Consider the following 56,903-nt stretch of genomic DNA (forward strand, 5'->3'; position numbering starts at 1 on the left):
CCTTTGGGGGATTTCGGGACGTTTGTCACTGCCATATCAGAATCCAGTATCGAGTCCGGCGGGGTATGATTCTGATAGTTTCAAAGAAGCATCATGTTTCGCCGCATCATCTTTTGGAGGAGAAATCGATGCCTGGAGAAAAAATACTCATCGTCGACGATGAAGCCGAGATTGTCGAATTAATCAGTCTTTATTTGCGTAAGGAGGGATATGACGTACTGTATTCCGGGAATGGCGCCGAAGCGCTTGCCATGGTGCGGGAGCACCGTCCGGACTTGGTGATTCTCGACATCCTGCTCCCCGAAATGGACGGCATCGAAGTATGCCGGCAAATCCGCAAGTCCTATAATACGCCGATTTTATTTCTGAGCTGCAAAAGCGAGGATATGGATATCATTCTGGGGTTCAGCATCGGAGGGGACGATTACATCACGAAGCCGTTCAGTCCCGGTCAGCTCGTCGCCCGGGTCAAAGCGCATCTGCGCCGCAGCCAGCTGCTTGAGCAGCACAAGGAAGATTCCCAGTACCTGTCGTTTCCGGGACTGGAAATCGATCTGCTCAGCCGGACCGTGAAAGCCGGCGGCGGGCTCGTGCCGCTGTCTTCCAAGGAGTTCGACCTGCTGCTGCATCTCGCCCGCTCGCCCGGCAAGGTGCTTCCGCTCGAGCAGCTGTATAAAATGACCTGGGGCGTGGACAGCAACGGCGATACGCGCACGCTGCTCGTCCACATCAGCAACCTGCGCAAGAAGATCGAACCGAACCCCACCGATCCGAAGTACATCCATACCGTGCGGGGGATCGGCTACAAATTCAACGTGTAGCATAGAGCTTACGGCTGATGTCCGATGTCGCTCATCAGCTTGTCCAGCTCTTCCGGGGTCAGATCGCGCCACTGCCCCACCGGCAAACCGGCCAGCTTGATGTTCATAATGCGCACCCGCTTCAGCCGGCGCACCTCGTAGCCGAAGGCGGCGCTCATCCGGCGGATTTGACGGTTCAGCCCTTGCGTCAGTACGATCCGAAACGTCCGGTCGTCGATGCGGTTCACCTTGCACGGTTTAGTGACGGTCCCGAGAATCCGCACGCCGCTCGCCATTCCCTGCAAAAACATCGAAGTGACCGGTTTGTTCACCGTCACGATGTATTCCTTCTCATGCTCGTGCTCGGAGCGTAGTATCTTGTTGACGATATCGCCGTCATTCGTAAGCAAAATCAATCCTTCGGAATCTTTATCCAGCCGTCCGATCGGGAAAATACGCTCGCGGTGTCCCACAAAATCCACGATATTGCCGCGGACGTGCCGTTCCGTCGTGCTGGTGATGCCTACCGGCTTGTGGAGCGCAATGTAGACGTGCTTTTTCTTCTCGCTGATCGGTTTTCCGTCGATCCGCACGTCGTCGCCTTCACTCACCCGGCTTCCGAGCTCGGCCAGCTGACCGTTAATCGTGACGCGCTTTCCCTCGATCAACTGATCCGCTTCGCGCCGGGAGCAAATTCCCGTTTCGCTGATATATTTGTTGATTCTCATCGTTCTCACTCCGCTTGTCCTGACTTTATCGCTCCATTATACCATGCGGGTTTTTCGTTGCAAAAAATTCAAGAGGCGCTCTGCGAAGAAGAAGGAAGCTCTGGCGATGCCGGAGCGGGAACGTGTGAAGTCATAAAAGCTTGTTCAGCTTGTTTATTGTGTTGGAAAATAACAAGGAAAAGAGGCGAAAATCGTATGATCGAAAACGCGGCAAAGCTCCCGGAGATGGAGCCTGTTATGGTGGAGCACAAGGAGTTGAAGCTGATCGGCATCCCGTGCATCGGCCTGAACGACATGGGAGGCAAGTATCGGCACGCCAAAGAAGCGCTGCTGTCTTCCGCCAAGCATCTGCCCCATATCGTGAACCCTCAAATTCATTACGGCCTGTGGCCGCACGGACCGTCGCAGAGCCATCCGGACACGCACGTATACATCCTTTGCGTGGAGGTCGAATCGTACGACGACATTCCCGAATGGTTCCTCCGCCTGACTGTTCCGGCGCACCGGTGCGTCGTCGTGGCGAATAAGGACGGGAACTTCGAGGCGGCCGGCCAAGCGGTCGAAGCGTATTTGCGCGAAAAGGGACTTCAAACCAGCGCCGGCAACCGTACCTACACGATATGCGAACGATACAATTACGAAGGCGAAGGATTCGCGCGGTACTCGCTTCCGCTCGTCGATTGAAGCCGCCTGTTGAACCGAACGCGAGCCCCCTTGCGCCTGCCATGCGCTTCTCCTGACGGACAAACTCCGGAAAAGCGAATTTGGCTGCACGGGGGTTTTTTACTGCTCCGACGGGCTTTGCGGCTTGGAAACCGTGGTGTGCGGCGCACCGGCAACCGCTGTCTGCGGCTTAGCGGAGCTTTTTTTGGTAAATAGAGTGAAAAAGCCGCTGTGCGTCGTTACATTCATCGTTTTGCCGTCCTTGACAAAAACACGGAGAGCCCCCACCTGCTCCTCTTTGTCTTCCTTCCATCCCCACTTGCGAATCTCATTCTCGTAGAAATCGGGAATACTTTCCTTTTCTTCGATACCTTTCATGTTGTAGCGCACATAGACGACTCCCGGATTGGAGAACGGAACGTCCGATTTGCGCGCCTCCGCCGGCACGGGAAACTGTTCGTCGATGCTTGAACCGACAAAGCTGTTGTTATTGGAAAACGCATACCCGTACACCAGAGCCGATAAGGTTACCGCCACCATAAGAAATAAAATAACTCGCAGCGATCTGCCGCGCATACCAACACCCCCAGTTGCTCTATACCTATTCGAAAAAGAATGACGATCTAGTACCATACAAAGTTTCATCCTTATCCGAAAGGTTTAATAAAGGGGTACACGGATGCGTCACGCCGTCCGGCGGAAAATACGAATCGAGGAGTGTTGCCCTATGTCCCGTAAAAAAACGCTGCCGTCGATCACCAAGCCCTTTTCCCACGTGCACGCTACGCTCAAAACGATGGGATTCACCGAACTGCCTTCCCGGGAAGGAAGCACATACGAATTGACGTTTCGCGATTCCGCTTCGCTGCAGGAATATCCATACCGTATCTATACGCATACGCAAGAGAACGGCCAGACCCGGATTGACTTGAACGAGGCCGGCTTCGTTGTGCAGGACAATATACCCGTTTCGGCAGACGCCGCTGCCCAAGAGATGTTGGCGGAGCTTCAGCAATATATGGAATACGGCCCGGCCAAGACGAAGCCCACCGAATCGACGCCGATCGGCAAGGCAATGAACGGCAAAATGGCCAACAACGAGAAGGAGGTCCGCCAGCTTGGCAAAGTGATGGCAAGCCTCCCGACGAATTCGCAGGTGATGGAAAAGGGCATGATGCCGGACCCTTTGCAATGAAGTCTCCCGCACAGGGAGCATATCGGAACGCTTAGAGCTTCCTTTGGAGGCTCCTGAGCTGGTTGAGAAACCCGCTTCGCGCAGAAACTCTCTGCATACGACGGTGGGGTATATCCCTCCGGCCGCTCTTGAAACCCGTGAATCTGATTAGAATTAGCGGTATTTTCACGGGCTTCAAAGGCGGACGTAAACTCTTACGGGATATACCCTACCTCTATTTCTCAGAGATATTTTACTACTAGGGTTTCTCAACAGCCTGTTGGAGCTTCCTTCGGAGGCTCCTTTTTGCTTGTCCACCTGCCGAAACAAGGCGTCCGGTGCGAATATTATTAGCATTGGTTAATTTACGCTAAAGCGGCGAACATTCCGTGGCGACAAAAGGGGGACCATCAGCCATGAGCTTATCCCGGATGTTTCGTTGGAGGCCGAAAACAAAGAGAGACACAGGCTCCTCGCCGAAACGCGAGGGGCAGTCGTATAGAGCCGCCGGCGGAGGAAGCCGAGCGGCGGACGAGGCGCGGCAGGCCGCCCGGTCCACGTGGCGCAGAGCCGGCAGTGTGGGGCAAGATGATCCGGGCCGCAGACAGGCGGCGGACGATTTCGGCCCTGCGGCACGCGAGGCACGAGAGCCTGCGCCGGGCAGCGGCGGCACGGGCGCGCGAAAGGGGAAGCAAGCGCGCCGGTTCCGGGGGCGGCGGTGGCTGTGGACCGCGGGCCTGCTCTGTTTGGCAGCCGTGGCGGCCGGTCTTGGCGCTGCCGCCGTATGGGTGCGCGGTCTGGACATCAGCAAGCTGGAGCATCCGCTCCCCGAGCCGAGCTTCGTCATGGACGCCGGGGGACAGCCGGTGGCGCAGTTGTCCTCGTCCCGAATCGTGCCGGTGCCGCTCGGCCAAATTCCGCTGGATTTACGGAATGCCGTCGTTGCGGTAGAAGACCGGCGCTTTTACGATCATGCCGGCTTCGACGTATGGTCGATCGGCCGCGCACTGGTCCGCGACTTGAAAGCCGGGGCGATGGAGGAAGGCGGCAGCACGATCACGCAGCAGCTTGCCAAAAATTTGTTCCTCGACTCGGACAAATCGTTCAACCGCAAATTCAAGGAGCTCGGTTACGCGATAAAAATCAACTTTGCTTACAGCAAAGACGAAATTTTGGAGCTCTATCTGAACAGCATTTACTTCGGCGAAGGGCGCTGGGGCGTCGAAGGGGCGGCGCAGCAATACTTCGGCAAATCCGTCCAGCAATTGACGCTTGCCGAATCGGCCGTGCTGGCCGGTCTGCCCAAAGCTCCTTCGCTTTACTCTCCGGTGCGGCATCCGGACAAAGCGCTGAAGCGGCGAAACCTCGTGCTGTCGCTGATGAAGGAGCAGCATTTCATCAGCGACGCCGCCTACGATAAGGCTATCGCCGAGCCGATTGCCTTAAAGCCGAACAACGGAGAATCGCTGAAGGGACGGCACCCTTCCTATGTCGACTATGTCATGGATGAGGCCGAGAAGCTTTACGGCTTCACGGAGCAGCAGATTTTGACGCACGGCCTGCGGATTCATACCGCGATGGACCTTAAAGTGCAGCAGGCGGCGGAAGAGGTGTACCGCATGGATGCGCTCTTCCCGCAAAGTCCTCCCGATCGCCCGGTGCAGAGCGGAGCGGTCCTGCTGGACCAGCGAACCGGCGGTATCCGCGCGATTGTCGGTGCGCGAGGGGATCAGACCTACCGCGGCTTCAATCGGGCCACCGAGCTAAAGCGGCAGCCCGGCTCATCGTTTAAGCCGCTGGCGGTCTACGGGCCTGCGCTTGAGCATGGCTATTCGCCGGAGTCGATCCTGTATGACGGGCAGCTCGACATTTCGGGTTACCGTCCCAAAGATTGGGACGGGCAGACGAGGGGACAAGTCTCGCTTCGGGAAGCCGTGATCCGCTCGTGGAATATTCCCGCTGTCTGGCTGCTGAACGAAATCGGCATCGACGCCGGGACGAACTACGTGCGTAAAGCCGGGATCGCCCTGCCTCCGGCGGACCGCAACTTAAGCCTCGCGCTCGGCGGCTTGTCCGAAGGCGTCTCGCCCTTGCAGATGGCGCAGGCGTACGGCGGCATAGCAAACGAGGGCGTGATGCAGAACGCCCACGCCATCACCAAAATTACGACCAAGGACGGCCATACGCTCGTCGAAGCCAAACCGCAGCCGACCAAGCTGACGGAGCCGGTCTACGCCTATACGCTGACGAGGCTGCTTCAAGAGACCGTCGCGCAAGGAACAGGGATCGCCGCCGCACTCAGCGGTCGTCCCGCCGCGGGTAAGACGGGGACGACGCAGCTGCCCGCAACGGCCGAATTCGAGGCCATCGGCCGGAACGGCGCTAAGGACGCCTGGTTCGTGGGCTTCACCCCCGAACTGACGACCGCGATCTGGCTTGGGTACGATCAGACGGACAAGACCCATTATTTGACGACATCCGGCGGGGCGGTGCCTGCGCAGCTGTTTCGGGAAATCATGACCCGGGCGCTGAAGGATACCCCGGTGACCGATTTTCCGGTACCTGAAGAAGTGCGGCGGGCGATGGAGGAGGCGCAGCTGCGCTCACCGCTCGGGAGCGACGGACGTGCGCCGGAAACCATGGAGCCGCAAGAGCGCAGCGGCAAGCCGGAAGCGCACCGTCCCGGCTGGCTAAGAAAAAAACAAGGTGATTAAGCCCATTTTTAGATGGATAAGTGCCCAATTCCTCCTCTCTGACATATGGTGAAGTATGTTCTAATCAGAGAGGAGAAATCAAATATGTCTCAAGAGACGATAATCGAAACTGAAACAGCAGGGGAGATCGACTACAGCCGTCCGCATTACCCGTATCATGGTCATCATCACCCGCATCATTTTCCCCACGGCTTCCATCCGCATGGCTTCCATCCGCATGGATTCCATCCTCACGGCTTCTTTCCGTTTGGATTCCATCCGCACCACTTTCCGCACCATCATCATCATATGCATGGGCATCATTTTTATCATCATGCCCGCTGGGTGCAGGATCCTTGGTCCGGCGAATGGTTCCTCGACTGAAGAAAGGCGGCGTAACAACAAAGGGCGTTCTGCATTAAGCAGGACCGCCCTTTGTTCTTTTCAACGGCTTTGTATGCCGCAATTCTTAAGCCCCGCTACCGGAAATCGAGACCGTGCGGCGCGTAAAAAGAAAAATCGTAGACACCAGCGCGGCCAAACTGACGATAAACCCGTACAGGAACAGCCGGTGGATACCGGTCATAAAAGCCGGCGCCGACGTCAGAAGCGCGCCCATAATCGTAACCCCGGCCGCCGTACCGATATTCCGCGAGAAGACCTGCAGCGACGTGGAAATCCCTTTTTGATCGGCGGCAACAAGCTGCTGAACCCCGATGACCGATACCGTATAGAGCAGTCCGTACGCCAGTCCTTGCAGCACCATGATCGCATTGACGTACCAGAAGCCCCCTTCGTCCGGCAAAAACAGCAGCAGCAGACCAGACAGCACCAACAGGACGTTGCCCGTAAACAGCAGCGGCCGGTAGCCGTAGCGCAGCACCCATTTGCCGGCCGGGACGCCTACAAGAATCCATCCGACGGACATGCCGAGCAGCGACAGCCCGCTGACGAAAAGCGAGTACCCGTGCTGCTGCAAATAAAACGGAATGTAGCTGGACGTGCCGAACAGCGCCGCGCAGGTCAAAAAGCCGTTCAGGTTCATCCAGGCGACGGAGCCGTTCTTCAGCAGCGCCACCGGCATAATCGGTGAAGGATGCCTCCGCTCGTTAACCACGAACAGCAGTAAAAACAATACGCCGCCCGCCGTATACAGCAGAAAACCCTCGCTCACCACCGTATTGAACAGCAGCAGCCCGATGCCGAGTCCGAACCAGAGGGCTCCCCAGTAGTTAATCCGGCTTTTGCGGGCCTCGTACACTTCCCGGTATGGCACAAGCAGCAGCAGCGATGCCAGACAAATCGGAATATTGATATAAAAAATCCACCGCCAGCTCAAATGCTCGATGAACAAGCTGCCGAGCAGCGGCGCCAGCACTGACGAGATGCCCCACATGCCCGTGAAGAACGCCTGGATCTTGCCCCGCGCTTCCACCGGGAACAAATCCCCGGCGATAATGGCCGGGAACGCAATCATCGCACCTGCGCCGAGCCCTTGGAGTCCCCGGTACAGCACGAGCTGCAGCATCGTTGCCGCCGTTCCGCACAGCACCGACCCGAGCAGGAAGACCACAATGCCGACCGACAGCACTTTTTTGCGTCCGAACAAATCCGAAAGCCTGCCGCTGAGCGGCGTTACAATCGTACATAAAATCATGTAAGAGGCGAAGCTCCACGCGTACAGCTTCACATCTCCAAGCTCCTCTGCAATCCGCGGCATCGTCGTATTCATGATCGTCGTATCCATCGACGAAATCAGCACGGCGAGCACGATGCTCGCCATCACGGCCAAGCGGTTCCATTTCATACGGTTCCTTCCTCCTTCATCGTCTCACCGTGTTCCCGGAACAGTAGCTTCAATATAACACAGCGGCAAGATGCCGAGCCATGGTTTTTGCGTTTTTTCCAGACCGGTTTCCATCGCCTTCCACGCATGCGGGGTTTTCCCGAAGGGAATTCTAACCGCGAAATCGATATTATCCCATACAGGAGGCCCATCGCCCATGAAAATCGAAACGACCGACTACCAAATCGCCCCGCTTCACGAGCAAGAAAAAGTCATCGATATCATTCAACAGACGGAAACGCGGCTGGCCGAATTGACCGGCAGTCCGATTACGCTGATTGCCTACTCTAAGACGGAAGGGGAGAAGAAATTGTGACCGGCAAGAAAGATGAGGCGCGGCGGCCCCACGCACCGACCATCGCCCCAGGCATGAATACGCACGATCCTTTGGAGGAAAAGGCGACGGAGGAAGAAGTACGGCATGGAGACGCCACTCTCGTCTCCCGCTTGTACTTGGACCGGACTCCCGAGGACTAGGGCAGCTAAGAAGATCGCGGCAAAAAACAGCCCGTCCGGAGCGTTAATCCTCTCCAGTCGGGCTGCCGTTGTGCAGGCGGTAAAAGCGGAAGACCTCAAGATCAGTCGTCATTCTCATCGTCGTGCTTATCGCGGTTTTTCGCTTTTTCCTTTTCTTTTTCCTTTTCTTTCTCCTTATTCTTGCCCTTGCCATGCTCCTTGTCCGCCCCGTGGCCGTTAGGCTCCGGCTTCCCGGCTTGTACGGGCGGCGTACGTACGACTTTGGCGTCGTCTTTCCACTTCACGTCGATCTTCCAATCCGGCGAATCGTCCTTCAGCTTGAACTGCGCCGCCAAGCGCTGCTTAAGCGCCTTCTCCCAAGCGTCTTTCTCCGAAGGCAGCCCCTGTATCAGCAGAAGAAGCAATTGCTCCGCCTGCGCTCCCTTCAGATGAACCACCGCACGATCCTTGGTTTGGATATAAACGTCGGCCTCATCGCCTTTGTCCGTCTGCTCCTGCTTTACCTTCAAAGCCAGCTCCCGGCTTTTCAGCTCCAACGACAGCCGCTCCCAAGGCCAGCTCCCGTTGACCGCCGGCTTAGCCGGTTCCGCGGCAGCCGGACGGTCAGCCGGAGCCGAAGTCGCAGGCGTATGCGCCGGACCGGCCGGTGGCACCGCGGCCGTGCTGCCGGAAGGCGCAGGCACTGCTGACCCCGGCGATGCCCCGGAGCCTTGCGTTGCCGCCGCGTTCGGGTCGGCGGCCGGCGGGGCCGGGCTCTGCGGTGCAGCGGCTTGTTCGGGCGCCGCCGCCTTAATGTAGGCGGCTTGATTTTTGCTGTTTAATATAATTTCCAGCGAATCGCCCGGCTTCAAATCCGTGATCGCCGCTTTTTGCAAATTACGGTATACCCATACGTCCGCAGTTAGCGAATAAGTTTTTTCCGTTCCGTCGTAGGATACTTTGATTTGTTTGTTGCCGTCCGTCAAGCCCACGAGCCGCCCTTTGGCTTCCGTCGATATTTCAGCCGATACGGGCGCATCTCCCACCCAAGTGACGCCATAAACCAGTCCGCCCAAAAGCGCGGCTGCAATAACCCACACGACCGTTTTTTTAAGTTTCCCCATTGTTTGTCTCCCCCTGTAACAGGCATGGAAAGCTGCCGCCCGTGATTTTCGAACAGAGTTCGATATACGATTCGGGCTTTCATGCCATTTTCAGGGGATGCGGACCGAAACAGGCCTTCAGACCGGGTCCCAACGGTTGGCGTACGCTTGCAGCCGGGGATGCGTGACCGGGCTTCCCTCCTCGCTCACGAACCAGCGGATTTTTTTGATCCACGTCTCGAACGACTCGTAGCCTGCGAGCAGCTCGGCCGTCGTCTTGGTCACCCAAACGAAATGGGGAGCGGCGTACTTCTCTTCCAGAAACCGGAACGCCGTGTCTGCAGGAGTGTACTTCTTACGCTTGCCCTCGAACGGTTCGACGGTGTAATCGACATCCGTATCCGAAGCGGCGAGCAGCGCCTGCAGCGCTTCGACCCTCTGGTAGTAAGGAGCTACGGAACGACGTTTCTCCATGCGCCGGACCGTCTCCTCATGCAGCGGATAAAACACCGCCTTCGCGATGCCGCGTTCGCTCGCCAGCCCAAGGACGCGTACAAGCTCCTGCTTCGTATAATCCTCGAACGCATCGTAAATCCACAAGCTTCCGCGGTCCGTATCTCGCCCATTCGGCGGTTCGTACCCGAACGGAACTTGGCTCGTCTGTCTTGCCATTCGGCATCCTCCTCTCGTCGCTTGTAGAAATGGGATTTCGCTTAGTATGCCTTTCGGAAAAAGAGAATATATTCCGGACAGGCTGCGCACGTTAAACATGAACTGACGATATATAACCTTATCCCGAAAGGAGGAAACGCCATGTCGGAAAATAAAAAGCACGAAGGCAATTACGAAAGCACGGCTTCGACGGAAGCCGCAAATCAAGATATGGAATTCGTGAACGATACGCTCAATCAAGTGAAAACAACGGTTAATGAAATCGGAGCGACACAGAAAGAGAAGGAGTAATCAGCCTGCTTCCTGCGCACCCGGACGGCTGTTAGCTCTGGACGGCGAGCCAAGCCGCCCGCACGGGCTGCCATGCTTCCAGCTTGGCCGCTTGCGACATCGCCCGCGCCGGACTCGATGACGGCAGCAGCGTATAACTTCTGCCGTCGTCCGCGGCCCCCTTCATGACCTGCCTGCGGTACAGGTCCGCCGCCGTGCTGCCGTTGAAGAAAACATGGCGGATACCCGGATACGCCGCGTAGAACCGCGCGAATTCGTTGGCCTCGGGACGGCGGATCGCCGTATCGAGACTGCCTTCGCGCTCGCATGCCGCGAGCACGTCCCACAGCGCTACGCCGCGGGATAACGCGAAGCGGAGCCGCTCCTCGTATGCCGCAGCCGGCTCCCCGCCGTCCAGCAGCGCGTAGAGAAGCGGCCAGAAGCCGTTGCGGGGATGGCCGTAATACTGCTGTGCCCGCAAGGACGCCTCTCCCGGCATCGATCCGAGAATCAGCAGCCGGCAGCGCTCATCCGCGACCGGCGGCAGGCCGGTCAAGCGGGGACGTTCCTTATCCGCTGCCATCGATGCATCGCCTCCGTTGATTCGTTTCATATCCAAGCAGCCTCATTGTAGCACACGCAGCCCCGTACATGACACATAACGAAGCCAAAAGAAAAACCGCAGGACGCGGTCATACTTTGAACCGTCCTGCGGTTTGCTGAAGCTCGTCCGCTGCCTTCCGAAGCTGTTCGGCTTCCCCTGACGCCTTACCTGCAAGGTCGAGCTGACCGGCGGAGGCAGCAGCCGCCCTTAGCGTCTGCTCCGAGGCGCTGCCAGCGATGCGGGCCATTTCCTCGATACCGGCCGTCACCTCCTCGGTGCCGGCGGACAGCTGCTCGGAGGCAGCCGATATTTCCTGAATTTGCGCCGTGATGCCCTGCGCCATCGTCAAGATCCGTTCGAAAGCCGCGCCGGCCTGCCCGACTTCCCCGACACCTTTCTCCACCTCTTGGCCTCCCTTGGCCATCGCGGCTACCGCAGATGCCATCGAGGCCTGTATGTCTTCGATCTGTTCCTGAATGCGCTGCGCCGACGCCTCGGACTGCTCGGCCAGCTTGCGTACCTCGCCAGCGACGACCGCAAAGCCCCGGCCGTGCTCTCCCGCCCGGGCCGCTTCGATAGCCGCGTTCAAGGCGAGCAGGCCCGTCTGGGACGCAATGCCGGATATCGCGCCGGCCATTTCCTGCACCGAGTGCATGCGGCCTTCCAGTTCCCTGATCGCTTGGCCGACCTGCTGCGCCGACTGGCGCATCGTCCCCATCTGCTCCATAGCTCCAACCGAGGTGCGATTGCCCGCTTCGGCCTCCTGCACCATCGCGAGCGATGCCTCCGTGACGTGGGCCGATGCCTCGGCGATGCGCTGAATGCCCGCCGCCATCTCCTCCATTGCCTTGGCGCTATCCCCGGCGCTCACGGCTTGGCTTTCGGCGCCCGCCGCCAGTTCGTCCAGCGTATACGCAATCGCCTCCGAAGCTTCGCGGGACTGCGCGGCATGCGCCGCGAGCTGATGCGAGCTGTCCGTTACCCGAAGGGAAAGGGCATGTACTCCCTTCATCATCTGCTGCAAGTGGGCGATAAACCGGTTAATCTCCCCGGAAAGCCGCCCCATCTCGTCCTTGCCTCTTACGGCAAGGCGGTAGGTCAAATCCGCTTCCTGCGAGTTGAGATTGGCCGTCGCAGCCAGCACTGCCTGAAGCTTGCGGGCGACGGAAAACTTCAACAGCACGAACAACAGGCCGAGCACAACAAGCAGCACGATCAGAAGCTCTACGGCGACCGTGAGCTGCTGCTGCGCGATCAGCGCGTCCGATTTTTCCTTATTAAGCGCAATGCGAACCGCCCCCCAATGCTTGCCCTCGAAGTATAGAGGGTAAGACATGTCCCACGTCTCGACGACCCGTCCTTCCACGCTTCGCGGGTATTTTTGCAGCAGCACATCGGAAGTATCCTTGTACGCCGCGGCCGCATAGCCCGTCGGGTCGTTGAATACGCGATTGGCCCGGTATTTCTGGCTCAGCTGCCCCTCCGCTCCCCAGCGGTCCTTCGAAGACTCGCCTTGCGGACTGTAGCCGCTGTTGTGCGTCGCGATGAAGCCGACCGCGTCCGGATTCGCCGAGTAGGCGATCGGAATGGCGAACACGATCTGCGGGTCGGTCAGGAATCCGTCGACCATCGCCTGCCACCGCTCGTCCGTATAAGCGCCGTAAGCGCTGGTGTATTTCAACTCGTATTGTGCGAGCGGGATGTCTTGACCGTCGAATCGTTTCTGCTTCGCCGAAGCATATTCCTTATCCTTCGACCGCTTCTCCGCTTCCTCGCGGCTTGCGGCGATCGGCTCCAGCCGGTCGTCGAACAACCGGGTCCGCAGCTCTTCGCCGGAGAGCTTCGTGCCGTCTTGCAGCGTCACCCCGGTGCGCAGGTCCAACTCGGTCAGGCTCTGCAAGCTTTTAGATAACGATATCGCCATCGTCCGACCTTTGTCGAACAGCGAAGCTTCCGCGTGACTGCGAATGATGCTGCTTTGATAAGCGAACACCACACCCATTAAGAGCAGGAGCACCAGGCTGCTGTACACCATAAATCGGCCCGTTAACGAATGAAGTGGATTTCTCATGTTACTAGCACCTCGGGTTCTTAATTTTTCCAATTCATGGATGGAGGAATGTTCCAAATGAACATTAACATCCATTGTACTACGGAACCCAGGTGAAAAGTTTCACAAAAACTGAAGAAGTTTTGTCGAATTTTAGGACAAATGCAATGAAAAAGAACAAAAAAGAGAGAAAATCCCCCTTATGTCCTAGGACTCTCTCTCTTAATTAACATTTACGTCTTCAGCCACGGTTCCAGCTTGTCCTGCAGCGCCCGTTCCAAGTAGGGCTCCGCCTGCAGAAAATTCCGGAATCCTTGGTACTCCTCCGCCTGCTTGGCCCGTTCGGCGGGTTTCGGCGGCTGAATGCTGCGAACCGCCCGGATTAAAATATTTTTCGGCGTATGCTCCAGGTCGATGAATTCAAGCAGCTGCGTCTTGTAGCCGACCAGCTCAAGCAGCTTCGCCCGGATCGCATCCGTGGCCAGCGCGGAAAACCGCTCCTTCAAAATGCCGTGCTGCAGCAGCGGGCCGAGCACGTCGCTGCGCACCTGCCGGAACAGCTCATGCTGACAGCAAGGCACGGACAAGACGACCGAAGCGTCCCAACGAACCGCCTTCTCCATCGCCGCATCGGTCGCCGTATCGCAGGCATGCAGCGTCACGACCATGTCGACCTGCCGCAGCTCGTCGTACTTGGCGATGTCGCCGACAAGGAACCGCAGCCCGTCATAGCCGAGCTTCTCCGCAAGCGCGCTGCAGTGCCGGATCACATCTTCCTTGAGATCGAGGCCGACGACGCGCAGGTCGAAGCCCTGCATCTCCTTCAGAAAATGATACATCGCAAACGTCAAATACGACTTCCCACAGCCAAAATCGACGATAGTCAGCGTCCGGTCCTTCGGCAAATGCGGCAAAATATCGGCGATCATTTCGACAAACCGGTTAATTTGCCGGAACTTGTCGTATTTGGGGGCCAGCACTTTTCCCTGGGCGTTCATAATTCCGAGCTCGATCAGAAAAGGAACGGGGACGCCTTCCTCCAGCACGTAGTTCTTTTTCCGGTTATGGGCAGGCGCCCCGCTCACCCCTTGCTTCGTCGGCGGCTTGCGGAGGATGCCGATCTTGCCTTTCTTGCTGATCAGCACCTGATAGTCCGCTTCGCCCGTCTGCAGCAGCCCTTGCCGGAACTGCCCGGCAAGCAGCGCATTCAGCTTCGCCTCCGCCGCTTCCGGCGCCAAATTCTCATGCAATACCTTCGGCCCGCAGAAGGAGCTGAATTGATAGTTCAAAGCCCCCTTGAGCTGTACGGGCTTCACCGTCACCTTCGTGCAGCCGTCCGGCTCGCTTCGCCGCACCTGGCTGAGCGTCGCTTGGATCAGCGTCCCTTCCTGAAACAATCGCCCCGTTAATTCTGTCAATTCCTGCTCTTGCATCCCGCTTCACGTTCTCCAATCCGTTAGTTCATGATTTAAAATTCCGGGATAAACCGGATGATCTTATCGTCGTCCTTCTGCGGCTGCCCGCGGCCGTCCCGGTTGTTCGTCAGCACATAGAGCGAACCGTCCGGCGCTTCCGCCACCGTTCGAAGCCTGCCGAGCTCGCCGGCGAGCAGCGGCTCGATGGAATGGGCGCTCTTGCCGTCTTGCGCCAGGACGATGTGCAGCATCTGCGTCCCGCGCAGATTGGCGGCCAGCAGGTGGCCTTTCCACGGCCCGCGGCTGACGAAGGTCATGCCCGACGGCGCCCATGTGACGTCGCCGCTGTGCACGACCGGCGCTCTTAGCGGTCCCGGTCCTTTTTTCCCGGCATCGGCCGGGTTGATCTCGGTCTCGTCGCCTTGGACGAGGGGCCAGCCGTAGTTCGCCCCGGCCTCGATGAGATTGATCTCGTCGTGAGCCGTCTGACCGTGCTCGGAGCCGTACAGCCGCTCCGTCTCCGGATGCCAGGCGAGCCCTTGAGGGTTGCGGTGGCCGAGGCTGTAGACAGGCGAGCCGGGGAACGGATTGTCCGGCGGCACGGAGCCGTCTTTGGCGATGCGGAATATTTTGCCGGCGAACTTGGCCGCATCTTGAGCAGCCGGGCGGTCGTCGGCATCTCCGTTCGTAATATACAGCATGCCGTCCGGCCCGAACTTCACCCGCCCGCCGTCGTGAATCCGGTTGCCCGGCAGGTTATCCAGCAGCACTTGGTTGAGAACGGCTTTCCCGCCCTGCTCCTTCAGGCGGACGACCCGATTGACCGGCCGTTCGTCTTGGACGTACGTATGATAGGCATAAATATAGCCGGTGCGTGCAAATTGCGGATCGAGCGCGAAGCCAAGCAGCCCCGCTTCCCCCTGCTTGTACAAACTGCCGTTCACTTGGAACACCGGCTCCGCGATCAGCTTCCCCTTGTCGATGACGCGCAGCGCACCGCCGCGCTCAGTAAAGAAAATACGGCCATCCGGCGCAAAATCGATTTCCCACGGCACGGCCAATCCTGCGGCTACGGTTTCCCGCTTATAAGGAAAGGCAGCTTTGGACGCTTCGCCCGGAGACGGGGCGGAAGGTGCCGTGCCCGAAGCAGGGGCTGCCTGACGCTCCTCCTCGCAGCCGGCAAGCAGCAGCGCAAAAAGCAGTCCCGCTGCGGTACGCAAAATCGTTCGATTCATAAGGGCCAGAGCCTCCATCCCTTTTCATCCCATTATAACCAAACGGCGCAAGGAAAAGCGACCTGTCCGAACCATATTTCATTCTGCTGCTTTATTTATTGTGGAACCACGCGACAAGCAATGCGGCAAAAGCAATGAGCAGATTGATCCAGCCGGGGTAGAGCTGCTTGTTGAGCAGCCGCTCTTTTTCAATCCGTTCGAGACGTTCGTCGCGTGCACGCAGCATCTCGTTCAATTCCATTCGGGATATATAGTTGCCATGCCACTTATCCAGCTTTTCTTCCATGCGCGTGACGGCGACTTCGATATTCTCGAGCCGGGTTTCAACCTTCGTTAACCGTTCCCCGTCTTTATACGGATTCGCGTTCATTGTTTTTGTCACTCCTTTGCTGGGCAGCGCCGCGAGCGGTCTGCCGACTGGGTTCCGCTCTACAGTATATGCGACAAGCCTCCCCGCCGAAGCGACGATTACACAGCGGCAGCGGGTAATCAGGCCTCAATTTACAAAAAAAGGCACAGCTTCCTGCGCCATCCGCAAGTCGCCATGCCCCCGGTCCGGGACGCTATTTTCCCAAAAACGATTCCAGCATCCAAACGTGCTTCTCCAGCTCGCTGTGGATCGCAAGCAGCATATCGCCGGTCGTCTCGTCGTCCGCCGCTTCGGCAATCGCCATCCCTTCCTTCAGCTCCCCAATCAGCGTTCCGAAGTCGTTGGCGATGGAACGGACCATCTGCTCGGCATTCTCGCTGCCGGAAGCTTCGTGCAGGGTCGTTTTCTCCAAAATTTCTTTCATGGTGGCGACCGGCTGCCCTTTGAGCGCCAGCAGCCGCTCGGCCAAATTGTCCACGTGAAGGGCCGCCTCGTTATACAGCTCTTCAAATTTCGCATGCAGGGTGAAAAATTGCGGCCCCTTCACATACCAATGGTAATTATGGAGCTTGATGAACAGCAGGCTCCAGTTCGCTATCTGGGTGTTCAGCACTTCCGTTAAGCTTTTGGACATGGGTCGTTCCTCCTTGGATCGCGTTCTTTTCCAGCTTATCCCTAGTTAATATGAAAAACTGAAGCCGCTTTTATACATCACACCGAAGGAACTGGCTAGGGGGCATTCGCGGCGATGGGCTCAGCCGGTACTGCAAACCGGACATAGAATGCCGTACCCTCCGGTCCGGTCTGCCACGTCAGCTTCGCTCCGTGCCGGGCAGCAATACTGAAGCAGACCGCCAGACCGAGCCCCGTCCCCCGCTCCTTCGTCGTAAAGAACGGCGTCCCGATCTTGGCCAGCACGTCCTTGTCCATGCCGTGGCCCTGATCGCTGACCTCCAGCACGACCTCCGACTCTTCCGTATAGGTGGCGATTTCAAGCCGTCCTCCGGCTTCCATCGCTTCGAGCCCGTTCAGCGCGAGATTCAATACCATCTGCCGGATCTCCTTCTCGTCGAGCTCCAGCTCGGGACACGATTCGAGCCGCAGGTGAAGCTGCTTATCGGCCAGCGTCGCCTCCGCTTGAATGAGCGGACCGATGGCCTCGATCACCTGAGCCAGATTTTGCGGGCGGCGGTCGGTGGTCTTGTTTTTGGCCAGCGCCAAAAACTCGCTGATAATCCCGTTGGCGCGGTTCAGCTCCTCCACCATGACGTCGATAATGTCCTTGGGCGGAAGGGTTTTCTTCGCGCGCATCAGTTGGAGAAAGCCGCGGACGGTCGTCATCGGATTGCGGATTTCATGCGCGATGCCGGCAGCCATTTCCCCGATCATATGCAGCCGGTCCAGCCGCGCAATCTCCCTCTCCAGCGCCACCCGGTCCGTAATATCCGTAATGACCGCCAGCACGCAAGGTACATCCGGCGTCTCAATGATCTCCGTGGACAGCAGTCCCGTCCGCCGCTCGCCCGCCTTGGTCACATACTGTACCTTCACGTCCGTCACTGTATCGGCGAAGTCCACGGGGGGCGTCTCGACCAGTCCTTCGTCCGAGACGAGCGTCATCTGCAGATTGGCGGCTCCCGACGTCATTTCTTCATAGGTGTATCCCGTATGCTTCATCCAGCTCTCGTTGACGTCGAGATACGTCCGGTCGCTTAACGACTGAATTGCCATCAAACAAGGCGTCGCCTGAAAAATCGTATAAAATCGCTCCTGCGATTCCCGGGCATCCTGCTCCATGCGCCGCCGCTCGTTCGTATCCTGGATATATAAGCTGATGCCGAGCGACGACGGGAAAGCCCTCACCTCAACCCAGCTGTCCGTCAGATTCGAATAAAATTCCGCCCGCTGCGGCGCTTGCTCCAGGGCTGCGCGCAAAAACAAATCGTAGCACTTCGAGCGTTCCACCGGCGCATAATCCCAGAACGGCCGGCCAAGCGCCTGCTCCTTCACGATGCGGAGGCGCTGCTCGGCCGAACGGTTCATGTAGACGATTGCCCCGTCGTGGTCGAGCGCATAAAACGCGTCCGTGATGCTTTCCAAAATATCGTTGATCCGGTCGTACGACCGCAGCAGCTGCTCGGTAACCTGATGCCGCCGCCGGATTTCCGCCTGAAGCCTTCCGTTAGCTTCGCGAAGCGCATACGTGCGCTGCTCTACGGCTTGCTCCATGCGGATATACTGCATTTTGCGCTCGGTCACGTCGCGAACCGAACAGACATAGATCGGCCGGTCGCCGATACAGGCGCTGCCGATCTGCAGCTCGGCAGGGAACGTCCCGCCGCTGCGGCGCACGGCCGTAACGTCCGTCGCTTCCCTCGTGCCGCAATCCGGCAGCAGGGAGCCACTTTCCCCCGAGCCGAACAGCCGCTCGGTGTACGGCACGACCAGCCACACGGGCTTCCCGATCAGCTCCTCCGGGCCGTACCTGAACAGCGGCCGGACGGCGGGATTGGCCGACAAAATCGTTCCCTCTGCGTCGACGGTCAAGAAAGCGTCAGTCGACGTCTCGCTGATGGCCCGGGCCATCGCTTCCATCCGTCGAAGCTTGTCCGTATTGTCCAGAAGCCGGGCATGCGCCTGCTCCAGGTCGATCGTGCGCCGGGTGATCAGCTCCTTTTGCGCCTTAAGCTGCTCCCGGTCCCGGTAGATGCCTGCGAACTGCCTGACCTTTACTTTTAACACAACCGGCTGCACCGGCTTGAATATAAAATCGATCGCCCCGATTTCATAGCCTCGTACCATATGCTCGGTCGCTTGACTGAGCGCCGTAACGAAGATCACGGGAATCGACCTGTACCGCTCTTGCGATTTCAGCATGCGAACGGTTTCAAAGCCGTTCATTCCCGGCATTTCAATATCCATCAGAATCAAGGCGAAAGGCTCCTGCATCACTTGCCGCAGCGCTTCCTCTCCGGAATTGGCTGTGGCGATGCGGTAATCGGGAGATTGCAGTATGGAAGACATAGCGAGCAAATGTTCCGGCCGATCATCGACAATCAGTATATTTACTTGCGGTTCAGCCATATGTATACTCTCCTAGGGTCCGGTTATTATCCTATATCCTTACATTTTTCGCTAGCCGGACATTCTTCTCCTGCTGCCGCTATGAAAAAAAGAAGCCCGTTTCCCGAGGGAACGGACAGAGTGTTGAAAAAGTGGGCAAATGGGCCAATAGAGGTGTATGAGGGGGTTGGGGTATCCACTTCCGACCGCTGTTGTCATCGGGAAATCTGATTAGAAGCCGCTTGTAGCGGACATTTCCCGAAGACAAAGGCGGGCGCTATCGCTTCTCCAGTGGATACCCCACCTCCGTATGTACCTCTGTTTTGTAAAAGCCCACTTTCTCAACAAGCTCCACGTTTCCCGAGGGAACGGACTTCCTGGTCAAGTTCGCTTAAATATAACGTGAAATGAGGTCATGCAGCTGCCCGGCAACGATTGTCGAGCCCCGGCGCAGCTCGCTGCCCGGAATAGTCAAGCGGATGAGGCTTTCGTCCAGCCCCAGTTGTTCTTCGAGTTTTCCCTTGAAGCCCCGGGCGCGGCGGTCGATCTGCAGAAACAGCTCCAGATCGTCTCCTCTTGGGAAGTAGAGCACTTCCAGCTCGTCGAGCGCACCGTGGAAATTCGTCGTCGGCACGTACTCGAACTCCTGCACGAACGGCAGCTGCCCGCCCAAGTTTGGCGAGTAGTCGTTGGAAACTTCACGCAGACGGAAGCCGAGCTCATTCAGCGCCTCCATCACGGTAGCCACATTCGGGCCGGCAACGATGTCGATCTGGTCCCGGTCCCTGGGATCGATCGCCATGTCGATATCGAGTCCCGTTTCCAGCCAGACCGGCGTGTTTTGCAGTGACAGCGGAGCGTTTTCCGGAATCCCCAGCGTAAATGTGACCTCCCGGCCCTCGCCCGCCCGCAGCAGGAAGCCGTCGGTGATGTGGTATTTGGCAATCTCCGCGGTATAGGTCATTTTCTTATCGTTTTCTTCCTTCAAGTACTCCGTCTTCAAATACATGTAGATGCTTTCGATCTGCTGATCCAATTGACCGCCTTGAATATGCATGACTCCGCTAATCGTCTCTCCCGGTGAAACCCGCGGATGATCCAGCCTCGTATCCACCTTCGCCGATCCGATTCCTACACTTGCAAGCACTTTCTTAAAAATGGACATCGTCTTTGCCTCCCGCTTGAAGTATGCCAAAGTTATTTGTAGCTCTGCGGTTTCAATACGCGGCGCAGTGCCGGGCGGTTTCGCCCGGAACGCCATGCCGGCGAAGCTTGATTAAATCTTTATCTTTTGAGCAAACGGTAGCCTTTCCGCACCGCATTCAGCACGAAGCCGGGAATGGGGACACGCTGCAAAGGCGGAAGGTAAAACCGGTCGTACGCCTTCTTCAGATCGTCCCACATCCCGCACGGCTCCGGCTTCAAAAAGTCCGACACGTCGACCACGACGCCGCGGCCGTCCCGCATCATGACGTTTTTGCCGTGAACGTCGTGCGGGCGAAGCCCTTTGCTTACCGCATAGGCAAGCGCTTCGTCAATATCGTCGATTACCTGCCGGGGGATCGGGATGCCCTTCCGGATGCAATCGTACAGCGTGATGCCGTTCAACCGCCGGAGCACCAGGTAGCCGTCGCCATAGTACAGGCATTCCGAATAGGCCGGATGCCGCCCCAGACGGCGGTACACCTCGGCCTCCTCATCCAGCCCCGGCCGGCCCGGCGCATACACCTTCACCACAAACTCCGGGTAATCCGGGTGCGCGACAACCGCCGCATAGTTGCCCGCACCCACCAACCGCCAAGGGACAGGCACGCGGTATACGGCGATCGGATCGTGCGGCTGCTCGCTCTTGATACGCAGCTCCGGCCGCAGGCAGCGCTCGATCTGCATGATGAACGGATGGCGCTCATCCCAAGCGTCCCCGCCTGTCATCATCCAATGGCTATCCGCCATAAAAGTCAGCCGGTCTGCCCTTCACGCCCGGCTTGACGCGGAACAAGCCGCCGGCATGCGGCTGCTGCGCCAGCTGTTCCTCGCTCAGCCCGGTCCGGGCCGTCGTAATGTACAGCTCGTCCCAGTCCGGACCGCCGAACGCGCAGGAGGTCGTCTGTGCAGCCGGGACGCAGACGAAGCCGAGCCTTTCGCCGGTCTGCGGATTCCAGCAGGACACCCGCCAGCCGCCCCACTGGGCAACCCACAGCATCCCTTCGCGATCGACGGCCATGCCGTCGGGGACGCCCTCGCCCTCCGGAATCGTGACGACCGTGCGCCGGTTCGAGATCGCTCCTGCTGTCGGCTCGTAGTCGTAGGCGACGACCTGCTTGGTAGGCGAATCGATGTAATACATCGTGCGCCCGTCGGGGCTCCAGCCGAGCCCGTTGGAGCAAATCACGCCATCGATCGCCTTCCGCAGCGTCCCGTCAGGCTCCAGGCAATACAGCGCGCCCGTCGGACTGCTGCTCTTGCGGTTCATCGTCCCCGCCCAAAAACGCCCGGCTTCGTCGCACTTGCCGTCGTTAAACCGGTTTTCCGGCTGCCCCGCCTCCGGGTCGGCAAGCTTCGTCAGCCGCTCCGTCGCCAGATCGAGCAGATGAAAGCCATGCTCCAGCGCGAGCACCAGACCTTCGCCCTCCGCTCTCGGCACCGCAGCCCCGACCCGCTGGTCAAACTGAATCGAACGGTTCGTTCCTTGCACCGGATCATAGTGATGAATCCGCATTCCCTCGATATCGACCCACACCAGCCGTCCGCTGCGGTGATCCCATACCGGCCCTTCGCCCAGCGCCGCTTTTCCATCCAAAATCAATTCCGCCGTTAGCTGCCACGGTTCCAAATGCAGCCCTCCTCTTCTCGCATGCCTGAAAGCACGCACCATATGCTTCCATTGTAGCACAATGGAAAAGCCAAAAGCGATGCGGCCGCCAAGCTTGATAACGACGTGCAGACCGGGTTACGCGCTGCATCGAGCCGAAAAAAGACCCGTCGGCCCCATCTCCATAAGCGGAGGGGTTAACGGGTCTTGAGGTTCGCTTCGCCGCTATTCTTCTTCCATCGGTTGCAAGCTTTGCAGGTCCGATTGGTCTTCGGCAAGCTGCGCAGACGCTTGCTCTACGGCGGGCTTGTTCTCGTCATGCCCGGCTTGGGCGATCGAGCGCTCGGCTTTTTCCACGGCCGTTTCGGCCTGCTCGATCATTTGGGCGGTCGGATGGCTCTGCGCTTGGGTTACGGCATTATGCGCCTTTTCCACCGAGTTTTGCGCTTGCGAGACCGGATTTTGCGATTGCAGGCTGGTGTCGTATTCGTAACGGGTCATTCTTGGTCATCCTTTCCACATACAGGGTTGCTGTTAATGTGGGAAGAAACGACCGTTTTTATTCGTTCGGGATGGGCGGAGTCGCCGATTTTTCCGGGGCAGGTTAGCCGTGAACTCTCCCGGTCTGAATAGCGGTCGCATAATCGTCACGCCCGTTCTGCCGCGCAGCCGCAGCGGCCCGGTGCCAATCGTAAACGACTTGCACGTGCTCCACGATCCACGAACCGTTCGTGCGCCGGATGGCCGCATACCTCGCATGGGGAAACCCGGCTTCCATGACATGCGGATACGGGGCCTCTTCCTCGTAAGCCGGAAGGCCGACGCTGCCCGGGTTCACGATCGTTTTGCCGTCGGGCAGCCGGACCGTTCTGCTCATATGGGTATGTCCGCAATAGATCCACGAGGCGGCAACCGGCTGAAGCTCCCGTCTTAAACGTTCCGCGTCTTTGTTCTTGACCCCGTGCTCAGTAACCTCCTCGATCAAATAATGCTCGTCCGAAAACGGGGTGCCGTGGCAGAACAGCATGTCTTCCAACGTCCACGTGGCGGGGAACGTTCCGATCCACCGTTCGATGTCCTCCGTCAGCAGCGGCTTCACATGCCGGAACGTAAGCGAATCGGCCTCCGGTTCCAGCAGAATCCGGTCGCAGTTGCCCATGATATGGACAGCATTTTCCAGATTCATAAGCCGATGCGCCGTCTGCACCGGATCGATCGGCCCGAACAAGCTGTCGCCCAAATTGACGATCCGGTGAAGCTTCCGCGCCGCTATGTCCTCCAATACGGCATCAAGGGCGTAAATATTGCTGTGAATATCCGAAATTACGGCAATCGAGTCAGTCATCCCGGACCTCCCGTCTCAATAATCCAGGACCGCTTCGCTAAAGCAGCGTTACGGCCCATGTCCCCGAATTATACCCGCAATTCCTCGTGGCGTATAGCCGATTTCTCGATCTGGATCGTTGCATGATGGATATTGAACCGCTCCGCCATCAGCCCGATCGCCTGCTGCAGCACCTCTTGGCTGTCCCGATCGTCCTTGATCTGGATGTGGCAGCTGAACGAATCGAGGCCCGACGTAATCGTCCAAATATGAAGATCGTGCACGTCCACAACACCCTCGATGCTCTCCAGCGCCTGTTTCACTTCCTGCTGGCTCACGCCGGCCGGCGTTCCTTCCATCAGCACGTGCACGGTATGGGAGATCACGCCCCAAGCGCCCTTAAGAATCAGCAGCGCGACAAGCACGCTGATAATCGGATCGGCGATATACCAGCCGAAGGCCAGCATCACCAGCCCCGCGATAATGGCGCCGACGGAGCCGAGCGCGTCCCCGAGCACGTGGAGATACGCGCTGCGCAGGTTGACGTTGTTCTTCACGTCGCCCTTCCGCATGAGCGCCCACGCGCTGATCAGGTTGGCGAGCAGCCCTACGGAAGCAATCAGCATCATCGAGCCGCTGGCGACTTCCGGCGGGTTGAAGAACCGGCCGTACGCTTCCCAGATAATAAAGCCGGCGATGAGAAACAGCGTAATGCCGTTGAACAGCGCCGCCAAAATCTCGAAGCGGTGAAAGCCGTACGTCTTGGCCGGGGAAGCCGGTCTCGCGGCGAAGCTGAGCGCGATCAAGCTGAGCAAGAGCGAGCTGGCATCGCTGAGCATATGCCCGGAATCCGAAAGCAGCGCCAGACTGTTCGTGATAAGCCCCCCAAAAAACTCCAGTATCAAAATGCCCGCCGTAATGGACAAAGCGATGATCAGGCCCTTTTTGTTCCCTTCCCGGGCGTGGTCGTGATGGTGATGCCCGTGGCCATGATGATGGTGACCGTGACCGTGGCTGTGATCGTGCTTATGAGCTGCTCCTCCGCTATGCGCATGCGCGCTATGGTTATGACTGTGCATAGGTCGTCCCTCCCAAAATACGGGCGATTCGCTGCGGCGTTCGACCGTATATTTAATATATGAATATGTGCTCATATATTATTATGCATCATCGCATATCCCCTGTCAATGCTATCCATGAGATTTTTTACCCGCCGCCTTGCTCCATGATGTCAGTATGACCATTTCCATGCCGGTTTAAGAGGACCGTGTGTTTTTGACAAAACCGTGAAGCCGGCTGCGTGAAAATTAAAACATTTCAAAGAAAGCGCTTGCCATTTTATGTACTGTTTAATTATAATACAAAACATAACAATTAAACCGAAGCAGGAGGCGAGCTGCTCACATGATCATCGCAGGCATGAATATTACGTATCGTCATTTTCCGTTCGGGCATTTCCTGGACGGGATGGAGCGCGCGGGAATCGGCAGCATCGAATTATGGGCCGGGGAACCTCACTTCTATGTGGGGCGAAACCCGCTCTCCACGCTGCGGAGCATTCGAAAGGAGGTGAAAGCGCGAAAGCTGAACATCGTTTGCTACACCCCCGAGCAGTGCGTCTACCCGTATAATTTGGCTGCTTCGGACCCGGAGTGGAGAGCGAGGAGCGTGGCGTATTTCAAGGAAAACCTGTACGCCGCGGTTGAATTGGAGGCGCCGATGATGCTTGTCACGTCGGGGATCGGCGATTTTGCCGTGCCTCGCTCCGATTCTTGGAATTTTGCAAGCGATTCCATTGCACAATTGGCCCGAATCGCCGAAGCGGAAGGGCTGATTCTGGCGCTGGAGCCGCTGACGTCGTTTGAAACGAACCTGATCACGAGCCTTCGGGACGTGCGAAGCATGATGGCGGAGATCGGCTCCCCTTCCCTGCGCGGCATGATCGATACCGTCGCGATGCAGCTGGCCGGCGAAACGCCGGACGATTACTTTGCCGCGCCGGGCGGACTGCCGCATGTCCATCTGATCGATGGTGACGGGCAGTCGGACGCACATTTGGCGCTCGGTGACGGGGTGCTGAACTGGGAAAGCTACGTGCAAAGCTTGCTCAAGCACGGATACCAAGGATGCTGCACGCTGGAAATCATGGGGTCGCGTTATTATGCCAATCCGCAGGAAGCCATTGAAAAGTCGCTGGACAAGCTCCGGCAGTTCGGATTTTCTTCGTAGAGTTTAACAACTTGAACATGGAGGAACCGTGTATGAGCAACGGCAGTCTCACACGAAAACTTGGATTCTGGTCCGCCTTGGCCCTGGCCGTCGGGACCACCATCGGCTCGGGCATCTTTGTCTCGGTCGGCGAGGTGGCCCGCGCGTCCGGCACCCCGACGGTCTCGATCATGGCCTGGCTGATCGGCGGCTTGATCGCCATTCCGCAAATGATGGTTCTGGGCGAATTGTCGACCGCCTACCCCGAGAACGGCAGCGGGTACGTGTACCTGAACAAAGCCGGCTGGCGGCCCCTCGCCTTTCTGTACGGCTGGGCCACGTTCTGGGCACTTGATCCCCCTTCGATTGCGATCATGGCTATCGCGATCGTGTCCTACGCCGCTGTGTTTTTCCCGTTCTTCGCAGGCATCGCGGGAAAATTGCTGGCCGTCGCCATCATTCTGGCCATCACCGCGATCCACTACCGCAGCGTAAAGGAAGGCGGCGTGTTCCAGGTCCTGATTACCGCAGTCAAAATCGTTCCGTTCGTCATCGTCGTCGCACTCGGCTTTATGTATATGAATACCGACAATTTCGCCTACACCCCTCCGGGCGGCGCCGCCAATACAAGTCTTATGGGCGGCATTTCCGCCACGACATGGGCCTATACGGGCATGGCGGCGATCTGCTTCATGGCCGGTGAAATCAAAAATCCCGGGAAGGTGCTCCCCCGCGCCCTGATCGGCTCGGTACTGATCGTGCTGACTCTCTATACGACGCTGGCCGTCTCCGTGACGGGCTTAATGCCCTTCGAACAGCTGATGAAATCGGAAGCTCCGGTGTCCGAAGCCGTTACGTTTATTCCCGGGCTTGCGCATATCGCTTCGTCGTTTGTTTCGATTACCGCCATTATTGTCATTCTCGGCTCGCTCAGCTCGTGCATTATGTTCCAGCCGCGCCTCGAATACGTCATGGCCCGCGACGGGCTGTTCTTCAAACGATTCGGCCAGGTGCACCCCAAATACGAGACGCCGAGCTTCTCCATCATCGTTCAGGTCGTTTATGCATGCGTGCTCGTCTTTTTAAGCGATCTGACGACGCTGCTCGGTTATTTTACGCTAACGCAGCTCGCAATTAACATTATGGACTTCGTCGCGATCTACAAATGCCGCAAGCGCGACGATTACAAGCCCGTATACCGCATGCCGGCGTGGCGTCTGACGACGATTCTCGCGATTCTGGGCGCCACGTGGCTCGCATGGGGAACGTTCACCTGGGCCCCTTGGCAGGGCTTGCTCGCGGCGGGGATCGTCATCGTCACCGGCCTTCCGGTGTACCATTACTGGAAAAAAAGAAATCGCTCTCATCGCGCTCCCGGCATTGGCCATGACGAAATTCCGAAAGAAGCCTAATTCGGATTGATTTTTAATTCTATTTTGTTATAATACAAAACATAACAAATAAATTATAAAAGAGAGGCGTGTTGCATCCATGCTGCATTTGGACAAAACAAAAGTCGATTTTCTGGTAACGTCGAGCATGATCCCCGAGGTTGAAACCTTCATCCGGGAAGGTCAGCCGAAAATTGCCGGTATCGCGCAAAAGCTCGCGCAGCAAAAGATCGGACGCGTATACTTCGTCGGCTGCGGCAGCTCCAAGGCTGTCGGGGGCGCGGCCAAATATTTGATCGACAAATACAGCACGCTGGTCTCGAACGTCTACACCGGCTGGGAATTCGTCGACCATACGCCCCGCGCTCTGGATGCCTCCACGGCGGTCGTTGTCATCTCCCACTCCGGCACGACGGAGGAAGTGGTCCAATCGCTGCGAAAAGCCAATCAAGCCGGTGCCGTAACGATCAGTGTCGTGAACAAGAAGGAAGGCAATCCGCTCGGTGACGAAGCCCGGTTCGTGATCGACTACAACGCCCATGCGATGTGGGAATGCCACCTGCTGGCCCTGTATTTCCTGGCCCTGCAATGGATTCGGGAAGTCGAGCCGTCCGAAGAGGTCGAGCGCATTCTGGCCGATATTCCGAAGCTGCCCGCCGTCCTGGCAGGCCATATCGATTCGTTCGAGGAAAAGGCGCTGAAGCTGGCAAAATCGGTCAGCAGCTGGAAAGGCTTCTATACGGTAGCGGCCGGTCCGCTCGTATCCCTTGCTTATAAAGAAGGCGTCATTACGAATATGGAATTCATGTGGGGTCACGGCGCAGTGATCGAAAGCGGTGAGTTCCGTCATGGCCCGCTGGAAATCGTCGAGCCCGGCGTTCCGTTCGTCTTCCTGGTCGGCACCGACGCTTCCCGCCACATTACGGAACGCGCCCTGCGTTTCGTGCAAAAATACAAAGGCGAGCACATCGTGTTCGACTATCAGGAATTGTCCGGCGGCTTGCATCCGGATCTGGCCCCGATGGTCATGTTCGTGCCGCTGGAATGGTTCTCTTACTACTTCGCCGTCGCGAGAGACCACAACCCCGATGACCGCCGTTACTACGGCGTCGTCGAATACTAGAATGACGCGATCCCCCTGTCTTCCGGACAGGGGGTTACGCTCCTGTAGGAGGCGAATGGGAAGATGAAAGCTGCTACCGTCGGAGACAACTGTATGGACGTTTATTTGTCGAGGCAGGAAAGCTACCCGGGCGGCAATCCGGTGAACGTAGCCGTCTACTTAAAGCGGCTCGGGGGCGATGCTTCGTATATCGGCTGGGTCGGCACCGACAGCTACGGCGAGCAGATGCGCCGGGCGATCCGCGACAAAGGCATCGACGTCAGCCATCTGCACCAAAAAGAAGGCCAGACCGCCATAACCTACGTCGAGCTGATCGGCAGCGACCGCAAATTCGGTGACTATCACGAAGGGGTGATGGAGCACTTCCGGCTGACGGAAGCCGATCTGCGGTTTATCGAAGGGCATGCGCTGGTGCATGCCGGAATCTGGGGCCACGCGGAGCCGTATTTCCCGCGGTTCAAGGAGAAGGGCCTGATCACCTCCTTCGACTTCTCGGACCAGCTTCATCACGACTTGACCCGGCGGCTCCCGGCTTTTGTTGATTACGCTTTCTTCTCTTATACGCAGGACGACGCATATATCCGCAGCTACCTGAAAGAAACGCATGCGCTCGGGGCCCGGGTGGCCGTCGCCACCTTGGGGGAAAACGGCTCGCTTGCCTACGACGGCGAGCATTATTTTCGGCGGGAGGCGGAAGCGGTCACCGTCGTGGACACGATGGGCGCGGGCGATTCGTTCATCGCCGGCTTCCTGTACGGGATCATGAACGGACTTCCGCTGACGCAGTGCCTGGAGCAAGGAACGCGGGCCGCGGCGCACACGATTACGTATTTCGGAGCCTGGTAGCTGGAATTCGCGGCAAAGTTGCATGTATAATGAGAAGAAACAATGGCGACATGGAGTCGATTTTACGCTATGAACTTAAACCCATCGACAGCGCAGCCCTTATACATGCAAATCAGGCAAATGCTGAAGAACGATATTCAAGAAGGAAAATACAAACCGGACGAGCAGATTCCGACGGAAGCGGAGCTGTGCGACATCTATCAGGTCAGCCGCATCACGATCCGCAAAGCGATCGAGGAGCTGGTCAAGGACGGCACGCTCACCCGCATCCAGCGCAAGGGGACCTTCGTCACCTCGAGTAAATTCCAGAACGAGCTGCTGTCGGTCAGCGGCTTCTCGGAATTCAGCCACCAATTGGGGATGATCCCCAATTCGCGTACGCTGCGCAGCGAAGTGATTCCGGCTACCGCGGATATGGCCGAGCGGCTGCAGATCGAGGAAGGCAGCCCGGTGCTTGAGCTCGAACGGCTGATGTATGTCAACGAACGGCCGCTGTTTTACGATCTGGCCCACTACCCGCTGACGCGCTTCCCCGATCTGGAGAAAAAAATCGCGCGCGACGAATCGACGTACAAGATTTTGAAGCAAGACTACGAAACGGAAATCGACAGCAACGATAAAATCATCAATGTGATCGGAGCGACAAAGGATCTGGCAAAAGCGCTGGAATGCGACGTCGGCGCCAACCTGTTCCGCATCGTCAAAATCGCCTACGATTCGCACGACCGGCCCGTTCATCTCTCCACCTTCATGTGCGAGACCAATAAGGTGAATCTGACTGTGCATCGCGCGAAATGAGGCGTATCCCTCTACCGGTTAGCATGGCCTCCATCCAGCTATCCTTACAGAAAGAGTACACACGAGCTGTATGACAAGAGAGTGTCCCTCAGCCATTTTCATGGCTTTTGCGACACTCTTTTTTTGTTTGCCACTTCATACGAGCTAATCTCCCAGCCGTTCGTCATCGGCGAACGGCAGCAGTGGAGAAGCAATTAAATACGATTGAAACTCCTCGAGCTTATATTAGGAAAAGTCCGGTTTCCAAGACTTCAGTCTAGGACGGGAACTATACCTCGGGATAGTGCCTTTCGCTCCATTTTTTGATATCATGACAGTAACGAAATATTATGAAATTGCCGGACAGAGGACTTCGAGGAGAATGCAAATGATTGGAACTAAGATACAAGCCCTTCTTTTCGTTGAGGGGGCAAACAGGCTTGATTAATTCAGTTTTGGAATTTCTGCGCAGCTTCGGAGATATCGGGCTTTTCATTCACGCCATGATCGACGCTATTATTTTTCCAATTCCCGCGTTTTTTCTTCAAATTTCCTTGAGCGCTTTAAACCCCGGGAACGCCTTATGGCTGGCTACGATCGGCTTTATAGGTTGTATGATCGGTACGCCAATCGGCTACGCCATCGGTAAAACTTCAGGCAATCTTATTCTTCGCAAATTTATGAAACAAAAGCAGCTGGATTCCGTTACCGAAATGTTCCGTCGTCATGGAGAAGCAGCCATTATGATCGGTTCTTTCACTCCTATTCCTTTCAAGATTTTTACCATTTTATCGGGTTGTATGAATTATCCCCTTTGGAAGCTGATCGGTTATGCTGCTATCGGGCGTGCGGCGAAATTTTATGCCGTCGGAATTTTGTTCTACATTTACGGCCATGCGGCAGAAGATATGGTCGGCGGAAGCACGCTCACCATCTCCATGCTGGCTGCCGGCGCAGTGATTGCATTATGCTGGCTGCTCGTGCGAAAAATTCAACGCCGGAAAAAAGAAAAACGCCAAACCGACATTTCACAATAAGCTGCGAGCCAGTCGTTCTTCTCTGAAGAATGCTGGCTTTTTGATTTGAAATTATGCGGAGCAATTTTTTGCAGATGTATCGATTCCCCGATCCATTGCTTGTCGAAGCTGCGATGAGCGAGGGCGGCATGTTAAGTTTCTACAAAAAAATGCAAAAGCGCCCACAATCCCCTTGCCTGAATTTCCCTTTTTACAGTACACTCAACACAAAGTTACGCTGGAAACGCGGGGGTGCGCATGTACAAAATCATGATTGTGGACGACGAAGCGATCGTACGCGAGGGCATCAAGGAGCATATCGACTGGAATGGGCTGGGCTTCGAACTGGTGGGCGATTACGCGAGCAGCCGGGAAGCGTGGGAAGCGATGGAGCAGCTCAGACCGGACCTCGTGCTGTCGGATATTTGCATGCCGTTTATGGACGGGCTGGAGCTGACGCGGCTGATCCGGACCCGGTACCCTTTCGTGAAGGTGATCATCCTGACCGGCTTCGACGATTTCGATTATGCGCAGCAAGCGCTGCGGCTCAAAGCTTATGACTTTATTTTGAAACCGATTACAGCGGCCGACCTTCGCGCGCTGCTGACGAAAGTGAAAGGCGAGCTCGACGAAGAAACCCGCCAGCGGGAAGATTTGACGCAGCTGCATATGCAATTGAATCAAAGTCTGCCCCTGCTGAAGGAACGGTTTCTCGAACGGTGGGCGACGACCGCCATGGGGGATGCGGAAATCCGCGAGCGGCTCCGCTATTTCGGGCTTCCCGAGCCTCTGCCCGACTATGTGGCGATGGTCGTCGATATCGACGATTTCGGCAGCAGCGGACATCTGCCCTCCGATCGGGATCAGGAGCTGCTGCGCTTCGCCGTGTACAACATGGTGCAGGAAATCGTGGGCCAGGAGAACGGCATCGCCTTTCGCACCCGCGAGGAGCGTGTCGTTGCCATCGTGTCCGGGCTTGCGGCCATGCCCCTGTACGAGCTCGCGTACCAGCTCGCCGAAACGATCCGGCAGTTTGTCGAGAAATATTTGAATTTGACCGTAAGCTTGGGCGTCGGACGCGTATGCGGCGCGCTGGAGCAGCTTCCCCACGCTTACAAAAGCGCCCTGTCCGCGCTCGAATACCGGCTGCTGCTCGGCAAAAACCAGGTGATCGGCATCGTCGATATGGAGGGACAGCCGCCAGCCGCTCCAGACAACGGCGCAGAATGGAACCGGCTGCTTGCCTCCGCCGTGAAAACCGGAACAACCGCAGACGTTCACCGCTTGATCGAGCAACTGGTTGCCCACTTGAAAACGTCCCGGATGCCGATCGAAGCGTGCTATTGGCAGATCCAATCGGTGATCGTCACGCTGATGAATACGGTCCGGGAGCTCGGAGCGGACGAACCGTGCGCAGCCGCAGGCGAGCGCAATTGGCTGACGGACGTGTACCGGTTCAAGACGCTGGACGAAATCCAGGACTGGCTGAAGCACATTTTAAGCTTGGCGCTGGAGCAAATCTCCGAGCAGCGGAACCGCCTGACGCATATGCAGGTGCTGCGGGCCACCGAGTATATCCGCGAGCACTACGCGAACGACAAGCTCTCCCTGCAGGAGCTGTGCCGGCATACGCTCATGAGCACCAGCTATTTCAGCACCGTGTTCAAGCAGCAGCTCGGCGAAACGTTCGTCGAATATTTGACGCGGGTACGCATCGACAAGGCGAAGGAGCTGCTGCTGCATACCCCGCTCAAATCCTATGAGATTGCGGCGCAGGTCGGCTATGCCGATCCGAACTATTTCAGCCTGATCTTCAAGAAGCACTCCGGCCTCACGCCGACGGAATACCGGGACAACGCGACAGCCAAGGAGACCCGCCGATGAAGCCAGTGCTCCGCCTGCCGTCGCCCTTGTTCCAATTCAAGAGCATCCGCTCCAGCATCGCCGCGGCTTTTTCCTGCTTGATTCTCGTCTCCGTCGGCATCACCAGCTTCATCTCCTACCGGCTGTCCGCCGACGCCGTAGAGAAAAATTCGCAAGCCTACCTCTCGGAAGTCATGAAGCAGGTTGGCGCCAACATCCAGTCCTACTTCACGAATATGGAAAATATCTCCACCCTGGCCCTGACGAACAAAGACGTCAAATATTTTATCTCCAACACGGTGTTCATCAGCGAGGCCGACCGCCGCATATACGAGAAGCGCATTTCGGACATGTTCCAGTCGATTCTGTACACCCGCAAAGACATCGCCTCTATCATGGTGTTCGGCTACAACGGCAAGTTCGTGTCAGATCGGCGCAGCACCAGCCTCAATCCGAACGCGAAGCCGGAGGAGCAGCTCTGGTACAAGCAGGCGAAGCAGGAAGGCGGCAAGCCGGTCGTCTCCTCCTCCCACGTCCAGCATGTGATCCAGAACGAATACCGCTGGGTCGTCTCCCTCAGCCGGGAGCTAAAAAGCACCGACGGGATCGCGGGGGAAGGCATTTTTCTCGTCGATCTCAACTTGAGCGTCATCAGCGAAATCTGCAGTCAGGTCAACCTCGGGAAGCGGGGCTACGTGTTCATTGTCGACAACGGCGGCAACATCGTCTACCACCCGCAGCAGCAGCTCATCTACAGCAACCTGAAAAGCGAGCTGATCGACAAGGTGATGCATACGGACAGCTTCGTTACGTACGACGGCGACGAATCGCGGATCTATTCGGTCCATGATACGAAATTCGGCTGGAAAATCGTCGGCGTCGCCTACACGGACGAGCTCGTCACCAACAAGCACACGATTCAAGGCTCGTTCCTGCTGCTGGCCGTCTTCGGGCTGGCGATTACCCTGCTGCTGTCGTTCGTGCTCTCGCACCGGTTTTCCAAGCCGATCAAGAACCTGCAGGATAAGATGAAGCAGGTGGAAAAAGGCAACTTCGACATCCGCGCCGAAATCGAGCAGGAGAACGAGATCGGGCAGCTCGGGCGCACGTTCAACCTGATGGTCGGCCACACGAAGGAGCTGATGAGCGAAATCATCCGCAACGAGGAAACGAAGCGCAAGAGCGAGCTCAAGGTGCTTCAGGCGCAGATCAATCCGCATTTTCTGTACAATACGCTCGATTCGATCATCTGGATGGCGGAAGGCAAGAAGCATGAGGAAGTCGTGCTCATGACCTCCGCGCTTGCGAAGCTGTTCCGGGCCAGCATCAACAAAAGCGACGAGCTCGTGCCCCTTTTCATCGAAATCGAGCATATCCGCAGCTATCTGTTGATCCAGAAGATGAGGTACAAAGAAAAGCTGGATTACCGGATCGACGTCTCCCAAGACATTATGGCCTGCAAAACGATCAAAATTTTGCTCCAGCCCTTCGTCGAAAACGCCATCTACCACGGGATCAAAAACAAACCGGGGTGCGGGCTCATCACCATAGCGGGCTCGGAGAAAGACGGCAAGATCGTGTTCACCATCGAGGATAACGGACTCGGCATGACGCCGGACCAACTGCGGCACATTCTGGTGCCGAAGAAGGGAACGGAGCGCGGCACGGGCGTAGGCATTGCCAACGTTCACGAACGGATTCAGCTTTATTTCGGGACGAGCTACGGCGTGAGCTTCGAAAGCGAACCGGAGAAGGGCACCCGGGTCACGCTGACGATCCCGAAAAGCGAGTAGGAAAGGAGCAGCCGATGCAGACGCATAAAAAAATCGTGTGGATGCTGGTACCCCTCTTGGCTTTGGGGGCCTATACCGCCATCCTGCTCCAGTCCGTCCGGACCGAAAGCGGCAAGGACAAGAGCATTATCGTCATTATGAAAAGCAACGATATCCGCACGGAATTTTGGCAGACGGTCCGGGCCGGGGCGAAGACGGCCGCCAAAGAATTTCAGGCGAAGGCGGACATTCGCGGTCCCTTGCAGGAAACCGACGTGCGCGAGCAGATCGGCCTCGTGGAGCAAGCGATCGCGGAGAAGCCGCAAGCGATCGTGCTGGCACCCGCCGACAACGACCTGCTCGTTCCTGTGGCAGAGAAGGTCCGCCAAGCCGGGATCAAGCTGGTCGTGATCGATTCGCCGTTGGACGGCAATCCCGGCGACAGCTTTATCGCCAGCAACAACCTGGATGCAGGCCGAAAAGCCGGGCGGGCGCTGGCCTCCATGACCAATGGCCGGCCCACCGTGGCGATCCTTAGCGACAAGAGCGGCTCGCCCACTGCCACAGATCGGGAAACGGGCATTCGTGAGGTGCTCGCCGCCGACCCGCCGGCGGTCGTCGTCGGCACGCGGTATGCCGCGAATCAGGAGGAGCTGGCCTACCAAGCGACCAAGCAGCTGCTGGCCGATCACCCGGAGATTAACGGCATGATCTGCTTGAACGAAACGGCTACCTTGGGAGCCGCCAAAGCGATCAAGGAACTGAACAAAAGCGCCTCGGTCAAGCTCGTCGGCTTCGGCGCATCGATCTATGAGATCAAGCTGCTGGAGGAAGGCGTGCTGCATGCCACGCTGGTCCAGAAGCCTTTTAACATCGGATATTTGGGCGTAAAGGCAGCCGTGGAGCTCATCGACGAAAAAAAAGCGAACCCGCGCGACAACATCGATTCGACGGTCGTCACCAAGGAGAACATGTACGACCCGGAAAACCAAAAGCTGCTCTTCCCTTTTGTGGAAAGGTAAGGAAATCATGCCCCGGCTCGGGCGATCAATCCAAGAATCGAGGTGGACCGAATGAACCGACGGAAGCCCGCCGCAGCGGCCGTGTCGACTGTACTAACGCTGCTGCTGATGCCGCTGTCCGGCTGCGGGATCGACTCTTCCCCTTCTCCTGCAATGGCGGAGCAGAAGGCGTTGATCCAGTTCCTGGCCGCGGAGTACAGCACGGATACGCGGCCGCTGCTGGAGAGCATCGTGAAAGATTTCGAAGCGAAGTATCCGAACATTGACGTCGAGCTGCAGGTGGCGAATTGGGACATCCTCGACGGCGTCTATACGACCATGATCAGCAAGAACCAACCGCCGGACCTGCTGAATACGAACGTGTACGCTCATTTTGCCAAGGATGGCCTGCTCAACGACTGGAACGACATCCTGTCCCCGGAGTTGAAGGCGAACCTTCTTCCGAAGTTTCTGCAAATGGATTATTGGAACGGTGCCCAATACGCGATCCCTTATCTCGCCACCGTCCGCAACCTGTATTACAACAAGGATATTTTTGACGACATCGGGCTGACCGGACCGCCGAAAACGTGGTCCGAGCTGGTCGAGACGGCGCGGAAAATCAAGCAAACGGGCAAAGCCGAAGGCTTCGGCGTGGACTTGACGGACAACGAAAGTCAGGCTTACTTGTCCTACTTCTTCTTCGGAGCGGGCGGAGGCTGGATGAAGGACGGGCAGTGGACGATCAATTCGCCGGAAAACGTCGAAGGGCTAACCTTTCTGAAGTCGCTGTACGACCAAGGGCTGACCGATGCCGAGCCGACCGTCACGACGCGCGACGAGAAGCACCGCATTCTCGGGAACGGAAAGCTCGGGACGATGATTTCGGGCAATTATTTCCCATCCGTCGTTCCCAGAGAATTTCCCGGTCTGAAATGGGGGATCGGACCGCTGCCGGTCAAGGACGGAACTCCGCCCATCTCCTTCGGCGTGCAGGATGTGCTGGTGTCCTTCAAGACGGACCATACGAACAAAGAGGCGCTCTCCAAATTCATCAGCTTTCTGTACGACGATGCGCGCTACGAGAGCATCATTCTGCGCGAAGGCTTCCTGCCGGTGACTAAGTCCGTAGGGGACAAGCTTGCGGCCAAGGACAAGAACGCAAAAGACAGCCTCGAAGCGCTGCAGACGGCCCAATTTTATCCGGTCAACCATCCTGCCTGGCAGAAGGTCATGGACGGAACGCGAAAAATGGGCCAAGCCGTCCTGATCGACCACATGCCGCCCCAGGCCGCCCTCGATCAGCTTCAGCAGATCGCCCTCACGAAAAGCCGCGAGTAACGTGAGTAAAAAAATAAAGAACTCTTGGAAGATATTCAATGGAGCTTTCGCATCAAACCTCCTAAGATAAGGTTACGCAATCAAGACGTGCCGTAACGATCATATTTTAGGAGGGTTCGAAAGATGAAAAAAGCATTAACCAAAAGCGCGGCCTTGGGCATGGCCTCCCTGCTTTGCGCGCTTTCGCTGGCCGGCTGCGGGGCCGCTCCGGCAGCCAAACCGGCCGACACGGCCAAGCCGGGCGAAGCCGCCAAGCCCGCCGACGGAGCGAAGCCTGCAGACGGGACCAAACCGGCGGACGGCGCCAAAATCGCAGGCGACTTCGAAATCCAGTACTTCGTCGGCGGCTACGGCGACGCCTGGTGGAAAGAAGTGATCGGCGAGTTCCAGAAGAAGTACCCCGACCTGAAAATCAAGCAATCGGCCGGCTCGCAGATCAACGATCAAATGAAGCCGCGCTGGATTCAAGGCAATCCGCCCGACGTCGTCTACATCGACGGAGCCGGATCGAACGAAGCCCAGATGGTCAAGGACGATCAACTGATGGACATCTCCGATTGGGTGAAGACCGCGAAGAACGTCGACGGCGACAAGCTGACGGACCAATTGATCGCCCCTCCTCAAGATTTCAACGGCAAAAACTTTACAATCCCGCTCGTCTTCGGCTCCTGGGGCACGTTCTACGACGAAGCGCTGTTCAAGAAGAACGGCTGGACCGTGCCGACCGATTGGGACAGCTTCCTCGCCACCAGCGAGAAGATCAAAGCCTCCGGCATCAATCCTTACATCCATACCGGCAAATACCCGTACTACATCGTCGGCGGGCTGGTCAACTCCGGCTTCGTGTCCGAGAACGGCGACAATCCGCAAATTTTGAAGGATCAGGAAGCGGCGAAGGAAAAAGCGTTCAAAAACGACGCCGTCGCCAAAACGCTGCAAAAGCTGGTCGTTATGCGGGATAAGGGATATTTTGATAACGCCTCCTTCGGCATCAACCACACCGATTCGCAAATGCTGTTCCTTCAGCGCAAAGACGCCATGATTCCGAACGGGCTGTGGCTGGAGAACGAAATGAAGAAGGACGTCCCGGCCGACTTCAAATTCGGCTTCCTTCCTTCCGTCATGCAGAAGCCGGGCGGTAAAAGCATTGCCATTCCTTACACGAGCAATATCGCCATCGCGAAGAAAGCGAAAAACCCGGAAGCGGCCAAAGCGTTCGTGCAATTCATTTTCACGAAGAAAACAGCCACCCGCTGGGCGGAGCTGACCGGAGCCATCATGAACGTGAAGGCCGATCTCGAAGCAACAACCGCCAGCGGCGTCGTGAAAACGGCCATGAAATACTTCAACAGCAGCAACACCATCGTCGCCCCCGTATTCAAGCTGAACGCCGACCTGGAGCAGGCCGAGAGCGACGCTACGATCGCGCTGCTGCAGAAGAAAATTACGCCGGACGAATGGATGGACCGCATGGAGAAAGCCGCCGCCAAAGTCAGAGGAAGCAAATAGCGTCTCGACCCGGGAACGATCGGCAGGACCCTTCCTGCCGATTTGTTTCTTCCAATTCCTAGCAGTGGAGGATGCCTTATGAAATGGAATCGCGCGCTTTTTATTACGACCTTCCTGCTGCCGACCTTCGCGGTGTTTCTGGTGTTCACGATCTATCCGTTATTCCGCGGCTTGTATTTGAGCTTCTTCGACTGGTCCGGCGGCTCGGAAACGATGAATTTCATCGGGCTCGGCAATTACCGGGAGCTGCTGTCCGACGAGATTATCGGCCAAGCGATCAAGAACGATTATTTTCTCGTCTTCTGGAAAGTGGTTCTGATCATACTGATCGCCACCTTCTTCGCCGTAGCGCTGACCCGGCTGAAGCTGCGGGAGTACGGCTTTTACCGCGTCGTTTTCTTCTTCCCGAACATCATTTCGGTCGCGGTCATCGGCGTGCTGTGGAGCTTCATCTATAATCCGCAGCTCGGCTTTCTCAATGCGTTCCTGTCGCTCTTCACCGACAAGCCGGTCGAGACGAACTGGCTGGGCGACGCAAAGCTCGCCATGTGGTCGCTGCTGCCTCCGAGCGTGTGGGCCGGGATCGGCTTCTATATGATTCTGATCATCGCTTCCATCCTGGCGATTCCAAGCTCGCTCTACGAGGCTGCAGAGATCGATGGCGCCGGGCAGTGGCATCAGTTCTGGAACGTGACGCTGCCGCTCATCTGGGAGCAGTTCAAAACCTCGGTGCTGCACATTGTCATCACCACCCTGAACGGATCGTTCATTATCGTCCGGCTCATGACCGACGGCGGTCCCGACAATGCGACGCAAGTGATGGGTTACTATTTGTACCAGATGGGCTTCAAGCAGTATCACTTAAGCTACGGCGCGACTATCGGCGTCCTGATTTTAATCCTGTCTTTGCTGACCACGCTGATCTTGAGCCGGTTCTTGAAGCGGGAAACTATCGAATTGTAAGGAGGGATGGGTATGGCCGGGACTTCTGCCGCAGGCAAACCCGCACATGGCTTAGCGAAAGCGCTCGTCCGTTTATTTCCTCTGGTCTGGAGCATTCTTGTCATTTACCCGGTCCTGTGGACCTTCTTCACCTCGCTGAAGGATAACCCGCAGGTGCTTCAGGGAAAGCCGTGGGATCTGCCGTCCCCGCTGATCTTCGAAAATTACGCCAACGTCTGGAGCCGCGCGCATTTCGGCGATTATTTCGTCAACTCGGCGCTGGTCACCGCGGGCAGCACGCTGCTCTCGCTGGCGATGGCCGCTACGACCGCCTACGTGCTCGCCCGCTACGAATTCAAGGGACGGGGCGCGCTTTATTTTATCTACGTCGCCTCCATGATGATTCCGACGATTCTCGGCTTGATTCCGCTCGTCTTTTTGCTCAATACGCTACAGTTGTCCAATTCGCTGCTGGGCTTGACGTTGGTCTACTCGGTGGGGGCGGTCGGCATATTGCCCTTCGGCGTCTTCTTCCTCGTCGGCTTCTACAAATCGCTGCCGAAAGAGCTGGAGGAAGCGGCTACGATCGACGGCTGCTCGTATTTCGGGACGTTCTTCCGCATCATGCTGCCGTTGTCCAAGCCGGGGCTGGTCACCGTCGCCATTATGAACGCGCTGACCGTCTGGAACGAGTACATTATGGCGACCGTCCTGATCAACGATCCGACGAAATATACGGTTCCGGTCGGGATCGCCATCATGCAGGGGGAGATGCAGTACCGTACGGAATGGGGCCCCCTGTTCGCGGGACTCGCCATCTCGATGATTCCGGTCATCATCGCTTACAGCATCTTCCAACGGCAAATTACCGGCGGGTTGACCGCAGGAGCGCTGAAGGGATGATACGCGGGGAACGTTTTCCCGACAAAATAAGGTCTGCTCCTTTGCCCGATTGAGGGCGAGAAGCAGACCTTAGTTGTGCGTGCTTGATCGGTGGTCGTGGAGCGGGCCGGCCTCCCGGCGCCTAGAGCAGCCGCACGTGCGCCTCGACGGGATAATGGTCCGACGGGTACACGCCTTCCCAGCGCTCGCGGTGTACGATCGTTCTCGTAAATTCGGCGCCTTCCGTGGCGAACAAGTAGTCGATCGGCTGCCCCTCCGTACCTCCTTCATAGGCATGGAACGTCCGGCCAACCTCCTCCTGCAGAACGTCGAAGGCGTCCGCCAACTGCCCCTTCAGTGCAACGACTGCGGGATTATCGGGGAAGGCATTGAAATCCCCTGTGAGCACGGCCGGAATCCCGTCTTCCTCCCGGGAGCACCGGATACGCTCCAGCACGAGGCGCGCGCTCTCTTCCCTGGCCCGCTGCCCCAGATGATCGAAGTGCGTGTTGAACGCATAGAAGCGGCGTCCCGACGCCTTCACCTCAAAGCAAGCCCACGTGCAAATTCTCGGCAGGCTGCTGTCCCAGCTTTTGCTGCCCGGCACGTCCGGCGTCTCCGACAACCAGAACTGCCCGCTCGCCACCGGGGCAAGCAGGTCATGCCGATAATAGATCGCGCAGCATTCGTCGTGGAGCCTGTCTTCCTCGTTCGTCGAACCGCTCCGTCCTTCGCCCAGCCGGCTGTACTCCGGCAGCTCCCGGTCCAAGTCGAGCAGCATCGCGTTCGTCCCTTCCTGCGTTCCCACGACAAAGGGGGACGTCTTCTTGATGGCAGCGGCTGCGTGCCGGATGCGGTAAGGCCAAGCGTTGCTTCCGTCTACGGGCGTATTTACGCGCAGATTAAACGTCATCAGGTTCAATTCCATCGCGGCATTCTCCTCCAATGAGTGATTTGCTTCGGTGTGAACGCATCTTCACAGATGGGCTTTTCCATTTTCCATTGTCAGCCATAAGAAGAGATCCCGCAAGAACTAATCCAGCATAAAAATATCCTCCAGCGACAGACGGGCCGTTTGTACGCTGAACATATCCACTTCATGCGAGCACAGCACGCGGATGACGGCGGCAATGTCCGCCTCGACCCCGATCTCCGCCGTAAGGTGCCGCTCATCCCAGCTTTGGATGCGGCAAATGCCCTGCTGCTGCAAAGCTTCGCGCGCCTTCCCATACAGCTCTTCGCTCCGCGCCGCCAGCTTGACCGTCACCTGCATGCCCGGCTGGAACGTCCGCTGCAGCTCTTCGATCGTGCCCAGCCCTGTGATCGTCCCCCTCTTCATGATCGCAATGCGCGTGCAGAGCTTTTCCACTTCGTGGAGATTATGGGAGGTCATGAAGATCGTTTGCCGCTTGTCCGCCAGCGTGCGGATGAGCTGCTGCATCTCCAAGGCCGACTCGGGGTCCATCCCGGAGGTCGGCTCATCCAGAAAAATCAGTCCGGGCTGTCCGAGAATCGCCTGCGCGACTCCCAGCTTCTTTTTCATCCCGAACGAAAACTTCTTCGCCTTCACATGCGCCGCCTGACTTAAGCCGACCTTGTCCAGCACGTCCAGACATTCCCGCTTGGAGACCTTCAGCCTCTTCACACCGGAAAAATACCACAGATGCTCAAGCGCCGTATCGTTCCCGTAAAATTCGGTGTAGTCCGGCAGCACGCCGATATGCCGCTTGACGCGGTCCAACTGCCCATGAGGCGTGCCCAGAATGGAAAATTCCCCACCCGAGGGCCGGACGATGCCGGTCAGCATGTTGATGAACGTCGTTTTTCCCGCGCCATTGCGGCCGAGAAAGCCGAAAATTTCCCCTTGGCTCACCTGCAGCGATATGCCGCGCACCACCTCGTGCGGGCCGTACGATTTTCTCAGCTCCTGCGTCTGGATCGCAAGCATTACAGATCCCTCCTTTGCAGCAGCAGAATACAACCGCCCAACATAACGGCCGCCATCAGCAGAACGACCGCCCAGCCCCAAGAGCCGCCATCGATAAAGTAATAATACGGGGTCGCGTACTTGAATATTTTCAGCCACAGCTTGTCGGAAAACTGGCTCCACAACCCGAACAGGGGGATGGCCAAGCCGACGAGCAGACCGCTAAACATCGACATCGAGCGTCTGGGAATCAGACTGGACAGCAGCAGGCACATGGACACCATGTAGAGAATCATCACCAGCAGCTGGCCGAACGACTTGAAATAAAACTTTTCCGCGAACACCGTAATGATGCCGAACGATACCAGCAAGCAGACGAACCAGTACGTGAAAATACCGAGAAACTTGCCCAGCACGATCGACAGCCGCGACGTTTTGGTTACCAGAAAACGGATGGTCCGGCTTTCCAGCTCGCGATTCATGGTATCGTGGAACAGGGAAAACATAAACAAAAACCCAAAGAGATAAATCAGCAGCACCAAGCCGCTGACATAGCCTTCTTCGGCGACCTCCTTGCCGAGCATCGCACCGTTCTTCGCTATGAAGTCCGACAAATAATAAGAGACCCCCGTAAAAATCGCAATCGTCACGATCGAAAACACGCTTTTAAAGGACTGCACGAATTCTTTTTTCCAGATGGCTAACATTTTACTTCTCCCCCTTCACTCCAACAGCATACAACGTGGAGCTAAACGCCGGCGAAGCACCGGATAACGACAAGATAAATCATGTGCCGCGCCGTTTAGGTTCTGTTAACCCGGAAGCGTTATACTTAAATACAAATCATCTTTGGACGATAGAGAGGAACGATGCATATGGAAGAAACGGCTGTTTTGCTGGTGGACGACGAGCCGGCTCTCCTGCTGATGCTGGATATGGTGTTGAAAAAAGAAGGCTTCCGCCGCATCGACCATGCCGAATCGGCCGCCGCGGCGCTCGCCCGGTGCAGACAGAAGCGCTACGATATCATTTTGCTCGATGTGATGCTTCCGGATAAAAGCGGCTTCGAGATTTGCCCGTTTATCCGGGAAACGACGGATGCCCCGATCCTGTTCCTGACCGCGAAGGGCTCGGATCTGGACAAGCTGACCGGCTTCGCGATGGGCGGCGATGATTATATTACGAAGCCGTTCAATCCGCTGGAGGTCGTCGCGCGGATGAAGGCGCAGCTTCGCCGCTCCAAGCCGCAGGCAGAGGAGCCGGGCAAGTCCGCCCGTTCGAATACGCCCGTCTACGATTACGGGCGGTTTCAGGTCGACGAGCTGGCCGGGGAATTACGCGTGGAGGGAAAGCCGGTGGCCTGCCCCGCCCAAGTGTTCCAACTGCTGCTCTTCCTCTGCAAGCATCCGAACCGCATCTTCACGAAGGACCAGCTGTACGAAGCCGTCTGGGGCATCGACAGCATGGGCGATGATCATACGGTCATCGTCCATATCCGGCGCATCCGCGAGCGCATCGAGCGGGACCCGGGACAGCCGGATTACCTGATGACGGTCCGCGGGCTGGGCTATAAGCTCGTCCCGCCGAAGGAGCTGCCATGAACCGGATCAGCCGCAGGCTCACCTTTCAATTCGTTGCGCAGCTGGTCTTGTTCATTCTGGTCATGGCGCTGGGGGCACTCGTATTGCTCGTCTACATTGGGCTGCAGACGGAAAAGCATGCCGGACCGGATTCCGAAGCAATCCGGGGGTTAGGAGCGTTCCGCTCTTCGTTTACCGTGAAGGACGGTCAAGCCGTCGTCGATGCCGCATGGGCGGCCGCCCTGCCGGAGCGCGGCGGCTGGCTCCAGGTTGTGAGCCCGGAAGGACGCGTGCTCACCTCATCTGCTGTTCCCGCCGATGTTCCCGGGCAGTACGCGCCGGGAGAGCTGTTCGCCTACTGGAAGAAAAAGCTTCCTTTTCCATACGCATTGACCGTCAATCGGGTGGAGAAGGACAGCACGACGTACATCGTCGTCTACGGCGAGAAGCGCAAGGCTGAGCAGGCGCTCCAGCAAGCGCTGCCCGCCTTCGACGGGCGGGCGTTATCGCCAGCAGGCGAGCAGGCGCTTCGGCAGCAGCAGGCTTCGCTGCACATTTACGGCGCCGACGGCCGGCTGCTTCACGCATTCGGGGAGGAGCATGCGGTCCGTCCGGAGGTCGCTCTCGGCGATATGATTGGGAGCGCCACAGCTTCGGGGAAGGCGGAGGCGGAGGAAGCGGTGCACTTTGACCCCGCGACCCGGCAGACGTGGATCGTCCATACCTCGGACGGGTTGTCCGCCGAGGCCGGGGAAGGATTTGATCGGATTATCTCGAATGCGTTTCTCGCCTATTTTCTCGGTCTGGCCGCGTTCATTCTGCTTCTCTCCTACGTCTACGGCGTCCGCTTCGGCCGTCCGTTCCGGGCGATGCTGGAATTCATCGAGCAATTGGCTTCGGGGAACTATGCGCAGCCGTCCCGGACGGGCAAGGGAAAGTCCCGCGGCAGCGGGAATCGGCCCAGGAAGCCGAAGGGGACCTTCCGGTTGTTCCGGGAGGTGAACGAATCGCTCGAAGGCTTGAGGCTGGAGCTTGCCCGCAGCGAGCAGCTGCGGAACCGGCTGGAGCAGACGCGCGAGGAATGGATCACCGGCGTATCCCACGACTTGAAGACGCCGTTATCGTCGATCAGCGGTTACGCACATGTGCTTGAATCGGCCTCGTACTCCTGGTCCGAAGAGGAGCTGCGGACGATTGGCCGTACCCTGCGCGAGAAGTCCGATTTCATGTCGGAGCTGATCGAGGATTTGAGCTTGACGTACCGCTTGAAAAACAACGCGCTGCCGCTCGACCGGAAGCCTTCGGACGTGAATGAAGTCGTGCGCCGGGCCGTCGTCGCCTTTATGAACGATCCGCAGGCGGCCTCCTATACCATCACGTTCTCCCCTTCGAGCAGCCCGATCACGTACCCGATCGACCGCAAATGGTTCACCCGCATCGTCGACAATATGATCTCCAATGCGATCAAGCACAATCCGGCGCAGACGGCCATCGGCATTGCGGTAAAAGCAGAGCCCGGCCAAGGCTTCTCGGTCACGATCCGCGACAACGGTGCGGGAATGGACCCGAGGACGCTGGACCGGCTGTTCGATCGCTACTACCGCGGCACGAACACGGAGGAAACGACGAGCGGCTCGGGCCTCGGCATGACGATCGCCAAGCAATTGACGCTGGCGCATGGCGGCGACATTGCCGTACGCAGCGAGCCGGGCGAGGGGACGGAGATTGTGCTGCGTTTTGGCGGTGCTTAAGGTTTAGGCGCTTATTCGCCCATACAAAAAAGGTCTGCCTGCCCGTCCGAAGGACAAGCAAGTAGACCTTTCTTCATGCCGTTTACCCGATCACCGTCAGTTCCTTCGGGAACGACGTCAGCACCTCGACGCCGCTGTCGGTCACCCGGACGTCGTCTTCGATGCGCACGCCGCCAAGCCCCGGGACATATATGCCCGGCTCGACCGTAAAAACCGCTCCCGCAACGAGTAGATCGGCCGTTCCGGCGTGTATCGACGGGAACTCGTGGATATCGATGCCGAGCCCGTGGCCGAGCCGATGCACGAACTGCGGACCGTACCCGGCCGCCTCGATCACATCTCTGGCCGCCTTGTCGATGCTGGCGTACGTCACTCCGGGCCTCGTCGCCTCAATCGCCCGTAAATTCGCCTGCAGCACCGTGTCGTAAATGCGCTTCAGCTCGTCGTCGATATCTCCGACGGCGAAGGTCCGCGTAATATCGGAGGCGTAACCGTCCGCGAAGACGCCCAAGTCGATCAGCAGCAGCTCGCCGCTTTGGATTTTTCTCAGCCCCGGCGTTCCGTGCGGCATCGCTGACTTTTCCCCTGCCAAGACCGACGTGGAGAACGACGGGCCTTCCGAGCCGAGCTTCTTCATCTGGTATTCCAGCTCGGCGACAATCTCGATTTCCGTGACTCCCGGCGCAACCTTCTCCAGCCCGCGCCGGAGCACCTCTTCCACCAGCGACACGGCCCGCTTCAACCGCACGATTTCGTCGTCCGACTTCACGACCCGCATCTCGCGGAGCGGCTCGTCCACATCGACGTATTCCGAAGCGCCGAGCGCCTCGTTCAGCCGTTCGAACCGGCTGACGGTCAGATGCGTCTTCTCCAGGCCGAACCGCCGGATTCCTCCCGGCAGCAGCCCCTTGAGCACGGCGTACGGATCGTCCGTATCCGTATGGGTAGCGAACGCGCCGACACCCTTGGCCGCGCCCCGCGCAGCTTCTTCGTCCAGCGCAGGGACGACCAGCGTCGGCTCCTCTCCCCGGGCGAGCAGCAGTCCGAGGAAGCGTTCGTGCGGGTCCGAGGCGTAGCCTGTCAAATAAAATACGTGCTTCGGCAGCGTAATCAGTACCGCGTCCAATGCATGGTTCTCCATATAAGCTTGCAGCTTCGCGATTCTGTCGTTCATATCCAATCTCCCCTGCCCTTCATGTTTTCATGCCGGGGCGACAAATCCTTGGTATAATGAAATCAAAGGCTATGAATATACGATGATACGAGGAGGTTCTTGCCTATGAACTATCATCTCATTCTGCTGGGATTCATCACCTATCTCTTAGCTTATCTGATCGGCGCGAAAAAATATACCCGTTTTTTATCCGGTTTCAACGAAAGCCGGGTCCGCGATAAGGAGAAGCTGGCCAAAATCGTCGGGACCTACAATCTGATTGTTAGCGTGCTCTTCGTCCTGGCCGGCGCACTCAACCTTCCTTACGGAAACGCCCTCGTTCCTCTTGTTATCCTGGGATATGTCATCCTGCTCGTCTATGTGAACATGAATATGGTGGACTGATTGGCCAAGGTACGATGTTCCCGGCGGGCGGCGAAATGCCGCCTCGGGCACGGGAGAGTCCAACTCCTACTTCAAGCGGTTGTACTTTTGGATGGCTTCGCGAAGCATCTTTTCGAACTTTTCCGGCGTGCCGTCTTGATTCTCGGTAAAGAAACGACTTTTCAAATCAAACTCGTCCACCTTGCGTTTCTTGTTCACGCGCTCAATGATGTCGGAAGCAGCCACTTTGACCTTTTGAGCCTCTTCTATATATGAATTCAAGGTATAGCTTTCTATCTTTTCTTTCTTCAGCCGTTGCTCGTCCTGGGCGTGCTGTGTCAGATTTTTAAGATCGTCCACCAGCGGATCGTACTTCGCTCTAAACTTCTCCATGTCCAGATCCAGGATGTTTTTGGCCGTTACGCCCTGCTCCTCCATCTCGGCGGACAGCGCCTGGGCATCGACCAAAAACTTCAAAGCCCCGTACCTGATCTGCTCGTCATTCTCCTGGAATTTCTTCAGGCTTTCCTTCTTGCGCTCGGCTCCCATGCCGGCCATCGCCTTCAAGTACTCGTCCGCGACGGCATAATACGCATCCGCCGCCTTGACGATCTTCGGATGCATTTCTTTGGCTTTGGCAAAATGGTCATCGACATACCCTTTGGTTTTATAATACTCGCGGGCCTCGCTCAGGATCGCCGTCAGATCGTTCATCGCCGGCTTCAATCGGACGACAACCGGATCGATTGCCGGAAAGGCAGGCGCTTTATCGGCGAAGCCAAACTGCGTTTCCAAAGCTTTCGCGTCGCCCGATGAAATCGAGAGCATGGTAAAGCTGAAGTTCTTGTCAATGACAGGCTGCTCTTCATCGCCAAACTTGTCAAAATAATCGGTTAACACCTGATCTAACCGTCCGGTCATAAAATTATTCAGGCCTACATACGCGTTATATTTTTGGACGTCCATCGCCTCTTCCAATTCCTCGATGTTCGCCCCGTCGTTTTTTTTCGAACCCGACGCGTCTCCGGACGTTTTGTCGGCCGTCGTGCCGCTTGGCTCCGCAGCCGGCCGGTTTATTTTCAGATTCGAGCAGGCGGTAAACATCGTGCATAGCAGCGCGAGCGCAACAAATGAGCTGAACTTTTTCAAAATATAAGCCTCCAAGCGATTTAAATTTTCGGTCCAGATCTGGCAAATAGTTACCAGCTTGTTTTATCGGCGAATGGGCTTGAAAGCTTTAGCACAAAACGCAGTAAGGTGGTAATTTTCACAATTTTGAAATGTATAAAAAAATAAATCCCCCTTTTTTTCACGGCTTATGCACCTTTTTTCCTTGTTGGATCGTCTGTACAATTGCAGTAATTTCTTCCTTTTCCCGCTCAGGAGGCACGATGTTGAAAAAGTTAGCCGAACGGATGCGTCCGCCAAGCAGCGGACTTCCCCTTGCATCCAGAATTAATGTCTTTTTCTTTATTACGTTTTGCTTATTCTCGGTCTTGATTCTCCGGCTTGCCATGCTTCAACTTGTGGAAAGCCAACATTTGAAGAATGAGGAAGCCAACCATAAAAACACGCCCATACCGCCCACCCGGGGCAATATTTTCGATCGCAAAGGCGCTCCGATCGCCTATACCACGCCTACCCAATCGCTTTATTTTCGGATCGAGCAAGGGCAAACGCAGGATGAGGTCATTGCCCTTGCGCGCGAGCTGGAACGAATTTTCTCGGAACGCGGAGCCCCATCTCCAAAAAAACTGTCCGCCGAAGACATCATCAGGCTTATGGATGTCGGCTACGATCTGACGAAAGCCAAAACCAAGGAGCCTTCCTTCTATTACGTCCCCCGCCGGATCAAGACCGATCTCACCCGCGATGAAATCGCGTATATCGGGGAGTGGCGCGATGAACTGAAATGGGTTCAAGTCATCGAGGAAAGCACGCGGACCTACGACCGGGAAAATACGGTTGCCGTTCAGTTGGTCGGCTATATGAAGCCGTTTCCTGCCGCACGGGAACCGCAGTACGGACTTTCCTTTTATAAAAAGAAAGAAAATACGGAGGGCTACGTCGATACGGAGGATGTCGGATTCGATGGCATCGAGCTGATGTATCAAAAGGAGCTGCGTGGCGAAAGCGGATACAAAGCGTTTCCGGTCAATGCGGCCAATAAAATTGCCGGCCCCGAGGTGACGCTGCAACCCCCGAAGAAGGGCAATCACCTGTATTTAACGATCGATAAAGACGTCCAACTGATGACGGAACAAGCCATTATGGACCATCTGGCAACGCTGCAAGCCTCCGGCAACCGGTTCGCACACGCCCCGAATGCCCGGGCGGGGTATGCGGTAGCGATGGAGGTGAAGACGGGCAAAGTGGTCGCCATGGCCAGCATGCCGGATTACGATCCGAATCTATGGATCAGCGGATTCTCGACGAAAAGCGATTACGATAGTATCCAGCCTTTTGTCAACAACGGCACCATTACGACCGCCTATGGCAATTTTCCGAAGGAAGAATGGACCAAGCATCCCACTTCAATCGTGTATATGGGCTCGACGATCAAGCCGTTGTCCGTGTTGATCGGCTTCAAGGAAGGACTCATCCATCCCGGAACCCAATATTACGATACCGGCGTCTTTACCTACGGCAAGGACAACTCGCGCTTAACCAACTCCGACCGGGTCGCATACGGGTGGCTGACGCCGGCCACGGCCATCGCGCACTCGTCCAACACGTTTATGTCGGCCAAAATCGGCAATGAGCTGCACTCGAAGTACGGCGAAAAAGCCGTAGACGTGTGGGAGGACTATTTGGCCAAGTTCGGGCTGGGGGTTTCCACGCAAAGCGGCCTGCCGCGAGAGTATAAAGGCGTCAACGAGTTTAAAACGAACAAGGGCGAATCGTTCCAATCCCGGATGGTATTTGCCTCCTGGGGTCAGAACGAACGTTACACGACGCTGCAATTGGCCCAATTCGCCACCACCCTCGCCACACGGGGAAAAAGGCTCAAGCCTTTGTTGGTGGACAAGATTGAGAGCTACGACAGGGGCCAGCTGATCCAGAAATTCGACGAGCCGGTCGTACTGGACGAAACGGAATTTGCCGCGGCCGAGTGGAACGCGGTGCTGCAAGGGATGGCTGCTGTCAAGGTACAGGGCTTCGACGGGTTCCCGTATTCTTTTGCCAGCAAAACCGGCACCTCAACGCAATCCGTCGGCAAAAAGCTGGTCGACAACGCCGTATTCATCGCTTTCGCGCCTCTGGACAAACCGACGCTCGCCGTAGCCGTCGTCGTCCCGGAGGGCGGATTCGGCGCATGGGGTGCCGCACCGATCGCCCGCAAAATCTTCGATGCGTACGACCAATATTACGGCCTGGACGGCGTGCCCAAGGGAGCCAAAGCGCCCGCCGATAAATAAGCATGTGGAAAGGCTTGCTCCTGCTCGAATGATGAGTTGGAGTAAGCCTTGTTTTTTCTTGCTTGCCCGGCTGGCGCGAATTTAATTATTCTGTTATTACTGTCACACTTCAGCGCGGATGATTCGTTGTACAGGGTGAAAGGAAGTGAGCGAGGTGGATGATTCAGAACTGCGTCAGATGATCGCTGACGTCCTGGAGGGGGATATCGCAAAATTCGAGAACATCGTGCAGCATTACCAAAAAGCGATTTTCCGCTATTGTTATCACATGCTGGGCAGCGATACGGAAGCCGAGGATAGCGGACAGGAAGTATTTTTGAAGGCATTTCGCAATCTGCAGAAGTATAACCGGGATGTGCCATTCGGCGCTTGGTTATACAAGATTGCCTACAATCAATGCATCGATGTGATTCGCAAGCGCAAGCTGGCCAAATATCTGCCGTTCTTTTACCGGGACGACAAGGAAAATAAACCTATAGATCTGCAGATCGAAGCCAACTATTTCAATGAATTTGTGCACCAAGCCCTATCGAGATTATCCGTGGAAGAACGGAACCTGTTAATTTTGCGCTGTGTGGAGGATAAGAGCTACGAGGAAATCAGCCTGATTCTGAATCAAAGCAGCGCCAATCTTCGAAAAAAATACGGACGTTCGGCTGCAAAGTTCCGGAAGTACTATGCTCAAGTGAAGGAAGTGGGATTCGTATGACATTGGACAAGGATCAGGATTTGAAAGCACTTTTTCATGACCCGCATATTCCCGATGCTGACTTGACTGGACAAGTAATGAAGAAACTGTATGCCGAGCGGGACAAGAAGGAGCGATTTTTTGTGAAATATAAAGTCGGTGTGTTGGTCGCAATGGGAATGCTGTTGACGGTATCTTCAGGGTTTGCAGCGGTGAAGTACGGGGCATTGAAAAACGAACAAGGCCAAGCGGTTTATGAGGTGAAACCGTTGAAGCAGGCTCCTCCCCAGGCCAAATATTCGGAAGAAGATACCCGACGCATAGGAATGAGCCGGGATTTGGCGGAAGAGCTGTTGCCGGATGGTTCGGCAGCGATCTTTTATATCGTTCCGAACAATTCGAACAAGCAAACGGACACCAGATTCAAGCCGTTCGTCTTTAACGATGTGTCCGCACTCCGTGCCAAAATGGCAGGCAAGCCGATTAAGATTCTTGACCATCTGGAAGGGAACTACAAATTCGAAAACGCCAAGGTCTTCTTTAACCCAATCAATGAGGTGAATCCTCCTGCTCCGGACGAAAAGGCGGCAACGGCGGAAAAGCTGCGGAAGCAGGCGGAGGAATCGGGTAAGGATTATGCGATGATGCCGATTGAGCTGTCTGATGATCTTTTACATTTCAGAACCGTTTATAAACAAGGGGACCAAGAAGTAGCCGTTACTGTCATCAAATCCAAGGATACGTTTACAGCTTACGTGGATGAGAAAATTGACTTCGAGCAGGAAAAAATCACGGTTAAGGGAGTAGAGATGCTTTACACGGAATATAAAGACAAAGACAGAAAAGGCGGAAATAAAAATATCACATGGAACATCGACGGCGAATATACGTATCAACTCGACGAATCCGCCAACATGAGCAAAGAGGACCTGGTTAAAATCGCCGAAGCGTTCTTGAACTAAAATTAACATGCCGAATCATCAATAGCATAAAAAGTTCCTCTGCTTGCTTAAGGCGGGGAGCTTTTTTACGCTTACTATTAAAATGAAAAAAAGACCCCCGGCCGGGAGTCCTTACGACCTTACTGCTCTATAATATTTCTCGGAACGAGATTAAAAGCGTGAAGGAACTGCACTTTGCCTGAAATGAAACTAGCGAACCACCCGAATATTTACCTTCAAAAAGCTGGTGCATTGCTTTTTATTTTTGATAAAAAGCATATACTGGCTGCTCTGTTTCACATAAATCGTGTTGTTTTCCGCCTGCTCTTTACGGATCGCCTGGTTGTTATTTCGAAGATCCACAAGCCACCAATCATACTCGTCGGCGATAATCGAGGTGATGCGGATGCCTTCGTTCGGCTGGAGTACATAAGGACCGGCAACCGCTACAGCACCCGGCTCCAAACGATACGTAACCACGCCTTCCGGCGGCGCGACAATGATCTGCTGTTGAGACGGTTGTGGAACCGGGGTTCCTTCCGCCGCAAAGCCGGGGCTTGAGACAAGACTTGCTCCAACCACGGCAATCGTTAAAGCAGTTGTCATTTTTTTCATTTCTTTATCCTCCTCCGAATAACACCGTGCAAAAGATAAATTTTGAGGTCTGGCCAGTGCCCTCAATCAATTAATACCATATCAACCCTTTATTTGAAATATTTTTCAGTAAAATTGCCCGAACTTTTTATCCAAAAGTTACAAATTTTTGAAGTTAACGTGATCATTATTTTATTTAACCTCTCGGTAAAGTTGCGTATCTCCTTGCTCTTAGGCCAATCCTGTTTCTTGTTTTGACGATAGGCTCAGCGCCTTTTCTAACCGCACATACAGCAATTCGGTTTGCAGATCAAGGGCTGCGCGATGAAGGGTCGAAACAATGTCCTCAACCGCTAATTTATGTAATGATGTTAATTGACCACTGGTCATATTTAATACTGCCATGGTGCAAGCTTCATAGGTTTGAATTTGCCGCATCAGGTCTCGTTCTTCGGCATCCAATCGGTCCTTAAGGGTAGTTTCGGTCATTTCCATATCGGGAACCTCCTCGTAGGACGGCTGTAGTCCAATGCATTCATTAATATTACCTCCACTGGAAAATTTGAATTTTTGTAACGCTACTCCGTTATTAATCAAAATTATATATCGGAATACAGATACAATCAAGCATTTTTCTTTGAAATTAGTTCTATAGAGGTTTATAGTTATAAGTAAAAACAACAGGTGAGAATGGTATGCCAGTTCGGCTAAGATTAAAAGAAATCATTGAAGAAAAAGGAATGTCACAACGGGAGTTAGCCCGGTTAATGAATGTTCGCCCCAATACAATAAGTCATCTTTGCTCCGATAAAGTAAATGCCGCATACTTTGATACCTTAGAACAGATTTGTAGGACGCTTAATGTCAGCTTACATGAACTTCTTGTGTTGGAGGACGACTAAGCCCCGCAGGGTCATTCTATTTCCTAGCCGGCAATCCGACGATTGCCCTGAAAAGGCATGCAAAAAAAACTCATTCCTAACTCACGGTTCAAGTTGGAATAAGCCTTTATAAATATTTTTACAGACTTCACCTTCGGCCCGGATGGTTTATGTGATTAACAACATGTCAATCACACCGTTGCCGAAATCCGCAAAAACGTTAGACGAATTATGGATGAAATAATGGCCTGGTTATCAAAAATCAATAGCCTTGGAAAGAGAGTTCCAAATAGTTGAGTATTATAATAAATGATTCTCTTCTAACACTTTATACCATTCATCATCTTTAGAGCCAACGGTATCTATACTCCCTCCAGATTCAACAAACTTCAACCCAATTTCTCCATATTGTTCCCCTAAAAAATAGTTAAGTAAAAAATTATTGAAGTCTCCATATGACTCCAAGACATAATCTTGATCTAATGGTTCTCCAAATAAACAAGTTACATGACCATCTACCTTATTAATAAACAAGGGGTATCTTTCAATTTTTCCTATACAAATCCACTCACCATCATACTGTAGCATTTCCTCCACATAAAATTGAATTTTGTCAACTTTCCGTTGGCTAAATACATTGATAACTCCTCCAATTAATCTCTCATATCTATTCGTAATAAAGTAATAATCTTCTAAAATACTATTATCGATTTTTGTGAATTGTTCCCCGGCAATATCTTTAACAATTTCACCATAGGTCAGACTTTGCGGGTAGTCTTCACTTAAGATCTCCATAATTTTATCTATTTTTTCGATTAATAGTTCATTCATATTCTTCACCTTTCAATGGTTATAATTATATGATTAGAAAATCATCCTCTATATTCTCATATGATTCACTTGATAGTTTTTCTAAAAATTCATGAAAGGATGCGGCTATTTCTGGGAGGCATTGTTTGATTAAATCGTATGACAAGACGATTGGTTCATCATCGGCGTAATTTTCAGCAATCTCATCAGGGACTAGCACGCATTCTACCACATCTAAATCCTCATTGTAGGAACAAAAAGACTGCTCTGCCATTACTACACGAGGTTGATTATGATTTGTTGTATTTAAATCAAGACAAATGACGTGGCCTCCTATTGTAGTAGCTATTGTTAGTAGGCCATATTTTATTAGATACATACTTGAGGAGGCCGAAGAGTTCTCCATTTTTATTGACTCTAACGCCATTAACCCTATTCCACCACTTAATAGAGGTATATGATTAGGTTCAAAAACACGGTAGAAATCAACAACACTTTCAGGTATTACATATTTTTTTAGATCTTTTAAATCTTCTTCATTATAAAACGAAGATGACTTGCTGTATGTTCCATAAAGATCCCGTAGGTAATTGAGGTCAACTAAATCAGCCTCTCTAAAGGCTATTTTTACTTCATGAGAATCCATACCATTTCTTTCAAGACTCAGACGAAAGTTGTTAATTATCGTAATATAGTCCATACTCCTATGCTTCCTCCGTCAATCATACTTGTCGCTTATCAAACAAATCCTATATTCTCCCTAGGCATCCTTACGACCGACGAGCCCCAGTCCATATACATAATACGCTTTGTCCTCCAACTCCATGAGACTTGGGTCAGATCGGCATTTTGGGTGACCACATAACGTGTGGTCTTGCCGTTCCAGATCATGGAGGTGCGCACATATTCGGCATCGTAGGTTAGCTAGTTTGCCGACACGGGCGGGACGGTCTCGGGCTCGCCTGTCAACTTAGTACAGCCATTGTGCAAGCTTCATAGGTTATAATTTGCAAAAACAGGTCGATCATGATGGTAAATAACCATAATCGACCTGTTTTATTATTGTGCGCCAGATTCATTCGGCACTGATGGGGCTTTTTCACCTGCCACCGCGACAAGAACCAAATGCAAAAAGACCACTTTTTGATCTGGAAATTGTTCATGTTTCTACAATCAGGGTTATGTAAATATCGATGCAACTATTAAAATGAATCCAATCACTAGACTGACAGGGCCCCAATAATGCATAGGGATGAAAAACAGACTGTGCGAGGTGCCCAGTTTATAGTGTTGTCCCGTTTCCACATCAACTAGCACTTTGCCCGATTTGGCGTTAAGTGCTTTCCCCATATACCAGATAATAACTCCCGATACAATGAAGCCAAAAGCCAGCGGCAGCTTGGAATCTATTGACCTAAGCCCCAAAGCGGATAGTAAAAGATTAACTATAACAAACATAATCGCTAGAACAACAATATTCAAAATGCCTAGACCCTTCCAAATAATCATATAAACATCCTTCCCGGTTATATTTACGTTTTAACTCTCCAATTAACACAGGTAACTCTTTTAATGTGAACCTAAGTTCGGTATACCACAATCAAACATACATTCGGTAGTGGTTTTCATGGGGCATCCCGTTCTAATTAATCCCCCGAATCCTCCTCGATTTCCCCGTGCCCGAACGGCCTTGCGGCCCCAGAACAAGCTGGCGCCGCTTGCGGAACGAAATAGCATCGCCAAAGCTGCAGCCTCAAGGACGCGTATGTTGCGACGCGTTGGCCATTTGGACGTAGCTGTCCCTCCGCGCTCTTCCGGCACAATCCCGGTTAAAGTCAGCTTCGCATGAAGCGTCAATTCAAAAGGTCCCACTTCGATGTTTCCAAAGGCGATGACCCAAACTCCCATACGGATCTCTCCCCATACGATCAACCGAGGAGACTTATGAGTTTTTTGTAATCATTTCGCATACGTCTTTATCGACCTTGTTTATTGAAAACTTTAGGTTTGCAGCAATAAAGTGGTAAGATTCACAGAACTGGAACCAGTCAGCTCTTTCCATTATGGGAGCAAATGCTTAACATTTAACCAGCCTTTCAAAATTTAATTTAGCTAATGGTTAAGTGCCTTGATTATCAATCTGAATAGATCCTGTTCAACCAAGACCAACTTCATCTAATAAACTTTTTTCCTTCGCTTTTTCATTTACGGTTATCACACCATCTGTTCTTTCCAATAAAACAATTTCTCTATAATCCCTGATCAGGTATCCTTCTTTAATTCTTAGTTCGCAATCGCCTTCAAAACGTTCCAGTACCCGTTTGAAGAAATTCATCATTACTTTTAAACCGGGATTATGCTGATCGGTATAAATATGCCCGCCGGATATACTTATCACTTGACCAACATGATTTATTCCTTTTCCCCTCTTTTGCACATCTACTTTGAAATCATTCCAGCAAATCCCGAACTCGGATCGAATATCAGGATCTTCGATTAGATTCATTTTGCATTCGTCAATACAATCGTTAGCTATATGAATGATTTCAGGTTTTAACATTTGTATAACATCACTGTTCATATTACTAACAGCTACCTGCAGCACGAACTTTTGATAAAACCCGTTGGCATAAGGAAGCCCGAGGTTGCTAAAATCTCCATCAAAATAATAGTTATTCACGGCTACAGATTCGCGTCTTCTTTCCAGCACTTTAATATCATGTTCATCTAGCAATATAGCATCTCCCGTTGTCCCACTCAGTAAGTTACCTATGAACTGGATAAACTTCGCGCCTCCACTAGGATAAACGCTGATCAACAAGCGAA

The 56,903-nt window shown here is 55.3% G+C and carries 57 protein-coding genes (1 of these 57 only partly in view); 28 read left to right on the forward strand and 29 right to left on the reverse strand.

All coding sequences use genetic code 11. The annotated features are described in order from the left end of the window. Positions 1–128: 128 nt before the first annotated feature. On the forward strand, positions 129–821 hold the full coding sequence (locus KQX66_RS25910; RefSeq protein WP_025851981.1) for a response regulator: 693 nt from the start codon (positions 129–131) through the stop codon (positions 819–821). An 8-nt stretch (positions 822–829) separates the two neighbouring features. Here KQX66_RS25910 and rluF read toward each other — a convergent pair whose 3' ends face one another. After that, positions 830–1,528 (reverse strand): 23S rRNA pseudouridine(2604) synthase RluF, encoded by a 699-nt coding sequence (gene rluF / locus KQX66_RS25915; protein ID WP_216795682.1) that lies wholly within the window; start codon positions 1,526–1,528, stop codon positions 830–832. A gap of 195 nt (positions 1,529–1,723) precedes the next feature. Between rluF and KQX66_RS25920 the strand changes: the two genes are divergently transcribed. Next, positions 1,724–2,212: a GyrI-like domain-containing protein gene (locus KQX66_RS25920; protein ID WP_216795683.1), complete on the forward strand. Its 489-nt coding sequence runs from the start codon at positions 1,724–1,726 to the stop codon at positions 2,210–2,212. A 99-nt stretch (positions 2,213–2,311) separates the two neighbouring features. On the opposite strand, the gene KQX66_RS25925 is transcribed toward KQX66_RS25920, so the two are convergent. Further along, entirely contained in the window at positions 2,312–2,767 is a 456-nt protein-coding gene (locus KQX66_RS25925) for a hypothetical protein (protein ID WP_216795684.1), read from the reverse strand. 151 nt (positions 2,768–2,918) lie between these two features. Between KQX66_RS25925 and KQX66_RS25930 the strand changes: the two genes are divergently transcribed. The 3 genes from KQX66_RS25930 (at position 2,919) to KQX66_RS25940 (ending at position 6,442) form a co-directional block, all read left to right on the forward strand. After that, on the forward strand, positions 2,919–3,386 hold the full coding sequence (locus tag KQX66_RS25930; RefSeq protein WP_216795685.1) for a hypothetical protein: 468 nt from the start codon (positions 2,919–2,921) through the stop codon (positions 3,384–3,386). A gap of 395 nt (positions 3,387–3,781) precedes the next feature. After that, a complete protein-coding gene (locus KQX66_RS25935; protein WP_216795686.1) occupies positions 3,782–6,079 on the forward strand; it encodes a transglycosylase domain-containing protein in 2,298 nt (765 codons plus the stop codon). An 84-nt stretch (positions 6,080–6,163) separates the two neighbouring features. Beyond that, a complete protein-coding gene (locus KQX66_RS25940) occupies positions 6,164–6,442 on the forward strand; it encodes a hypothetical protein (RefSeq protein ID WP_216795687.1) in 279 nt (92 codons plus the stop codon). Between the two features lie 85 nt (positions 6,443–6,527). On the opposite strand, the gene KQX66_RS25945 is transcribed toward KQX66_RS25940, so the two are convergent. Then, positions 6,528–7,865 carry an MFS transporter gene (locus KQX66_RS25945; RefSeq protein WP_216795688.1) on the reverse strand — a complete coding sequence of 446 codons (1,338 nt, stop codon included), beginning with the start codon at positions 7,863–7,865 and terminating at the stop codon, positions 6,528–6,530. Positions 7,866–8,061: 196 nt separating this feature from the next. Here KQX66_RS25945 and KQX66_RS25950 point away from each other — a divergent pair, with 196 nt between their 5' ends. Together KQX66_RS25950 and KQX66_RS25955 are read left to right on the forward strand one after the other, a co-directional pair. Continuing rightward, complete coding sequence (locus KQX66_RS25950; RefSeq protein WP_216795689.1) at positions 8,062–8,220, forward strand: hypothetical protein; 159 nt, start codon at positions 8,062–8,064, stop codon at positions 8,218–8,220. Beyond that, positions 8,217–8,381, forward strand: a complete 165-nt coding sequence (locus tag KQX66_RS25955) for a hypothetical protein (protein WP_216795742.1) — start codon at positions 8,217–8,219, stop codon at positions 8,379–8,381. The genes KQX66_RS25950 and KQX66_RS25955 overlap by 4 nt, the downstream gene beginning before the upstream one ends. A 101-nt stretch (positions 8,382–8,482) precedes the next feature. Here KQX66_RS25955 and KQX66_RS25960 read toward each other — a convergent pair whose 3' ends face one another. Together KQX66_RS25960 and KQX66_RS25965 are read right to left on the reverse strand one after the other, a co-directional pair. Next, positions 8,483–9,484 (reverse strand): hypothetical protein, encoded by a 1,002-nt coding sequence (locus KQX66_RS25960; RefSeq protein ID WP_216795690.1) that lies wholly within the window; start codon positions 9,482–9,484, stop codon positions 8,483–8,485. Positions 9,485–9,601: 117 nt separating this feature from the next. Continuing rightward, a complete protein-coding gene (locus tag KQX66_RS25965; protein ID WP_216795691.1) occupies positions 9,602–10,135 on the reverse strand; it encodes a hypothetical protein in 534 nt (177 codons plus the stop codon). Between the two features lie 141 nt (positions 10,136–10,276). Between KQX66_RS25965 and KQX66_RS25970 the strand changes: the two genes are divergently transcribed. Further along, positions 10,277–10,426, forward strand: a complete 150-nt coding sequence (locus KQX66_RS25970) for a hypothetical protein (protein WP_216795692.1) — start codon at positions 10,277–10,279, stop codon at positions 10,424–10,426. A 31-nt stretch (positions 10,427–10,457) separates the two neighbouring features. On the opposite strand, the gene KQX66_RS25975 is transcribed toward KQX66_RS25970, so the two are convergent. The 13 genes from KQX66_RS25975 to KQX66_RS26035 all read right to left on the reverse strand — a co-directional run bounded on the left by KQX66_RS25975 (position 10,458) and on the right by KQX66_RS26035 (position 24,357). After that, complete coding sequence (locus KQX66_RS25975) at positions 10,458–11,018, reverse strand: DNA-deoxyinosine glycosylase (protein WP_253957440.1); 561 nt, start codon at positions 11,016–11,018, stop codon at positions 10,458–10,460. 79 nt (positions 11,019–11,097) lie between these two features. After that, entirely contained in the window at positions 11,098–13,080 is a 1,983-nt protein-coding gene (locus KQX66_RS25980; protein WP_216795693.1) for a methyl-accepting chemotaxis protein, read from the reverse strand. 212 nt (positions 13,081–13,292) lie between these two features. Then, complete coding sequence (locus KQX66_RS25985; RefSeq protein ID WP_216795694.1) at positions 13,293–14,492, reverse strand: class I SAM-dependent methyltransferase; 1,200 nt, start codon at positions 14,490–14,492, stop codon at positions 13,293–13,295. Positions 14,493–14,527: 35 nt separating this feature from the next. Continuing rightward, the gene (locus KQX66_RS25990; protein ID WP_216795695.1) at positions 14,528–15,709 is read right to left on the reverse strand and encodes a PQQ-dependent sugar dehydrogenase; all 1,182 of its coding nucleotides are present in this window, start codon (positions 15,707–15,709) and stop codon (positions 14,528–14,530) included. Positions 15,710–15,800: 91 nt separating this feature from the next. Next, entirely contained in the window at positions 15,801–16,079 is a 279-nt protein-coding gene (locus tag KQX66_RS25995) for a hypothetical protein (RefSeq protein ID WP_216795696.1), read from the reverse strand. Positions 16,080–16,272: 193 nt separating this feature from the next. Then, positions 16,273–16,713, reverse strand: coding sequence for a Dps family protein (locus KQX66_RS26000; RefSeq protein WP_036688242.1), 441 nt, complete (start codon positions 16,711–16,713; stop codon positions 16,273–16,275). Positions 16,714–16,808: 95 nt separating this feature from the next. After that, on the reverse strand, positions 16,809–19,163 hold the full coding sequence (locus KQX66_RS26005) for a PAS domain S-box protein (RefSeq protein WP_216795697.1): 2,355 nt from the start codon (positions 19,161–19,163) through the stop codon (positions 16,809–16,811). 370 nt (positions 19,164–19,533) lie between these two features. Next, on the reverse strand, positions 19,534–20,307 hold the full coding sequence (locus KQX66_RS26010; RefSeq protein ID WP_216795698.1) for a sporulation protein: 774 nt from the start codon (positions 20,305–20,307) through the stop codon (positions 19,534–19,536). 119 nt (positions 20,308–20,426) lie between these two features. Then, entirely contained in the window at positions 20,427–21,077 is a 651-nt protein-coding gene (locus KQX66_RS26015) for a serine/threonine protein kinase (protein WP_373950985.1), read from the reverse strand. A 7-nt stretch (positions 21,078–21,084) separates the two neighbouring features. Then, complete coding sequence (locus tag KQX66_RS26020; protein ID WP_216795699.1) at positions 21,085–21,975, reverse strand: SMP-30/gluconolactonase/LRE family protein; 891 nt, start codon at positions 21,973–21,975, stop codon at positions 21,085–21,087. Between the two features lie 204 nt (positions 21,976–22,179). Then, the gene (locus KQX66_RS26025; RefSeq protein WP_216795700.1) at positions 22,180–22,455 is read right to left on the reverse strand and encodes a hypothetical protein; all 276 of its coding nucleotides are present in this window, start codon (positions 22,453–22,455) and stop codon (positions 22,180–22,182) included. A 103-nt stretch (positions 22,456–22,558) separates the two neighbouring features. Further along, on the reverse strand, positions 22,559–23,299 hold the full coding sequence (locus KQX66_RS26030; RefSeq protein ID WP_216795701.1) for a metallophosphoesterase family protein: 741 nt from the start codon (positions 23,297–23,299) through the stop codon (positions 22,559–22,561). A gap of 68 nt (positions 23,300–23,367) precedes the next feature. After that, entirely contained in the window at positions 23,368–24,357 is a 990-nt protein-coding gene (locus KQX66_RS26035) for a cation diffusion facilitator family transporter (protein WP_216795702.1), read from the reverse strand. A 325-nt stretch (positions 24,358–24,682) separates the two neighbouring features. On the opposite strand from KQX66_RS26035, the gene KQX66_RS26040 reads away from it, so the two are divergent. From KQX66_RS26040 to KQX66_RS26100, 13 genes are all read left to right on the forward strand, one after another. Beyond that, positions 24,683–25,507 (forward strand): sugar phosphate isomerase/epimerase family protein, encoded by an 825-nt coding sequence (locus tag KQX66_RS26040; protein ID WP_216795703.1) that lies wholly within the window; start codon positions 24,683–24,685, stop codon positions 25,505–25,507. Positions 25,508–25,539: 32 nt separating this feature from the next. Further along, positions 25,540–26,898: an amino acid permease gene (locus KQX66_RS26045; protein ID WP_216795704.1), complete on the forward strand. Its 1,359-nt coding sequence runs from the start codon at positions 25,540–25,542 to the stop codon at positions 26,896–26,898. Between the two features lie 79 nt (positions 26,899–26,977). After that, positions 26,978–28,000 (forward strand): SIS domain-containing protein, encoded by a 1,023-nt coding sequence (locus tag KQX66_RS26050; protein WP_216795705.1) that lies wholly within the window; start codon positions 26,978–26,980, stop codon positions 27,998–28,000. Between the two features lie 63 nt (positions 28,001–28,063). Further along, complete coding sequence (gene frlD, locus KQX66_RS26055; protein ID WP_216795706.1) at positions 28,064–28,846, forward strand: fructoselysine 6-kinase; 783 nt, start codon at positions 28,064–28,066, stop codon at positions 28,844–28,846. A 69-nt stretch (positions 28,847–28,915) separates the two neighbouring features. Beyond that, a complete protein-coding gene (locus KQX66_RS26060) occupies positions 28,916–29,644 on the forward strand; it encodes a GntR family transcriptional regulator (RefSeq protein WP_127460703.1) in 729 nt (242 codons plus the stop codon). Positions 29,645–30,078: 434 nt separating this feature from the next. Further along, positions 30,079–30,660: a YqaA family protein gene (locus tag KQX66_RS26065; RefSeq protein ID WP_253957445.1), complete on the forward strand. Its 582-nt coding sequence runs from the start codon at positions 30,079–30,081 to the stop codon at positions 30,658–30,660. A gap of 237 nt (positions 30,661–30,897) precedes the next feature. Beyond that, a complete protein-coding gene (locus KQX66_RS26070; RefSeq protein WP_216795707.1) occupies positions 30,898–32,523 on the forward strand; it encodes a response regulator in 1,626 nt (541 codons plus the stop codon). Continuing rightward, entirely contained in the window at positions 32,520–34,295 is a 1,776-nt protein-coding gene (locus tag KQX66_RS26075) for a cache domain-containing sensor histidine kinase (protein WP_216795708.1), read from the forward strand. The genes KQX66_RS26070 and KQX66_RS26075 overlap by 4 nt, the downstream gene beginning before the upstream one ends. Positions 34,296–34,309: 14 nt before the next feature. Continuing rightward, on the forward strand, positions 34,310–35,296 hold the full coding sequence (locus KQX66_RS26080) for a substrate-binding domain-containing protein (protein ID WP_216795709.1): 987 nt from the start codon (positions 34,310–34,312) through the stop codon (positions 35,294–35,296). 51 nt (positions 35,297–35,347) lie between these two features. Continuing rightward, positions 35,348–36,616, forward strand: coding sequence for an extracellular solute-binding protein (locus KQX66_RS26085; protein WP_216795710.1), 1,269 nt, complete (start codon positions 35,348–35,350; stop codon positions 36,614–36,616). Positions 36,617–36,739: 123 nt separating this feature from the next. Beyond that, positions 36,740–38,125, forward strand: coding sequence for an extracellular solute-binding protein (locus tag KQX66_RS26090; RefSeq protein ID WP_216795711.1), 1,386 nt, complete (start codon positions 36,740–36,742; stop codon positions 38,123–38,125). Positions 38,126–38,203: 78 nt separating this feature from the next. After that, positions 38,204–39,088, forward strand: a complete 885-nt coding sequence (locus KQX66_RS26095) for a carbohydrate ABC transporter permease (RefSeq protein WP_216795712.1) — start codon at positions 38,204–38,206, stop codon at positions 39,086–39,088. Positions 39,089–39,100: 12 nt separating this feature from the next. Then, positions 39,101–39,970 (forward strand): carbohydrate ABC transporter permease, encoded by an 870-nt coding sequence (locus tag KQX66_RS26100; RefSeq protein WP_216795713.1) that lies wholly within the window; start codon positions 39,101–39,103, stop codon positions 39,968–39,970. A 121-nt stretch (positions 39,971–40,091) separates the two neighbouring features. Here the strand turns inward: KQX66_RS26100 and KQX66_RS26105 are convergent, their stop codons facing one another. From KQX66_RS26105 to KQX66_RS26115, 3 genes are all read right to left on the reverse strand, one after another. After that, the gene (locus tag KQX66_RS26105; protein WP_216795714.1) at positions 40,092–40,877 is read right to left on the reverse strand and encodes an endonuclease/exonuclease/phosphatase family protein; all 786 of its coding nucleotides are present in this window, start codon (positions 40,875–40,877) and stop codon (positions 40,092–40,094) included. A gap of 105 nt (positions 40,878–40,982) precedes the next feature. Continuing rightward, positions 40,983–41,897, reverse strand: coding sequence for an ABC transporter ATP-binding protein (locus tag KQX66_RS26110; RefSeq protein WP_216795715.1), 915 nt, complete (start codon positions 41,895–41,897; stop codon positions 40,983–40,985). Continuing rightward, positions 41,897–42,583 (reverse strand): ABC transporter permease, encoded by a 687-nt coding sequence (locus KQX66_RS26115; protein ID WP_216795716.1) that lies wholly within the window; start codon positions 42,581–42,583, stop codon positions 41,897–41,899. Before KQX66_RS26115 ends, KQX66_RS26110 begins: the two co-directional genes overlap by 1 nt. Before the next feature lie 168 nt (positions 42,584–42,751). Here KQX66_RS26115 and KQX66_RS26120 point away from each other — a divergent pair, with 168 nt between their 5' ends. Continuing rightward, positions 42,752–43,477 carry a response regulator transcription factor gene (locus KQX66_RS26120; protein ID WP_216795717.1) on the forward strand — a complete coding sequence of 242 codons (726 nt, stop codon included), beginning with the start codon at positions 42,752–42,754 and terminating at the stop codon, positions 43,475–43,477. Continuing rightward, a complete protein-coding gene (locus KQX66_RS26125; RefSeq protein ID WP_216795718.1) occupies positions 43,474–45,207 on the forward strand; it encodes a sensor histidine kinase in 1,734 nt (577 codons plus the stop codon). The genes KQX66_RS26120 and KQX66_RS26125 overlap by 4 nt, the downstream gene beginning before the upstream one ends. A gap of 82 nt (positions 45,208–45,289) precedes the next feature. On the opposite strand, the gene KQX66_RS26130 is transcribed toward KQX66_RS26125, so the two are convergent. Continuing rightward, positions 45,290–46,381, reverse strand: coding sequence for a M24 family metallopeptidase (locus tag KQX66_RS26130; RefSeq protein ID WP_216795719.1), 1,092 nt, complete (start codon positions 46,379–46,381; stop codon positions 45,290–45,292). A gap of 105 nt (positions 46,382–46,486) precedes the next feature. On the opposite strand from KQX66_RS26130, the gene KQX66_RS26135 reads away from it, so the two are divergent. Further along, positions 46,487–46,765 carry a DUF3784 domain-containing protein gene (locus KQX66_RS26135; RefSeq protein ID WP_216795720.1) on the forward strand — a complete coding sequence of 93 codons (279 nt, stop codon included), beginning with the start codon at positions 46,487–46,489 and terminating at the stop codon, positions 46,763–46,765. A gap of 66 nt (positions 46,766–46,831) precedes the next feature. Here KQX66_RS26135 and KQX66_RS26140 read toward each other — a convergent pair whose 3' ends face one another. Beyond that, a complete protein-coding gene (locus KQX66_RS26140; protein ID WP_216795721.1) occupies positions 46,832–47,893 on the reverse strand; it encodes a YiiG family protein in 1,062 nt (353 codons plus the stop codon). A gap of 242 nt (positions 47,894–48,135) precedes the next feature. Between KQX66_RS26140 and KQX66_RS26145 the strand changes: the two genes are divergently transcribed. The 3 genes from KQX66_RS26145 (at position 48,136) to KQX66_RS26155 (ending at position 51,813) form a co-directional block, all read left to right on the forward strand. Then, positions 48,136–50,163, forward strand: a complete 2,028-nt coding sequence (locus KQX66_RS26145; RefSeq protein WP_216795722.1) for a peptidoglycan D,D-transpeptidase FtsI family protein — start codon at positions 48,136–48,138, stop codon at positions 50,161–50,163. A gap of 154 nt (positions 50,164–50,317) precedes the next feature. After that, positions 50,318–50,872, forward strand: coding sequence for an RNA polymerase sigma factor (locus tag KQX66_RS26150; protein WP_216795723.1), 555 nt, complete (start codon positions 50,318–50,320; stop codon positions 50,870–50,872). Beyond that, on the forward strand, positions 50,869–51,813 hold the full coding sequence (locus tag KQX66_RS26155) for a DUF4367 domain-containing protein (RefSeq protein ID WP_216795724.1): 945 nt from the start codon (positions 50,869–50,871) through the stop codon (positions 51,811–51,813). The genes KQX66_RS26150 and KQX66_RS26155 overlap by 4 nt, the downstream gene beginning before the upstream one ends. A gap of 189 nt (positions 51,814–52,002) precedes the next feature. On the opposite strand, the gene KQX66_RS26160 is transcribed toward KQX66_RS26155, so the two are convergent. Together KQX66_RS26160 and KQX66_RS26165 are read right to left on the reverse strand one after the other, a co-directional pair. After that, positions 52,003–52,407 (reverse strand): hypothetical protein, encoded by a 405-nt coding sequence (locus KQX66_RS26160; protein ID WP_216795725.1) that lies wholly within the window; start codon positions 52,405–52,407, stop codon positions 52,003–52,005. A 210-nt stretch (positions 52,408–52,617) separates the two neighbouring features. Further along, complete coding sequence (locus KQX66_RS26165; RefSeq protein WP_216795726.1) at positions 52,618–52,881, reverse strand: hypothetical protein; 264 nt, start codon at positions 52,879–52,881, stop codon at positions 52,618–52,620. Between the two features lie 200 nt (positions 52,882–53,081). Here KQX66_RS26165 and KQX66_RS26170 point away from each other — a divergent pair, with 200 nt between their 5' ends. After that, positions 53,082–53,288 carry a helix-turn-helix domain-containing protein gene (locus KQX66_RS26170; protein WP_216795727.1) on the forward strand — a complete coding sequence of 69 codons (207 nt, stop codon included), beginning with the start codon at positions 53,082–53,084 and terminating at the stop codon, positions 53,286–53,288. Between the two features lie 279 nt (positions 53,289–53,567). Here the strand turns inward: KQX66_RS26170 and KQX66_RS26175 are convergent, their stop codons facing one another. From KQX66_RS26175 to KQX66_RS26190, 4 genes are all read right to left on the reverse strand, one after another. Further along, positions 53,568–54,098 (reverse strand): hypothetical protein, encoded by a 531-nt coding sequence (locus tag KQX66_RS26175; RefSeq protein WP_216795728.1) that lies wholly within the window; start codon positions 54,096–54,098, stop codon positions 53,568–53,570. A gap of 25 nt (positions 54,099–54,123) precedes the next feature. After that, on the reverse strand, positions 54,124–54,777 hold the full coding sequence (locus tag KQX66_RS26180; protein ID WP_216795729.1) for an SMI1/KNR4 family protein: 654 nt from the start codon (positions 54,775–54,777) through the stop codon (positions 54,124–54,126). A 479-nt stretch (positions 54,778–55,256) separates the two neighbouring features. After that, complete coding sequence (locus KQX66_RS26185; protein ID WP_216795730.1) at positions 55,257–55,586, reverse strand: hypothetical protein; 330 nt, start codon at positions 55,584–55,586, stop codon at positions 55,257–55,259. 646 nt (positions 55,587–56,232) lie between these two features. Next, on the reverse strand, positions 56,233–56,903 hold the 3' portion of the coding sequence (locus KQX66_RS26190; protein WP_216795731.1) for a hypothetical protein. Its footprint extends 238 nt past the window's final position; 671 of the gene's 909 nt are visible here — the last part of the coding sequence; the start codon falls outside the window, past its right edge; the stop codon is at positions 56,233–56,235.

This window comes from Paenibacillus oleatilyticus, assembly GCF_018998565.1.
In the GTDB taxonomy this organism is placed as follows: domain Bacteria; phylum Bacillota; class Bacilli; order Paenibacillales; family NBRC-103111; genus Paenibacillus_G; species Paenibacillus_G oleatilyticus.

Coding starts and splice junctions, on each gene's coding strand:
- KQX66_RS25910 (WP_025851981.1), top strand. CDS start 129: ATGCCTGGAGAAAAAATACTCATCGTCGACGATGAAGCCGAGATTGTC.
- rluF (WP_216795682.1), bottom strand. CDS start 1,528: ATGAGAATCAACAAATATATCAGCGAAACGGGAATTTGCTCCCGGCGC.
- KQX66_RS25920 (WP_216795683.1), top strand. CDS start 1,724: ATGATCGAAAACGCGGCAAAGCTCCCGGAGATGGAGCCTGTTATGGTG.
- KQX66_RS25925 (WP_216795684.1), bottom strand. CDS start 2,767: ATGCGCGGCAGATCGCTGCGAGTTATTTTATTTCTTATGGTGGCGGTA.
- KQX66_RS25930 (WP_216795685.1), top strand. CDS start 2,919: ATGTCCCGTAAAAAAACGCTGCCGTCGATCACCAAGCCCTTTTCCCAC.
- KQX66_RS25935 (WP_216795686.1), top strand. CDS start 3,782: ATGAGCTTATCCCGGATGTTTCGTTGGAGGCCGAAAACAAAGAGAGAC.
- KQX66_RS25940 (WP_216795687.1), top strand. CDS start 6,164: ATGTCTCAAGAGACGATAATCGAAACTGAAACAGCAGGGGAGATCGAC.
- KQX66_RS25945 (WP_216795688.1), bottom strand. CDS start 7,865: ATGAAATGGAACCGCTTGGCCGTGATGGCGAGCATCGTGCTCGCCGTG.
- KQX66_RS25950 (WP_216795689.1), top strand. CDS start 8,062: ATGAAAATCGAAACGACCGACTACCAAATCGCCCCGCTTCACGAGCAA.
- KQX66_RS25960 (WP_216795690.1), bottom strand. CDS start 9,484: ATGGGGAAACTTAAAAAAACGGTCGTGTGGGTTATTGCAGCCGCGCTT.
- KQX66_RS25965 (WP_216795691.1), bottom strand. CDS start 10,135: ATGGCAAGACAGACGAGCCAAGTTCCGTTCGGGTACGAACCGCCGAAT.
- KQX66_RS25970 (WP_216795692.1), top strand. CDS start 10,277: ATGTCGGAAAATAAAAAGCACGAAGGCAATTACGAAAGCACGGCTTCG.
- KQX66_RS25975 (WP_253957440.1), bottom strand. CDS start 11,018: ATGAAACGAATCAACGGAGGCGATGCATCGATGGCAGCGGATAAGGAA.
- KQX66_RS25980 (WP_216795693.1), bottom strand. CDS start 13,080: ATGAGAAATCCACTTCATTCGTTAACGGGCCGATTTATGGTGTACAGC.
- KQX66_RS25985 (WP_216795694.1), bottom strand. CDS start 14,492: ATGCAAGAGCAGGAATTGACAGAATTAACGGGGCGATTGTTTCAGGAA.
- KQX66_RS25990 (WP_216795695.1), bottom strand. CDS start 15,709: ATGAATCGAACGATTTTGCGTACCGCAGCGGGACTGCTTTTTGCGCTG.
- KQX66_RS25995 (WP_216795696.1), bottom strand. CDS start 16,079: ATGAACGCGAATCCGTATAAAGACGGGGAACGGTTAACGAAGGTTGAA.
- KQX66_RS26000 (WP_036688242.1), bottom strand. CDS start 16,713: ATGTCCAAAAGCTTAACGGAAGTGCTGAACACCCAGATAGCGAACTGG.
- KQX66_RS26005 (WP_216795697.1), bottom strand. CDS start 19,163: ATGGCTGAACCGCAAGTAAATATACTGATTGTCGATGATCGGCCGGAA.
- KQX66_RS26010 (WP_216795698.1), bottom strand. CDS start 20,307: ATGTCCATTTTTAAGAAAGTGCTTGCAAGTGTAGGAATCGGATCGGCG.
- KQX66_RS26015 (WP_373950985.1), bottom strand. CDS start 21,077: ATGATGACAGGCGGGGACGCTTGGGATGAGCGCCATCCGTTCATCATG.
- KQX66_RS26025 (WP_216795700.1), bottom strand. CDS start 22,455: ATGACCCGTTACGAATACGACACCAGCCTGCAATCGCAAAATCCGGTC.
- KQX66_RS26030 (WP_216795701.1), bottom strand. CDS start 23,299: ATGACTGACTCGATTGCCGTAATTTCGGATATTCACAGCAATATTTAC.
- KQX66_RS26035 (WP_216795702.1), bottom strand. CDS start 24,357: ATGCACAGTCATAACCATAGCGCGCATGCGCATAGCGGAGGAGCAGCT.
- KQX66_RS26040 (WP_216795703.1), top strand. CDS start 24,683: ATGATCATCGCAGGCATGAATATTACGTATCGTCATTTTCCGTTCGGG.
- KQX66_RS26045 (WP_216795704.1), top strand. CDS start 25,540: ATGAGCAACGGCAGTCTCACACGAAAACTTGGATTCTGGTCCGCCTTG.
- KQX66_RS26050 (WP_216795705.1), top strand. CDS start 26,978: ATGCTGCATTTGGACAAAACAAAAGTCGATTTTCTGGTAACGTCGAGC.
- frlD (WP_216795706.1), top strand. CDS start 28,064: ATGAAAGCTGCTACCGTCGGAGACAACTGTATGGACGTTTATTTGTCG.
- KQX66_RS26060 (WP_127460703.1), top strand. CDS start 28,916: ATGAACTTAAACCCATCGACAGCGCAGCCCTTATACATGCAAATCAGG.
- KQX66_RS26070 (WP_216795707.1), top strand. CDS start 30,898: ATGTACAAAATCATGATTGTGGACGACGAAGCGATCGTACGCGAGGGC.
- KQX66_RS26075 (WP_216795708.1), top strand. CDS start 32,520: ATGAAGCCAGTGCTCCGCCTGCCGTCGCCCTTGTTCCAATTCAAGAGC.
- KQX66_RS26080 (WP_216795709.1), top strand. CDS start 34,310: ATGCAGACGCATAAAAAAATCGTGTGGATGCTGGTACCCCTCTTGGCT.
- KQX66_RS26085 (WP_216795710.1), top strand. CDS start 35,348: ATGAACCGACGGAAGCCCGCCGCAGCGGCCGTGTCGACTGTACTAACG.
- KQX66_RS26090 (WP_216795711.1), top strand. CDS start 36,740: ATGAAAAAAGCATTAACCAAAAGCGCGGCCTTGGGCATGGCCTCCCTG.
- KQX66_RS26095 (WP_216795712.1), top strand. CDS start 38,204: ATGAAATGGAATCGCGCGCTTTTTATTACGACCTTCCTGCTGCCGACC.
- KQX66_RS26100 (WP_216795713.1), top strand. CDS start 39,101: ATGGCCGGGACTTCTGCCGCAGGCAAACCCGCACATGGCTTAGCGAAA.
- KQX66_RS26105 (WP_216795714.1), bottom strand. CDS start 40,877: ATGGAATTGAACCTGATGACGTTTAATCTGCGCGTAAATACGCCCGTA.
- KQX66_RS26110 (WP_216795715.1), bottom strand. CDS start 41,897: ATGCTTGCGATCCAGACGCAGGAGCTGAGAAAATCGTACGGCCCGCAC.
- KQX66_RS26115 (WP_216795716.1), bottom strand. CDS start 42,583: ATGTTAGCCATCTGGAAAAAAGAATTCGTGCAGTCCTTTAAAAGCGTG.
- KQX66_RS26120 (WP_216795717.1), top strand. CDS start 42,752: ATGGAAGAAACGGCTGTTTTGCTGGTGGACGACGAGCCGGCTCTCCTG.
- KQX66_RS26125 (WP_216795718.1), top strand. CDS start 43,474: ATGAACCGGATCAGCCGCAGGCTCACCTTTCAATTCGTTGCGCAGCTG.
- KQX66_RS26130 (WP_216795719.1), bottom strand. CDS start 46,381: ATGAACGACAGAATCGCGAAGCTGCAAGCTTATATGGAGAACCATGCA.
- KQX66_RS26135 (WP_216795720.1), top strand. CDS start 46,487: ATGAACTATCATCTCATTCTGCTGGGATTCATCACCTATCTCTTAGCT.
- KQX66_RS26145 (WP_216795722.1), top strand. CDS start 48,136: ATGTTGAAAAAGTTAGCCGAACGGATGCGTCCGCCAAGCAGCGGACTT.
- KQX66_RS26155 (WP_216795724.1), top strand. CDS start 50,869: ATGACATTGGACAAGGATCAGGATTTGAAAGCACTTTTTCATGACCCG.
- KQX66_RS26160 (WP_216795725.1), bottom strand. CDS start 52,407: ATGAAAAAAATGACAACTGCTTTAACGATTGCCGTGGTTGGAGCAAGT.
- KQX66_RS26165 (WP_216795726.1), bottom strand. CDS start 52,881: ATGGAAATGACCGAAACTACCCTTAAGGACCGATTGGATGCCGAAGAA.
- KQX66_RS26170 (WP_216795727.1), top strand. CDS start 53,082: ATGCCAGTTCGGCTAAGATTAAAAGAAATCATTGAAGAAAAAGGAATG.
- KQX66_RS26175 (WP_216795728.1), bottom strand. CDS start 54,098: ATGAATGAACTATTAATCGAAAAAATAGATAAAATTATGGAGATCTTA.
- KQX66_RS26180 (WP_216795729.1), bottom strand. CDS start 54,777: ATGGACTATATTACGATAATTAACAACTTTCGTCTGAGTCTTGAAAGA.
- KQX66_RS26185 (WP_216795730.1), bottom strand. CDS start 55,586: ATGATTATTTGGAAGGGTCTAGGCATTTTGAATATTGTTGTTCTAGCG.